At 72.9% G+C, this 45,777-nt stretch carries 35 protein-coding genes and 3 pseudogenes; 24 read left to right on the top strand and 14 right to left on the bottom strand.

The features are described 5' to 3' along the window. Nucleotides 1-234: hypothetical protein (locus AB0E83_RS24345; RefSeq protein ID WP_362115593.1), on the top strand; the 234-nt coding region annotated here is incomplete at its 5' end. Nucleotides 235-473: 239 nt separating this feature from the next. Here AB0E83_RS24345 and AB0E83_RS24340 read toward each other — a convergent pair. Further along, nucleotides 474-1,700: an MFS transporter gene (locus AB0E83_RS24340; RefSeq protein WP_362115590.1), complete on the bottom strand. Its 1,227-nt coding sequence runs from the start codon at nt 1,698-1,700 to the stop codon at nt 474-476. Between the two features lie 54 nt (nt 1,701-1,754). Between AB0E83_RS24340 and AB0E83_RS24335 the strand changes: the two genes are divergently transcribed. Both AB0E83_RS24335 and AB0E83_RS24330 read left to right on the top strand, forming a co-directional pair. Further along, nucleotides 1,755-2,492: a helix-turn-helix transcriptional regulator gene (locus tag AB0E83_RS24335; RefSeq protein ID WP_362115587.1), complete on the top strand. Its 738-nt coding sequence runs from the start codon at nt 1,755-1,757 to the stop codon at nt 2,490-2,492. Between the two features lie 313 nt (nt 2,493-2,805). Continuing rightward, nucleotides 2,806-3,564 (top strand): hypothetical protein, encoded by a 759-nt coding sequence (locus tag AB0E83_RS24330; protein ID WP_362115602.1) that lies wholly within the window; start codon nt 2,806-2,808, stop codon nt 3,562-3,564. Nucleotides 3,565-3,694: 130 nt separating this feature from the next. Here the strand turns inward: AB0E83_RS24330 and AB0E83_RS24325 are convergent, their stop codons facing one another. Next, nucleotides 3,695-5,071 carry a hypothetical protein gene (locus AB0E83_RS24325; RefSeq protein WP_362115584.1) on the bottom strand — a complete coding sequence of 459 codons (1,377 nt, stop codon included), beginning with the start codon at nt 5,069-5,071 and terminating at the stop codon, nt 3,695-3,697. Between the two features lie 49 nt (nt 5,072-5,120). Continuing rightward, on the bottom strand, nt 5,121-5,753 hold the full coding sequence (locus tag AB0E83_RS24320) for a TetR family transcriptional regulator C-terminal domain-containing protein (RefSeq protein ID WP_362115581.1): 633 nt from the start codon (nt 5,751-5,753) through the stop codon (nt 5,121-5,123). 72 nt (nt 5,754-5,825) lie between these two features. On the opposite strand from AB0E83_RS24320, the gene AB0E83_RS24315 reads away from it, so the two are divergent. Beyond that, nucleotides 5,826-6,983 carry an FAD-dependent monooxygenase gene (locus AB0E83_RS24315; protein ID WP_362115578.1) on the top strand — a complete coding sequence of 386 codons (1,158 nt, stop codon included), beginning with the start codon at nt 5,826-5,828 and terminating at the stop codon, nt 6,981-6,983. Nucleotides 6,984-7,097: 114 nt separating this feature from the next. Here AB0E83_RS24315 and AB0E83_RS24310 read toward each other — a convergent pair whose 3' ends face one another. From AB0E83_RS24310 to AB0E83_RS24295, 4 genes are all read right to left on the bottom strand, one after another. Next, the gene (locus tag AB0E83_RS24310; RefSeq protein ID WP_362115599.1) at nt 7,098-8,678 is read right to left on the bottom strand and encodes an MDR family MFS transporter; all 1,581 of its coding nucleotides are present in this window, start codon (nt 8,676-8,678) and stop codon (nt 7,098-7,100) included. Nucleotides 8,679-8,831: 153 nt separating this feature from the next. Beyond that, on the bottom strand, nt 8,832-9,527 hold the full coding sequence (locus AB0E83_RS24305) for a TetR family transcriptional regulator (protein ID WP_362115575.1): 696 nt from the start codon (nt 9,525-9,527) through the stop codon (nt 8,832-8,834). 158 nt (nt 9,528-9,685) lie between these two features. After that, the gene (locus AB0E83_RS24300; RefSeq protein WP_362115572.1) at nt 9,686-10,420 is read right to left on the bottom strand and encodes a hypothetical protein; all 735 of its coding nucleotides are present in this window, start codon (nt 10,418-10,420) and stop codon (nt 9,686-9,688) included. 122 nt (nt 10,421-10,542) lie between these two features. After that, a complete protein-coding gene (locus tag AB0E83_RS24295) occupies nt 10,543-10,983 on the bottom strand; it encodes a nuclear transport factor 2 family protein (RefSeq protein ID WP_362115569.1) in 441 nt (146 codons plus the stop codon). A 258-nt stretch (nt 10,984-11,241) separates the two neighbouring features. On the opposite strand from AB0E83_RS24295, the gene sigJ reads away from it, so the two are divergent. The 3 genes from sigJ to AB0E83_RS24280 all read left to right on the top strand — a co-directional run bounded on the left by sigJ (nt 11,242) and on the right by AB0E83_RS24280 (nt 13,987). Continuing rightward, on the top strand, nt 11,242-12,213 hold the full coding sequence (gene sigJ, locus AB0E83_RS24290; protein ID WP_362115566.1) for an RNA polymerase sigma factor SigJ: 972 nt from the start codon (nt 11,242-11,244) through the stop codon (nt 12,211-12,213). A gap of 155 nt (nt 12,214-12,368) precedes the next feature. Next, nucleotides 12,369-12,776, top strand: coding sequence for a YciI family protein (locus AB0E83_RS24285; RefSeq protein ID WP_362115563.1), 408 nt, complete (start codon nt 12,369-12,371; stop codon nt 12,774-12,776). 8 nt (nt 12,777-12,784) lie between these two features. After that, entirely contained in the window at nt 12,785-13,987 is a 1,203-nt protein-coding gene (locus AB0E83_RS24280; protein WP_362115596.1) for a DUF6596 domain-containing protein, read from the top strand. A gap of 20 nt (nt 13,988-14,007) precedes the next feature. On the opposite strand, the gene AB0E83_RS24275 is transcribed toward AB0E83_RS24280, so the two are convergent. Next, nucleotides 14,008-14,562 (bottom strand): hypothetical protein, encoded by a 555-nt coding sequence (locus tag AB0E83_RS24275; protein WP_362115560.1) that lies wholly within the window; start codon nt 14,560-14,562, stop codon nt 14,008-14,010. Nucleotides 14,563-14,813: 251 nt separating this feature from the next. Next, nucleotides 14,814-15,455 carry a PASTA domain-containing protein gene (locus tag AB0E83_RS24270; protein ID WP_362115557.1) on the bottom strand — a complete coding sequence of 214 codons (642 nt, stop codon included), beginning with the start codon at nt 15,453-15,455 and terminating at the stop codon, nt 14,814-14,816. A 444-nt stretch (nt 15,456-15,899) separates the two neighbouring features. Here AB0E83_RS24270 and AB0E83_RS24265 point away from each other — a divergent pair, with 444 nt between their 5' ends. The 5 genes and pseudogenes from AB0E83_RS24265 to AB0E83_RS24245 all read left to right on the top strand — a co-directional run bounded on the left by AB0E83_RS24265 (nt 15,900) and on the right by AB0E83_RS24245 (nt 25,788). Beyond that, a complete protein-coding gene (locus tag AB0E83_RS24265) occupies nt 15,900-17,285 on the top strand; it encodes an acyltransferase domain-containing protein (RefSeq protein ID WP_362115554.1) in 1,386 nt (461 codons plus the stop codon). After that, nucleotides 17,282-23,269: an SDR family oxidoreductase gene (locus tag AB0E83_RS24260; protein ID WP_362115551.1), complete on the top strand. Its 5,988-nt coding sequence runs from the start codon at nt 17,282-17,284 to the stop codon at nt 23,267-23,269. The genes AB0E83_RS24265 and AB0E83_RS24260 overlap by 4 nt, the downstream gene beginning before the upstream one ends. Then, nucleotides 23,247-23,810 (top strand): annotated as a pseudogene (locus tag AB0E83_RS24255) (4'-phosphopantetheinyl transferase superfamily protein); the annotation flags it as partial. The gene AB0E83_RS24260 and the pseudogene AB0E83_RS24255, both read left to right, overlap by 23 nt. Nucleotides 23,811-23,938: 128 nt before the next feature. Then, nucleotides 23,939-24,712, top strand: coding sequence for an SDR family NAD(P)-dependent oxidoreductase (locus AB0E83_RS24250; protein WP_362115548.1), 774 nt, complete (start codon nt 23,939-23,941; stop codon nt 24,710-24,712). Between the two features lie 236 nt (nt 24,713-24,948). After that, complete coding sequence (locus AB0E83_RS24245) at nt 24,949-25,788, top strand: DUF4157 domain-containing protein (protein WP_362115545.1); 840 nt, start codon at nt 24,949-24,951, stop codon at nt 25,786-25,788. Nucleotides 25,789-25,968: 180 nt separating this feature from the next. Here AB0E83_RS24245 and AB0E83_RS24240 read toward each other — a convergent pair whose 3' ends face one another. Then, a complete protein-coding gene (locus tag AB0E83_RS24240) occupies nt 25,969-27,321 on the bottom strand; it encodes a hypothetical protein (protein ID WP_362115542.1) in 1,353 nt (450 codons plus the stop codon). 225 nt (nt 27,322-27,546) lie between these two features. Between AB0E83_RS24240 and AB0E83_RS24235 the strand changes: the two genes are divergently transcribed. The 6 genes and pseudogenes from AB0E83_RS24235 to AB0E83_RS24210 all read left to right on the top strand — a co-directional run bounded on the left by AB0E83_RS24235 (nt 27,547) and on the right by AB0E83_RS24210 (nt 33,935). After that, nucleotides 27,547-28,176: a response regulator transcription factor gene (locus AB0E83_RS24235; protein ID WP_362115540.1), complete on the top strand. Its 630-nt coding sequence runs from the start codon at nt 27,547-27,549 to the stop codon at nt 28,174-28,176. A 120-nt stretch (nt 28,177-28,296) separates the two neighbouring features. Next, nucleotides 28,297-30,351, top strand: coding sequence for a vWA domain-containing protein (locus AB0E83_RS24230; RefSeq protein ID WP_362115537.1), 2,055 nt, complete (start codon nt 28,297-28,299; stop codon nt 30,349-30,351). Nucleotides 30,352-30,358: 7 nt separating this feature from the next. Continuing rightward, nucleotides 30,359-30,928: pseudogene (locus AB0E83_RS24225) on the top strand (DUF4255 domain-containing protein); the annotation flags it as partial. An 11-nt stretch (nt 30,929-30,939) separates the two neighbouring features. Continuing rightward, entirely contained in the window at nt 30,940-32,946 is a 2,007-nt protein-coding gene (locus tag AB0E83_RS24220) for an ATP-binding protein (protein ID WP_362115534.1), read from the top strand. A gap of 165 nt (nt 32,947-33,111) precedes the next feature. Further along, complete coding sequence (locus AB0E83_RS24215; protein ID WP_362115531.1) at nt 33,112-33,564, top strand: winged helix-turn-helix domain-containing protein; 453 nt, start codon at nt 33,112-33,114, stop codon at nt 33,562-33,564. Beyond that, complete coding sequence (locus AB0E83_RS24210; RefSeq protein ID WP_362115528.1) at nt 33,561-33,935, top strand: transposase; 375 nt, start codon at nt 33,561-33,563, stop codon at nt 33,933-33,935. Before AB0E83_RS24215 ends, AB0E83_RS24210 begins: the two co-directional genes overlap by 4 nt. A gap of 22 nt (nt 33,936-33,957) precedes the next feature. On the opposite strand, the gene AB0E83_RS24205 is transcribed toward AB0E83_RS24210, so the two are convergent. Next, nucleotides 33,958-34,284 carry a hypothetical protein gene (locus AB0E83_RS24205; RefSeq protein WP_362115525.1) on the bottom strand — a complete coding sequence of 109 codons (327 nt, stop codon included), beginning with the start codon at nt 34,282-34,284 and terminating at the stop codon, nt 33,958-33,960. A gap of 4 nt (nt 34,285-34,288) precedes the next feature. After that, nucleotides 34,289-35,111, bottom strand: a pseudogene (locus AB0E83_RS24200) (IS5 family transposase). Nucleotides 35,112-35,587: 476 nt separating this feature from the next. Here AB0E83_RS24200 and AB0E83_RS24195 point away from each other — a divergent pair. Beyond that, nucleotides 35,588-36,337 (top strand): transposase family protein, encoded by a 750-nt coding sequence (locus AB0E83_RS24195; protein WP_362115522.1) that lies wholly within the window; start codon nt 35,588-35,590, stop codon nt 36,335-36,337. Between the two features lie 849 nt (nt 36,338-37,186). On the opposite strand, the gene AB0E83_RS24190 is transcribed toward AB0E83_RS24195, so the two are convergent. After that, entirely contained in the window at nt 37,187-37,723 is a 537-nt protein-coding gene (locus AB0E83_RS24190; RefSeq protein WP_362115519.1) for an SUKH-4 family immunity protein, read from the bottom strand. Between the two features lie 20 nt (nt 37,724-37,743). Then, a complete protein-coding gene (locus AB0E83_RS24185) occupies nt 37,744-41,352 on the bottom strand; it encodes a hypothetical protein (RefSeq protein ID WP_362115516.1) in 3,609 nt (1,202 codons plus the stop codon). A gap of 269 nt (nt 41,353-41,621) precedes the next feature. On the opposite strand from AB0E83_RS24185, the gene AB0E83_RS24180 reads away from it, so the two are divergent. The 5 genes from AB0E83_RS24180 to AB0E83_RS24160 form a co-directional block, all read left to right on the top strand. Then, nucleotides 41,622-43,151 carry a phage tail sheath subtilisin-like domain-containing protein gene (locus AB0E83_RS24180; RefSeq protein WP_362115512.1) on the top strand — a complete coding sequence of 510 codons (1,530 nt, stop codon included), beginning with the start codon at nt 41,622-41,624 and terminating at the stop codon, nt 43,149-43,151. 10 nt (nt 43,152-43,161) lie between these two features. Next, entirely contained in the window at nt 43,162-43,605 is a 444-nt protein-coding gene (locus tag AB0E83_RS24175) for a phage tail protein (protein ID WP_362115509.1), read from the top strand. Next, nucleotides 43,605-44,030, top strand: a complete 426-nt coding sequence (locus AB0E83_RS24170) for a hypothetical protein (protein ID WP_362115506.1) — start codon at nt 43,605-43,607, stop codon at nt 44,028-44,030. Before AB0E83_RS24175 ends, AB0E83_RS24170 begins: the two co-directional genes overlap by 1 nt. After that, complete coding sequence (locus AB0E83_RS24165) at nt 44,027-44,170, top strand: DUF6760 family protein (RefSeq protein ID WP_362115503.1); 144 nt, start codon at nt 44,027-44,029, stop codon at nt 44,168-44,170. The genes AB0E83_RS24170 and AB0E83_RS24165 overlap by 4 nt, the downstream gene beginning before the upstream one ends. Before the next feature lie 49 nt (nt 44,171-44,219). Further along, nucleotides 44,220-45,777 (top strand): hypothetical protein (locus tag AB0E83_RS24160; RefSeq protein WP_362115500.1); only part of this gene is annotated, 1,558 nt, incomplete at its 3' end.

Raw genomic sequence — 45,777 nt, 5'->3', positions numbered from 1 at the left:
GACCGGCTGGACGGGGTATCAACTAATCTGGCGTTGATTTTTGGCACGCTGTTGAGTTCTCAAGGTGCGGACGCTTCCTTCGGTCCCGATTTCCGGGCCCTCCGGGCGCTTCCTTCGTTTCCGACTCTATCAGATCTTTCCGATCCGATTTCCTCGGTGCTTTCCGGTCCCGATTCTTTTTCTCTCGGGGCCTTCCGGCGCTTTCCGACTCTATCAGATCCTTTCGGTGTCTGATCCCCGGTCAGCGGGGTTTGTCTTCACGGCTGTTGGGCCGTTCCGACGTCTCAAACCTTAGCGGATTCCTTCGGCGGCTCATAATCGAGTCGTTCGAATTGAATTTCGGCATGCCGGAATTCATCCCGTGAGGGAGACCGTGCTGGAGTGAGGTGCCGCTCGCGCGGCGGGATGGCCGTCGCAGAACCGTTCCGGCTCCGTGACAGCTCGGAGGACACTACGGATCAAGCAACCCCGTGTCAACTCGGGGCTTTGCGGGTGGACGAGGCCGGCGTCGGCGGTCCCGCGGGGGCGGAGTCGCCGGGCTCTTGGAGCGGGGTCGGGGCCTCGGGGGGCGTGGGGTCGGGCAGGGTGCGGAAGAGCAGCCAGCTCAGGACGGGCATGGCGATCAGGGGGGTCAGGGCCGTCCGCAGGGTGGTGGAGTCGGCCAGGTGTCCCAGGAGGGGAGCGATGAGACCGCCGATGCTGACGGTGAGGCCGAGGGTGACGCCGCTGGCGGTGCCCATGCGGGAGGGCAGGTAGTCCTGGCCGAGGGTGACCTGGAGGGAGAAGGGGACGTACAGGCCGGCGGAGGTGAGGGCCACGAAGAGGAACATGGCCGGACCGGGTGCGTACACCACTCCGGCGACGGCGGCGGCCGAGAGCAGGTAGGACCAGCGGGAGACGCGGACCCGGCCGTGGCGGTCGGCCAGGAAGCCGCCCAGGAGCGAGCCGACGGCGCCGCCCAGGAACAGCAGGAACAGGGCGACGGTTCCCGCCGTGGTGCCGCCCTCCGTGCGCTGCTGGGCGTGGAGGGCGACGAAGGTGCTCAGGCCGGTGAAGACGACGGAGCGGAAGACGACCGCCAGGGACAGCTTCACGAACGAGGCCACGTCGTCGGCTCCCCGGGGCGCCGACGCCCCGGACGTGCCGGCCCGGGACCGGGCGAGCATCCGGAGGACGGGCACGCACAGGGCGGCGCCGGCGAGGGCGGGGAGGACGAGGACCGGTGTCCAGCGCAGTGAGCCCTGCCCGATCGCGAAGGACACCACGAGCGGGGCGAGGGCGAAACCGATGTTGCCGCCGAGGGAGAAGCGGCTCATCGCGCTGTGGCTCCCCCGGGCGGCCAGCCGGGCCACCCGGGCGGCTTCCGGGTGGTAGGCGGCCACCCCGATGCCGGAGACGGCGACGAAGACGAGGGTGAGGCCGTAGGAACCGCTCAGGCCGCTCAGCGCGATGCCCGCGCCGCCCAGCAGCGTGCCGGTCGGCAGCAGCCACGGCATCGCCCACCGGTCGGTGAGCGCGCCGAACAGCGGCTGGGCCACCGACGACAGCAGGGACGCGGCCAGGACGAGGCCGGAGGCGGCGGCGTAGCCGTAGGCGCGTTCGGCCACGAAGAACGGGACGAGTGCCGCGACGGCGCCCTGGTAGAGGTCGACGCAGGCGTGCCCCACGGCCAGCAGGGAGATCGGTGAGTTCCTTCGCACCCGTTCATGGTGGGAGGCGCGGCCGGTGTCCCGCTTTCGATAAATTGCCAGGCGATGCAGAAGATCCGCCACACGCCCGTCGCGCCGACCCGGACCCAGCGTCTCGCGTCCGGCGGCGAGATCGACGCGCACCGCCACGACGACCACCAGATCGCCTACGCCGGCCGGGGCGCCATCGCCGTCACCACGGATGCCGGCTCCTGGGTCGCGCCCGCCACGCGCGCGCTCTGGATCCCGGCGGGTACCGTCCACCACCACCAGGCCCACGGCGAGCTCGACCTCCACCTCATCGGCCTGCCCGTCACGGTGAATCCGCTCGGTCTCGACAGACCGGCCGTCCTCACCGTCAGTCCCCTCCTGCGCGAACTCATCGTCGCCTACACCCGCGCGCCCGAGGACGACAGCCCGCCCCGCCTGCGGCTGCGCGCCGTCCTGCTCGACCAGCTCAGGGTCTCCCCCGAGCAGCCGCTGCACCTGCCGACGCCCACCAGTCCCCTGCTCCGGGAACTGCACGACATCCTGCGCGCCGACCCGGCGGACAACCGTTCCCTCGACGAACTCGGGCGGCAGATCGGCGCCAGCGCCCGTACGCTCTCCCGCCGGCTCCGTGACGACCTCGGCCTCACCTATCCCCAGTGGCGGACCCAGATCAGGCTCCACCACGCGCTGGTCCTCCTCGCCGACCGCACCCCCGTCACCACGGTCGCCCACCGCTGCGGCTGGTCGTCCGCCAGCACCTTCATCGACGTCTTCCGCCGCGTCTTCGGCCACACCCCCGGTTCCTCCCCCTGAGGGCTCCCCGGCCAGGGGCGCGGGGGCGAAGACCATCGGGCCGACAGGACGGTCCGCTCGTTCCCCCGTCACATCGCCTACGGCCGCTGCGATCCGCGAGGCGGCTGGGCGGGGCACCTGGCGGCCCCTCGCCGCGTGACCGGATCGGCACCGGGAACGGCCCTGGCCCGCCTGGGCACCGCCTTCCGCGGCGCGCTTCCGGTGCACCGGTCCGGATGGGACGGGAAACCGGTGGGGGCGGGGGGACGGGGGCGGTAAGGTCGTGGCCTTCGGTCGGCGGAGGCCGCCGGAGTCCCTTGAGGCTGTGCCGACGATGACGCCCGACGACTTCTCCGTACGACTCCGGCTCGACCGTGCTCTGGACGGCCTGGACGTCGCCTTCCGCGGCATGACCGCGCGCGGTGACGAGGTCCAGTGCACCTGTCACTGGGGCAGCGAGGAGGAGCTCGCCCTTCTGAAGGTGCCGGACGTGGTGCTCGATCCGGATCTGCTGCGCCGTACGTGGGACGCTCCCGACTGGAGCGACCACGGCGCGGTGTTGCGTCGCGTCCTTCCCCAGTTCGCCAGGGCGCTGACGGGCGGTCTCGTGGAGCCGCTGTTCGGCATGGAGGAGGCCGGGCGTTCGTTCGCGCGCGGTCGCTGGTGGGAGTGGCCCGCGCGTCAGAGCGCGGCGGTACGGGAGTTCCTGGGCGCCTGGTGGGTCCGTACCCTCGTCGACCCGGATCCCGCTGTCCCCGCGTACGAGGTCCTCGCGCTGTGCGCCGAGGCGTCCGGGGCGCTCGGGCCGTGGCTCCGCACCTGGGAGACGCTCGAACACGGCGTCGCCGACCGGCACTTGGCCGAAGCGGCCGCCCGTTGGGAGTACGACCTGCTGGGGGATCGACTCCCCTGGGACACCTGGGACGACGAGGACGCCCTGCGTACCGAACTCGCGGCCTGGCTGGCGCGTCACGCCCCCGCGCGGCTTCGAACCCACGGGGCCCCCGAGGAGTTGCTCCACCGCGTACGGCTCGTCGGCCTCACCGGGCCCGCCCGTTGGGAGGATCCGCACTGGCCCGGCCACCGCTACTGAACCGGGCCGGGCCGACAGACCTCCTCCGGCTCCGCCGGGCTGGTCGTCGGTGCGTTGCCGTAGGGTCTCGGCGATCTGATCGAAGGGGTCGCCGTGGAAGAACCGACGGCCGTGGCGTGGCGGGGCCGCCCTAGAAGGGCGGCTCCAGGGAGTAGCCGTCCTCGCGGAGCGGAACGGGTTCGTGCTTCGCTTCGGCGGCTCGCTGTTCGGCGACGGTGGGGTGGGTGGCGATGGCCTCGGCCGCTCGGCCTTGCAGGACCAGGATCTCGAACAGTTCCTCGCGTGCCGTGAGCATGTCGAGGTCCCGCAGTTCAGCGGCGGCGGCAGCGAGGTGGCCGGCGGTGCCGAGGAGGCCGGCCCTGACGACGCGGGGGTCGGTCCACGGATCCGGGTGGGCTTCGATCACGGCGATCGCCTCCTCGGCCCGGCCGAGGCCGGCGAGGGCGTAGGCCCGCCACCAGTGCTGGAACTCCTCGTGGCCGTGGTGGGGCACGGTGAGGGGGTGCTCCAGGAGGCGGAGCAGTTCCGCGGGCCGGTCGAGGAGGGGGTACACGAGCGGGGCCAGAAGGTTGGAGCAGTCGTACCAGCTGAAGCCGGGTTCGGCCACGGTGATCGCGTCGTCCAGCCGGCCGTCCTCCAGCAGGGCAGAGGAGAGCCAGGCCCGGTGGCCGACCCAGTCGTCGGCGGCGAGCGCCTCGCGCATCACCGTCTCGGCCTCCTCGGCCCGGCCGTGGTCCCGCAGGGCGTCGGCGTAGACGTGCAGGAGGGTGCGCGCGTCCTGTCCGGCGGCCAGCGCGCGCAACTCGTCGAGACGGCCGTGGCGCGCCAGCAGTCCGGCGTAGGCGGTGAGGGCGTTCCCCGGGAGGAAACGGCGCTCGGCCACGTCCTCGGCGAGGATCCGGATCGCCTCGTCGACCCGGCCCGCGCGCTCCAGCACCCGGGCCCGGAGCTCCTGCGCGTCCGAGCGGGAGTAGTCCCAGCGGCCCTCGTCGCGGGCCCGTCGTGCGGCTTCGGCGTCCGGGGCGAGCAGCTCCAGCACCCGCTCGTCGCGGTCCTCGCCTTCGGTGATCTCCACCAGGGCCGTCCGGATCCACGACGCGCCGAGGTGCGGGACGAGGAGGTCGACGGCCTCGTCCACGCGTCCTGCCCCGGCGAGCAGCTCGGCGAAGTCACGGCACACGGCCGGTGAGGCGCGGCCCTCCTCGTCCGGGCACACCAGGTCCAGGGCCTCGTCGACCCGGCCCGCCCGCAGCAGGATCTCCGCCTTCGCCCACAGGGCCGTCCGCCACCCGGTCGCGGCGAACGGCTCCATCACTTCCAGGGCTCGCCCGAACGCGCCCGACCGGCAGAGCTCTCGCGCCGCGCGCTCCGCGCAGAACCACTCGCCGCGCTCCGCCGCCGCCCGGATCACCAGGTCCAGGTGACCGTGCTCCAGCAGGAGGGCCGTTCTCTTCGGGGAGATGCCGCGGTTCTTGCTCGCCTGCCACGCGAGGTCGTCGATGTTCACGGTCAGGAGCGTAGGAGCGACCACTGACATGCCGCCGTGGGGCGAGCGGTCACTCGGTCGGGGCCGCGGCGGGCGGCCTTCCTCCTTCGGGCCGGGGCCGGCGCGGGGCACGTGACGGCCCCTCCTGGCGGAGGGCCGCGGCGACCAGTCCTTCGAGGGCCTCGCGGGGGACCTCGCCGCCGGTGACCAGGCGGTCGAAGACCAGTCCGTCGACACAGGCCAGGAGGGTGTCGGTGCGCTGCTCGACGTCCGTCACGCCGTGGGCGTCCAGGAACAGCCGGACGGCCTCGCGGCCGGGGTTCTCGCGGGGGACGAGGATCTCGCGCAGTTCGGGGTCGCGGACGCTCTCGACGGCGCAGGCGCAGCGGGCGAGCGAGCGGCGGCGGCCTTCTCCGGTGAGCCGCTCGCGGGTGAGCAGTTCGAGGCCGTCCACCAGTTCCCCGGCGGTGCGGAGGGGCGGGAGCCGTTCGGCCGTCGTCCGGAGTTCCGCCTGGTCGAGGTGGACCAGGCGCGTGACGAGTGCGGTGAGCAGCGCGGCGCGGGTGCGGAAGTAGGCCGAAGTGGTGCCGGGCGGGAGGGCTGCCCGGCGGTCGACCGCGCGGTGGGTCAGACCGCGGATCCCTTCGTCGGCGAGCACGTCGAGGGCCGCGTCCGCGAGGTGGGTGCGACGATCCGAAGCCATGGCCCCTTTCTACACCCGTAGAGGCTCCGCTAGGGTCATCTTCTACAGATGTAGAAGGAAAGGGGTTGCGTCATGGGCGGCACGGCAGTGGTGGTCGGAGGCGGCATCGGGGGGCTGGCCGCCGCGATCGGTCTGCGCCGCATCGGCTGGGACGTCCGGGTCGTCGAGCGCGCGGCCTCGCTCGACGACGCGGGCGCGGGCATCTCCCTGGCCGCCAACGGGCTGCGGGCCCTGGACGAGCTCGGTGTCGGCGAGGCGGTGCGGAGCGCCTCGCGGGGGCAGTACGACGGCGGCACCCGCACGCCCGGGGGCGGCTGGCTGGCCCGGATGGACGGCTCGGCGCTGGAGCGGGCGGTGGGCACGCCGATCATGGGCATCCCCCGCTCCACCCTGCACCGGCTGCTGCGCGAGGCGCTGCCCGCCGAGGCGCTGCTGATCGGCGCGGAGGCGGTCTCCGTGGAGCGGACCGGCCCCGGGACGGCGCGCGTCGACTGCGGCGACGCGGTCCTGGACGCCGATCTGGTGGTGGCGGCCGACGGCATCGGCAGCGCGGTGCGCGGCCGGCTCTTCCCGGACCACCCCGGCCCGGTCTACAGCGGCTCCACGGTGCTGCGCGGCATCACCGAGCGGCCGATCGAGCTGCGCACGGACTTCGAGCTGACCTGGGGGCACGGCGCCGAGTTCGGGCACATCGCCTTCCGGGACGGACGGGCCGAGTGGCACGCCGTCCTCCGCCTGCCCGCCCGCACCCGGTTCGCCGACCCGCTGGCCGAACTGCGCCGGCGCTTCCGCGACTGGCACGACCCGGTCCCCGCCCTGCTCGACGCCACCCGGCCCGGGGCGGTGCTGCACCACGACGTGAACGAGCTCCGCGCGCCGCTGCCCTCGTACGTGGTCGGCCGGGTGGCGCTGCTCGGCGACGCGGCCCACGCGATGACCCCCAACCTCGGGCAGGGCGCCTGCCAGGCACTGGAGGACGCGGTCACCCTGGCCGCCGCGCTCGCCACGGAGGCCACCGTCGAAGCCGGGCTCGCCCGGTACGACGCGGAGCGCCGGCCCCGCAGCCAGGCCGTCGCGCTGGCCGCCCGGCAGGCCGGGCGGATGGGCCACCAGCTCTCCCACCCCCTGGCCGTGGCGCTGCGCAACACGGCGATGCGGCTGACGCCCTCCCCGCTCGCCCTCCGCATGATCCTCCGGCACCACGCCTGGACCTCGCCGAAGCTGCCCTGATCCGGCGGGCCGTGGACGGTGGGGGCGGGCGGCGGGGAGGGGCGAACGGCGGACGACAGGCGGCGGGCCGTGTACGGGTGCCCGCCGCCCGGTTCCCCGGTCGGTCCCGGCGTGCTAGGCCGACGCGTCGGCGGCCGCGCGGGCCGGTCCGCTCTCGCCGTTCCGGTCGGCGGCGGACTCCTCGGCGAGCCGTTCCATGCCGCTGGTGGTCTTCAGCGGCTTCTCCTTGACGAAGAGGACGGCGATGACGGCGAGGAGCGCGAACGGGGTGGCGACGAGGAAGAGTTCGCCGGTGGCGACGCCGTAGGCGTGCTCCACGATCTCCCGGATCGGGGCGGGCAGGGTCGTCATGTCCGGCAGCGCGCCGTGCCCGGCGGGGGCTCCGCCGCCCTCGGCGAGGCCCGCTTCGCTGAAGCCCTCGGTCAGCTCCGTGGCCACGCGGTTGGCGAGGATCGCGCCGAGGACGCTGGTGCCGATGGTGCCGCCCAGGCTCCGGAAGAAGGACAGGACGGAGGTCGCGGCGCCCAGTTCGGTTGCCTGGACGTCGTTCTGCGCGGCCAGCACGAGGTTCTGCATCAGCATGCCGACGCCGACGCCCATGACGGCCATGTAGAGGCTGAGCAGGCCGAAGTGGGTGTCGGCGCCGATCGTGGACAGGAGGCCGAGGCCGGCCGTCATCAGGATGCCGCCGGCGATGAGGTAGACCTTCCACCGGCCGGTCCTGCTGATGATCTGCCCGGCGACGGTGGAGGAGACCAGGAGGCCGAGGATCATCGGCAGGCTCATGAGGCCCGCGACCGTCGGGGACTTGCCGAGCGAGATCTGGAAGTACTGGGAGAGGAAGACGGTGCCGCCGAACATGGCCAGGCCGACGAAGAGGCTGGCGACGGTGGTGAGCGCCACCGTGCGGTTGCGGAAGATGCCGAGCGGGATGATCGGCTCGGGCACGCGGGCCTCGACGAGGACGGCCGCGACGAGCAGCACCAGTCCGCCGCCGGTCAGGGCCGCGGTCTGCCAGGAGGCCCAGTCGAAGCTGTTGCCGGCCAGCGAGACCCAGATGAGGATCGCGCAGACGCCGGCCACGATCAGGAAGGCGCCCAGGTAGTCGATCTTCGCCTCGCGCCGCACGGTGGGCAGCTTCAGGGTGCGCTGGAGCAGTGCGATGGCGAGGAGGGCGAAGGGGACGCCGATGAAGAAGCACCAGCGCCAGCCCAGCCAGGAGGTGTCGACCAGGACGCCGCCGATGAGGGGTCCGGCGACGGTGCCGATGGCGAAGACGGCCCCGAAGATGCCGGCGTACTTGCCGAGCCTGCGGGGCGGGATGATCGCCGCCATCACGACCTGGGCGAGGGCGGTGAGGCCGCCGGCGCCGATGCCCTGGGCGACCCGGCTGAAGATCAGCAGCCCGACGTCCTGGGAGAAGCCGGCCAGCAGCGAGCCGACCACGAACAGGCCGAGGGAGGCCTGCAGGAGCAGCTTCTGGTTGTAGAGGTCGGCCAGCTTGCCCCAGAGCGGCACCGTCGCCGTCATGGCCAGCAGCTCGGCGGTGACGACCCAGGTGTACGAGGACTGGCTCGCCCCCAGGTCGGCGATGATCCTGGGCAGGGCGTTGGCGACCACGGTGCCGGCCAGGATGGAGACGAACATGCCCGCCATCAGTCCGGACATGGCCTGGAGTATCTGACGGTCCGACATGGCGGTCGGTGGCGCCTCGACCGGCGCCGCTGTTGAGTTCACGACATCTCTTTCAGTGGTTCGTGGATCGTGGTTCGTGGGTCGCGGTTCGCTGGGCCGGCCATGCCGGACCGGCCGCGCACGAGCGGCGGCGGCGCCGCGGAGGGGATCCGCTCAGTGGCCGTGCTCGTCCGGGACGGGGGGTTCGGGGAAGCCCGCGGCGAGGTGCGCGAACGTCTCCCGGAAGACCTCGGCGAAGGTGACCTCGGCCTGGCGCACGCACCAGTGCTCGAACGCGACGCGGACGGCGGTGCTGCCGACGGCGGCCAGGAGCCGGGGGTACAGGGTCAGGGCGCGCCTGCGGTCCTGTTCCTCCGGTGACGCGGGGGCGGGACGGTCCCCGTCGAAGAGCGGCGAGCCCGCGCCGATGCGCTCGGCGATCGTCTCGGCGAGGAGCAGTTCGTCGCTCATGCGGGCCCCGAGGGTCCGCGCGAGCAGTTGCGGGTTCCTGCCGAGGACCTCGGCGTGCAGCCGCCACAGTTCCTGCTGCTGCTCGACCTCTTCCAGCTCCGCGGCCAGGGCCTCGCGCAGCACGTCCAGCGGGGACAGGGCGGGCGGGGCCGCGAGGACGGCCTGTCGGACGCGTACGCCCGAGTCCGCGCCGACCATCACGAAGACCTCGTCGCGGGAGTCGAAGTAGTTGAAGAACGTACGCGTGGACACCCCCGCCGCCGCGCTGATGGCGTCGACGGTGACGTGCTCGACCCCGTGCTCGGCCGCCAGTCGTACGGCCGCCTCCACGAGGGCGGCACGTGTCGCCTTCTTCTTGCGTTCCCTGAGCCCGCCCCGGGCGGGCACCCCCTCTGCCATACGTGCATGCTACGAAAAAATGCAGAGTCTGCAAAAACAGCGTGAGGGGGCGGTGTCCGGCCCCCGGGACGACGACCGCCCCGGGGGCCGGGCCGAGGCCGGGCCGAGGCCGGAGCGGGGTCAGGCCGGAACCGGGTCAGGCCGGGGCCGGGCGGGGGTCAGGCGGTGGGCTCGGGCCAGGGGACGTCGGTCTCGACGGCGGCGGCGTGGTCGACGCCGGGGACGGAGAAGCCGTAGAGGGGGCGGACTCCGGTCAACCGGTCCCACAGCTCGACCAGTTGGCAGATCGGGGGGCACCACGGCGTCATCGAGGACGCCGCGGTGGTGACCTCCTTCACCTCCGGGGCGCCGTCCTCGTCGAAGACGAGGGTCTTGGTGGTGTACGGCGAGCCGATCGGCTTGAGGACCGAGGCGTACACGTCGCCGGTGTCGGGGTCGGTGCGGCGGGGCGCGGCCACCGAGTAGACCAGGAAGTCGAGCCGTCCTCCGAAGCGTTCGGCGAGGAGGTCGGCGACCTGTTCCTTCACGGTGTCGCCGAACGCGTCGCCGTCGAGGAAGACCATGTCCCGCCCGTGCCGCCGGGCGAGCCGGGCGGTGGCGGCGGTGCGGTACCAGCCGGCGGTGCCGGTACGCCGGGCGGGCGCCTTCTCGAAGCACACCCCGATGCCGCGGATGCCGGCTCGGGCCAGGCCCGCGATCGTGGCGGCCAGGCCGTACCCGGCGGACGAGCCGATGACCAGGGCCACCGGGCCTTCGCCTCCGGCGGGGACCGGAGCGGGGGCGGGGGCCGGAACGGCCCGCCACATCTCTTCCACCGACCGTCGGCAGCCGGCGGGGTGGGAGTCGAGGAACAGGAAGCCCCGGCTCTTGGGTGCGATGACGCGTTCGCTCACGGTGTGGTGTCCTCAGGGTCGTCACGGACAAGGACGCGGCGACCTCCCCGGCCGCCCCGCCCCCGCGCCCCGGGAGTCGACCGGGATACGGGGGCGGCGGCGGGGTGCCCCGTCGGCGGGGATCAGGCGGGCTGGTCCTTGTCGGAGGGGAGCCAGACCCGCATGGTCGCCGGGTCGACCGGGATCGAGACGTGCTCGTGCGTGATCCTCCACGTTCCGTCCGTCCGCCGGAGGCAGACGCTCTCCCGGACCCAGATCGACGCCTGGAGCCCGCCCTTCCGCTCTCCCGAGTCCAGGTGGAGCATGTGCGCGAAGGCAGTGTCCCCGTCGGCCGCGAGGGTGAGGTCGTGCGTCTCCAGGCCGATGGGTCCGACGTAACCGTCGAACCAGCGCAGGAAGTTGCGGCGGATCTCGTCGGTGCCGGTGAACCGCAGCGGAGGGACGACGTCGTAGTAGACGGCGTCGGCGGCGTAGAAGGACATGAGCCGGTCGATGTCCTTGGCCTGCTGGGCGGCGGCGCGGCTCTCCAGGAACGTCCGGATCCCGGTCTCGTCGGTGGTCATCGCGTACCCCTTCGGTGGTGGTGAGGGTGTGGTGCGTTCGGCTGGACGGGGGGTGCCGGCGGCGTCCGCGGGCCGGTGGGCCGGTGGGCCTCCGCCCGGTTCCGTGCCGTCGCGCTCCGTCGCCGGGTACGACGGGACGGCCGGACGGAATGTGAGGCGGGGCCGGGGCCCCGGGCCCGTACCGCGCCGACGTCACATTCCGGGGCGCTGTCCCGTCGTACGGGTGAGGGACGATCCGAGCGAGGGAGCCGCGCGACCATGACGACCGCTTCGACCGCACCCGGGGACGGCCGGCTCGATCCGAGCCCGGGCGGGGCCTCCGGCGAAGACCGCCGGCCGGTGCCGGACGAGGTCACCGGCGAACGCCGCCGGCTGATCAACCTCGCCTACCGGATGCTGGGCTCCCTGGCCGAGGCCGAGGACGTCGTGCAGGAGACGTACGCCCGCTGGTACGCGTTGCCCCGGTCGCAGCGGGAGGCGGTGGCGTCCCCCGGCGGGTGGCTGACCAAGGTCGCCGGCCGGGTCTGTCTCGACGTGCTCCGCTCGGCACGGGTCCGGCGGGAGCGTTACGTGGGGGAATGGGTCCCCGAGCCGCTGCCCGCGCGCGCCGAGTGGCCCGCCGGCGCGGCGGACGACGGCACGGCCGACCCGGCCGACCGCGTCACGCTCGACGAGTCGGTCGGCATGGCCTTCCTCGTCGTGCTCGAATCGATGACCCCGGCGGAACGGGTGGCGTTCGTCCTCCACGACGTCTTCCGCTACCCCTTCGGCGAAGTGGCCGACATCGTCGGCCGCACCCCGGCGGCCTGCCGTCAGCTGGCGTCCTCGGCCCGCCGCCGCGTCGGCGCCTCCCGGGCCCCCTTGTCGCCGACGGCCCAACGGGCCCGTGTCGTCCGGGAGTTCAAGCAGGCGTGGGAGGCCAAGGACATCCGGGCCCTCATCGGCCTCCTCGACCCCGGTGCCGTCGCCGTCGGTGACGGCGGCGGACTCGTCACCGCCGCGCTCCGTCCGATCGAGGGCGCCGGGGCCGTCGCCCGCTTCTTCGCCGCCCGGACCCTCCCCGGCCGGCTGGCGATCCGGGAGTGCACGGTCAACGGGCAGCCGGGCCTGGCGGCCCACCTGGACGGCGCCGTCCTGTCCGTCTACGCCTTCGACATCGCGGACGGCCGGATCCGGCGGATCTGGGCCGTGCTCAACCCCGAGAAGCTCCGTCCCTGGAAGCCGCGCTGACGCCCCTCGCCGGGCCGGTCGCGGCCGGCCCCTCTCCGGCGCCGCGCGGGAATGCTCGAAGAAAGTCCGGCGGTGATGTCGAGAACCCGTGTCCGGCTCCGTCCCCGGGGTGAGCGCGACCAGAATGGGTCGCACACGGACCGAGGAGAACGACGATGGCCAAGTACCTGCTGCTGAAGCACTACCGCGGCGCCCCGGCCCCGGTGAACGACGTGCCGATGGACCGGTGGAGCCCGGAGGAGATCTCGGCTCACATGCAGTACATGAACGACTTCGCGGCGCGACTGGAGAAGACCGGCGAGTTCGTCGACGGCCAGGCGCTCGCCCCCGAGGGGGCGTGGGTGCGGTACGACGGCGAGGGGCGCCCGCCGGTCACCGACGGACCGTTCGCGGAGACCAAGGACCTCATCGCCGGCTGGATGGTCATCGACGTCGACAGCTACGAGCGCGCCGTCGAACTGGCCGGGGAGCTGTCGGCCGCGCCGGGGGCGGGCGGCAGGCCGATCCACGAGTGGCTGGAGGTGCGTCCCTTCCTGTCCGCGCCGCTCACCATCACGGAGTGACGTCCCGGATGGACGAGGTCCTGCTCAGGAGCCTCATCCCGAGCGTGCTCACCGTCCTCGTCCGCCGCGGAGCCGACTTCGCGGCGGCCGAGGACGCCGTGCAGGACGCCCTGGTGGAGGCGCTCCGGGTCTGGCCGGCCGATCCGCCGCAGGATCCCAAGGGCTGGCTCGTCACCGTGGCCTGGCGCAAGTTCCTCGACGCGACCCGGGCCGACGCCGCCCGCCGCCGGCGCGAGGACCGCGTCGAGGAGGAACCGGCGCCCGGGCCCGTGCCCGCGGTGGACGACACGCTCCAGCTGTACTTCCTGTGCGCCCACCCGTCGCTGACCCCGGCCTCGGCGGTCGCGCTCACGCTGCGTGCCGTCGGCGGGCTCACCACCCGCCAGATCGCCCAGGCCTACCTGGTGCCCGAGGCGACCATGGCACAGCGCATCAGCCGGGCCAAGCGCACCGTCTCCGACGCCATGGGCCACCCCGCCGGCGGGAAGCGGGGGGACCGGGGAAGGCCGGGAGGCCCGGGGGACCCCGGCCGGTCCGGCGACGTCTCCACCGTGCTGCGCGTCCTCTACCTCGTCTTCAACGAGGGGTACTCTGGGGACGTCGACCTCGCCGCCGAGGCCATCCGGCTCACCCGGCAGCTCGCGGCCCGCGTCGACCACCCCGAGGTGGCCGGGCTGCTCGCCCTCATGCTGCTCCACCACGCGCGGCGGGCCGCCCGGACCAGGCCCGACGGCAGTCTGGTGCCGCTCGCCGAGCAGGACCGCGGACGGTGGGACGCCGCCATGATCGCCGAGGGGACCGGGATCCTGCAGGCGGCCCTCGCCCGCGACCGGCTGGGCGAGTTCCAGGCCCAGGCCGCCGTCGCGGCCCTCCACGCCGACGCGCCCACCGCCGAGGAGACCGACTGGGTGCAGATCGTCGAGTGGTACGACGAGCTCGCGCGCCTGACCGACAGCCCGGTCGTCCGGCTCAACCGGGCGGTCGCCGTCGGGGAGGCCGACGGGCCGCGGGCCGGCCTGGCGGCGCTCGCGGCGCTGGACGCCTCGCTCCCCCGCCACACCGCGGTGGCGGCGTACCTCCACGAACGCGACGGCGACCTCGCGACAGCGGCACGCCTGTACGCCGAGGCGGCCCACAAGGCCCCCGACCTCGCCGAACGCGACCACCTGACGCGCCAGGCCGCCCGGCTCAACGCCCGCCGGGGCCGCTGATCAGGCCGGGACCGCCGCGGTCAGCACTGCCAGAGGAACGCGGCCTCGCCGCACGGCTCACAGGTGAAGACGTAGCCTCGGCCCCCGCTGCCGAAGTTCGCCGCGGTGGCGAAGTCGGCCCCTTCCTCCAGCTCCGCGGTGAACGCCATGCGGGCGGTGCAGGAAGGGCAGGCGGGCGTCTCGTCCGCCTGGATCCAGTCCGGCTCGCCGCCCAGGCGGCCGAGCACCGGCCCGGGGGCGGACGCGTCCTCGGGGTGGGGGCGCAGCGCGGTGACCGCGCCGAGAGCCGTCTCGCCCTCGGCCGGCACGGCGGCCGGGGACAGCCCCTCCCCGGCGAAGAGGTAAGCGGCGTTGGCTCCGCCGGTGGCGTCCCAGTCGTCGCACATGCCCGGGTCGTTCTGGCAGAAGAAGACCGCCACCGTGCCGAACGGCAGCGGCAGGTGGGCGAGGAACTGCATGGCCCCGTCGCACTCGCGGCACAGGGGCCAGACGAAGCCGTCGGGGACGAGCGGCACGCCGCCGGTGCGCGGGACGGACGCGTCGGCGGTGGTCTCCCCGTCGTGGATCAACAGCATGGCAGCAGCCTACGGCCCGCCCCGGGCCCCTGCGGACGCGGAGCCGGCCGGGGCCCGGGGCAGGTGGGCCGGTGCCGGTCGCCGCGGTTTCCCGGGGCGCTCCTGCTCGACGGCGACACCGCGACCGGCCCGGCGCCCTCAACAGCCTGCTCGTCCTCCACGCGGAACCGCGCCCGGGGCCCGGCACCGTGCTGCTCCTCCGGGAGGCCGTCGGGTACTGGTCCGGGCCGGCGGCAGGGGGTGTCGGGGGGTCAGCAGGCTTCGCCGAACTTCACCGCGGTCAAGGTGACGGGACGGCCGTCGAGCGGGGTGCCCGCGGCGGGCTTCTGGGTGCAGACCTGCCAGTTGGACTCCACGAGGACCACGCGCCCCCGGGAGGAGGCGTCGGTGACCAGGAGGCCGGTGGAGGGGTCGAGGGCCTGCCGGGCGACCTTGACGGACTTGCCGGTGAAGTCGGGCATGGTGGTGGCGGTCTCCGGGCGGGCCGCCCCCTGGTCCTCGGCCGGGCACTCCTCTTCGAGCTTGACCGCCGCGAAGTCGATCCTGACGTCGGTGGGGTGCACGCCCGCGGCGGGGGTCTGGCCGCAGACCTTCCAGTTCCGGTCGAGAGCCTGCACGCGGCCGCGGCCGAGGGCGTCGTGGGAGCGCAGGTCGTGGAAGCCGGCGGCCTGTGCCTGGTCCTGCGCGGACTGGAGGCCCTTGCCGGTCATGTCCGGCAGGGTGCCCTCCTCCGCCTCGCCCGGAGTGCTTCGGGGCGGGGTGGTCGTGGGCGGTGCGGCGGGCCGGGCGTCACCCGGCTTGTCCGCGCCGGTCCTGCCGTCCTCCTCGCACGCGGTGAGGGTGAGCAGGAGTGCGGCGCCCGCGACGAGGGCGGTGGTGGTCTTGGTACGCATCGGTCCAGTCTGACGGATCGCGCACCGCCCGTGAGGGCCGGCGGACAGATCGTGAGGGCGCGGCGGCCCTCGGGATGCCTGCCCGGGATGGCCGGCGGAGCAGGCTCGAACTGGTGCGCCCCATGTCGTCTGTTTGGGTGGTGACAGGTGATATCGGACGACGAGATGATGTACGGGTACGAGGAGAAGCCCCCCCTCACCCTCCGACAACGCGGCGGTTCCCCCGCCGCCCCGCCGGGTTCGGGCCGCGTCCCGGGCCCGGTGCCGCGCCGGAAGCAACCACGATGCCGGCGCCGTCCGGTCGACGTCGTCCTTTCTCCGTCCCGCGCCCCGCGCTCCGGGGCCCTGCCCCTCGGACCGCCGCGCCGGGTCTCCGTGTGCCCACGGCTGTCCGTGGCCCGCCTCTGAATCCTGTGTGTCCGCGCGCGTCATGGAGGAGTTGCTGTGGCTGACTGCGCTGTCATGTTCCCCGGACAGGGCGCCTACCTCCCCGGTGCCCTCGCCCCGCTGGCCGATGACGAGCCGCTGGTCCGCGAAACGCTTCGCGTGCTGGACGCGGCGGCGGTCAGGGCGGGGCGGACCGCCCCCTCCCGTCTCCTGCTCGACGAGCGGGCTCCCTCGCTGGCCGACCTGGTGGCCGGCTCCCCCGCCGACCTGCACGCGGCGCTGTTCGCCGCGGAGACCACCTTGTTCCGGATCCTGACCGAACGTCACGGATTACGGCCGAGCGTCCTGGTCGGCCACAGCTTCGGCGAGCTGGTGGCACTCGCCGCCTCCGGCGTGTACGGCCTGGAGGAGGGGATGGCGCTGGTCGCCGCCCGGGACGAGGCGTTCGCCGCGTGCCCGCCGGTACCCGGCGGGATGGTGGCGCTGGGGGTGTCGGCGACCCGGGCCACGGGGCTGCTGAACGGTCTGGGCGAGTGGGAGGTGACCCTCGCCGCGGACAACAGCCCCCGTCAGTGCGTGGTGTCCGGTCCGGCGGACCCGCTGGAGAGGGTGCGGGCGGCGGCCGGGATGCTGGGCATCGGCGCCACGAGGCTCAGGGTCCCGTACGCCTTCCACCACCGGAGCCTGGCGGCGGTGGCCGACGACTTCGCCCGGCGGGCGGCCGCGCTGCGCACCGGCCCGGCCCGGCACGTCCTCCACTCGGCGATCCTGGGCCGGCGGCTGGAGGACGAGGACGCGGTGGCGGATCTGGTCGCCGCCCACCTGGTCCGGCCCACGCGGTTCACGGACGCGGTACGCGCCCTGCACGCGGACGGGGTGGACGTCTTCGTGGAGTGCGGGCCCCGCGGCGTGCTCAGTGACCTCGTGACGGCGACCGTGCCCGGCGTACGCGTCGTCGCGCCGCTGCGGCGACGGGCGGGGGGCCGGGCCGTGGCCGACGCCCTGGCCGGGGTCGTACCGGGGGTTCCCGCGGCCCGTACCAGGACCGGGGCCTGGGTCGAGGCCGAGGCTGACGTCGAAGTCGAGGCCATGGCTGACGTCGAGGTTGAGGCCGAGGCCGACGTGGCAGTGGGGGTGCGGGACACGGTGGGTGAGGACGTGCTCTCCGACCGGCGGGGTGTCGTGGAGACGCTGCGCGCCCTGTACGCCGACGCCCTGGGGTATCCCCCCGAGGTGCTGACGCGGGACGCGGACCTGGAGGCCGATCTGGGAGTGGATTCCATCAAGCAGACGGAGCTGTTCGCCCAGGCCGCCGCGCACTACGGACGGGCCCTGCCGGCCGAAGGGTCCCGTCTGACGAGCTACACGACCCTCGACGCGCTGGCCGGCCTCCTGAGCACGCTGCCCTCCGGGGACGCGCGGGTGACGGAGGCGACGGCATGAGCGGGCTCTCCGGTCCCGTCCCCCCGGCGGCGCCCGACCTCCAGGGGAAGGTCGCGGTCGTGACTGGCGGCGGCAAGGGCGTGGGCGCGGCGATCAGCCGTGAACTCGCCCGGCGCGGCGCGCACGTGGTCGTCAACCACTTCCATTCGCCCCGAGCGGCCGAGGACACCGTCGCCGCGATCCGCCGCGCCGGAGGGAGCGCCCGGGCCCTGCGGGCCAGCGTCGCCAAGCGCGACCAGGTCGACGCGATGTTCGCGGCGCTCGCCGACGAACACGGCGGGGTGGACATCCTCGTCAACAACGCGGCACGCGGGGTCTTCGCCCCCTTCGACGACCTCACCGACGTCGAGTGGCAGCGGGCCCTGGACACCAACCTCCACGGGGCCCGCTGGTGCGCCCTGGCGGCGGCGCCGCTCATGGCCGCCCGAGGGGGCGGGGCGATGGTGAACGTCTCGTCCATCGGCGCGGGCCTGGCCATGGACAACTACCTGCTGGTGGGGGTGTGCAAGGCCGCGCTGGAAGCGATGACCCGCTACCTGGCCGCCGATCTCGGCCCGCTGGGCATCCGGGTCAACACCGCCTCCGCCGGGTTGCTGGACAACCCCACCGCGACGCTGTTCCCCGGCGCGGCCGGCCTCCGGGCCACGTGCCGGGCGGCCTCGCCCCTGGGCCGGCTGGGCGACGAGGAGGACCTGGCGCGGGTGGTGGCGTTCCTGGCCTCGCCGCAGGCCCACTGGATCTCCGGGCAGTGCCTGCTGGCGGACGGCGGCCTGTCGGTCGGCCGGGCCATGCTCACCCCCCGCCCCGTGCTCCCGGCCGGCGCCCCCGGCGGGACGACGGACGGCGGAGCCCGTACGACGGAGACCCCGGTCCCGCCCGCGAAAGCCGCCGCCCCGCCCGTGAGGACCCCCGCTCCGGCCTCGGCGCCCGGCCCGGGCCCCGGTCCCGGTCCCGCGCCCTCCCCCGTACGGCCTCGTCCCGCGCGTGCCGCGTCCGGGGCCGAGGACCGGACCGTGGCCGTGGTCGGCACGGGGCTGGTGGCGCCCGGCGTGGACGATCCGGACATGCTGTGGCAGCGGCTGGCGGAGGGGGTTCCCCGGTTCGACGAGCCGCGGGAGCGGTTCGCGCTCGAACACTTCTGGTCCCCCCGGGCGTCGCCGGAGCGCACCTACAGCCGCGTCGCCGGTTACGTCCGGCCGGCCCCGCCCGGCGGCGAGGACTTCCTGACGGCCTGGGCGCACACGGCCCTCGCCCAGTGCGGCGCCCGCGACCTGGCCTCCGCCGGGGCCCGTGCCGTCTGCTTCGTCGGAGCGTGGGGCGAGGGTTCCCAGCACGTCGAGGAGAGCCTGCTCGTCGAGGCCGCCGCCGAGGGGATCGCCGCGCACTGGCCCGGCACGGCCGGGGAGGACCTCCGCGAACGGCTGCGGAGCTTCCTGAGCGAGCGCTATCCCCGCGCCGGACGCCTGGCGCTGCACCTGCCGGGGGCCGCCGTCCGCCGGGCGGTCGCCCGGCTGCTGCCCGCGAGCACGCCGGTGCGGGTCGTCGACACCGCCTGCTCGTCCTCGCTGTACGCCCTCGACCTGGGAGCCCGCGCCCTGCTGGACGGGGAGTGCGACGTGGCCCTGTGCGGCGGGGTGTTCTCCCTGGGGCCCCGCTACAGCGTGCTCTTCTCCCAGCTCGGCGGTCTGAGCCGGACGGGAACGGTGCGGGCGCTCGACAGCGGCGCCGACGGGGTGCTGTTCTCCGACGGCGCGGGGTTCGTCGCCCTCAAGCGCCTGGACCGGGCCCGCGCGGACGGCGACCGGGTCCTGGGGGTGCTCGCCGGGTTCGGGGCGGCATCCGACGGCCGCGGGCGCGCCGTGCACGCTCCCCACCACACCGGCCAGGAACGCGCGTTGGCGCGCGCCCGCGCCTCGTCCGGCGTCACGGCCGAGCAGATCGACTGGGTGGTGGCGCACGCCACCGGGACCCCCGTCGGGGACCGCGTGGAGCGGGAGGTGACGGCCCGGCAGCTTCCGCACGCCTGGTGCACGTCGAACAAGTCGGTGATCGGGCACACCGGTTGGACCGCCGGGGCGGCTTCCGTCGTCCACGCGCTCCAGGCCCTCGCCCACGGCGTGATCCCGCCGCAGATCCCCTACGGAGCCCCCGCCGGGCCCTCTTCCACTCCCCCTCCTGCTCCCGCCCCTTCTTCCACCCCCTCTTCAGCCCTCTCCCCCAAGTCTCCTGACGGGGCGCCACCGCCGGACCTGCGCGTGCCGACCGGGCCGGTGCCCTGGCCCCGTCCCGCCGACCGGCCGCGGACGGTTGGGGTGTCCTCGTTCGGCTTCGGCGGCACCAACGCCCACCTGCTGATCCAGGACGCCCCCCGCCCCGGGGAGCCCTCCCCCGCCTCCCTGCCCGAGGCCCTCGACGACGACCCCGTGGTGGCCGTGGCCTGGTCGGCCCACCTTCCCGGCACGCCCGACGCGCAGGAGGTGGCCCGTCGTCTGGCCGCGGGGCTGCCGCCCGCCGAACGGCGCTCGTTCGGCCCCCGCTACCCGGCGCCGCCCTTCAGCGAGGTGCGCATGCCCGCGCGTACGGTGGAGGCCGTCGACCGCGCCCAGTTGATGGCCCTTCAGGCGGCGGCCGGGCTCACCGGCCCCGACGGCTCCCCGTGGTGGAACGGCCTGGAGGAGAGGTGCGGGGTCTTCGCCGCCCATACGGGCGTCCCGTCCCGCTCCCCCGACGTCACCCTCCGCTGTTACGCCACGTCGCTGACGGAGGCCGTACGAGGTGCCGTACCGCCGGGACTGGACCCGGAGGCGCTCGGGCGGGCCACCGCCGCCCTCCTGGACTCGGTGCGCGCGCGGACCGAGCCGGGGGAGGACACCCTGGCGGGGCTGATGCCCAGCGTGATTCCCGCCCGGGTGGCGGCGCTGCACGACCTGCACGGGCCGACCATGACCCTGGACACCGACCTCACCTCCGGCCGCACCGCGCTGCGGGCCGCGGCCGCCCATCTGCGGCGTGGCGAACTGGATCTGGCCCTGGTGATCGGCGTCAACGGCGTCAGCGACCCCCTGCTCTCCCGTCTGCACGGGACCGGCGAGACCGAGGAGGACGCCGGGAAAGCAACGGGAGGGGAGACCGGGGAAGAAACGGGAGGGGAGACCGGGAAAGACGCCGGGAAAGAGACCGGGGCACCGGCCGAGGGCGCCTTCGCCCTGCTGCTCACCCGGGCGTCCGTCGCGGGCGGGAACGGCTGGACGGTCCTGGGTGAACTCGACGCCCTGCTCGCGGAGTTGCCCGTCGAGCCCGAGCCCCACGCGGGCTGGAGCTACCGGGGCTCCGACGACCTGGTCGGCATCCTGCGCCGCCTCGCCGTCCCCCCGCCCGTGGCGCCGCCCCGGGCCGCGCCGAAGGCGACCCGGGCCCCCGTGACCGCGCCCGCCCCCTTCCTGACCCGCCGCCACACCCTCGGCTGGCGGCGGTCCGGCACCCGCACGGCCCGGCCCCACCCGCTGCCGGCCCGCACCCTCCTCATCACCGGCACCCGGCACGCGGCCGCGCTGCGCCCCGTCGTACGGGCCGGCACCGGCTGCCGCCTTCTGGCGCTGGACGGCACGCGGGACCCGCAGGAGGCCGTCGACGCGGTCCTGGCCGAGAGCCCGGACGGGTTCGCGCACCTTCGGGTCGTCGCCGACCTGCACGGTCACCACAGGTGGCCGGACCCGCCCGCCGCCGGCGTCCTGGCGCTCCAGGAAGCCGCGTTCTGGGCCGTGCGGCAGTCGCGGGACCGGCTCGTGGCGGGCGGCAGCTGCGCCGTGGCCGTGATGGCGCCGTTCATCGACGGGCATCCGGCCCCGCACGCCCACCTGTTCACCGGGTTCGTCAAGTCCCTCGCCTGGGAGCTGACCGGCTGCGCGGTGCGTGCGGTGGTCGACGACACCACCGCGGCCCCCGACGCGTTGGCCGCTCTGGAGGACGAACTGGCCCGCCCCGCCGAAGGTCTGCCCGTCGTCCACCACCACGGCGGCGCGCGACACGTCCAGCGGCTCGCCGAGAACGCGCCGCCGCCGGAGGAGGACGACGTCCTTCCGCTCGCGCCGGGGGACGTGGTCGTGGCCACGGGCGGGGCCCGCGGCATCACCGCCGCGTGCCTGCTGGCGCTCGCCCGCCGGCTTCCCCTCCGGGTCCACCTCGTGGGCTCCGGCCGGCCCGACGACGTCCCCGCCGCCCTGCTCGACACCGCCGAGGAGGCGCTGCCCGCCGCCCGCGCCCGCTACATCGGCGAGGAACGCGGCCGCCGCCCTGACCGGCCGGTACGCGAGATCAACGCGGCCTTCGACCGGCTCCTGCACGCCCGCGAGTCGGCCCTGACCCTCCGCGAGCTGCGTGAGCTGTGCGGTGAGGACCGGGTCCACTTCCACACCTGCGACATCACCGACCCGAAGGCCGTGCACGACCTGGCCGGCGTCGTCCGCGACCGCGAGGGCCGCGTCGACCTGCTCGTCAACGGGGCGGGCCTGCACCATCCCGGCGACATCACCCGCAAGACCCTCCCCGGCATGCGGCGGGTCCGCGACGTCAAGCTGTACGGCCACCACCACCTGCGGTCCGCCTTCACCGGCGCCCTCGCCCCCCGCCTGTGGTGCAACTTCGGGTCCGTCACCGGGATCGCCGGCCTGCCCGGCGAGAGCGACTACTCCCCGGCCAACGACTTCCTGTCCGGCGCGGCCCACGCCGGCCCGCCGGGCGAGTACACCATCGCCTGGACCATCTGGGACGAGACCGGCCTCGGCTCCGGCGCGGTCGTCCAGTCGTACACCGCCCGCACCGCCCGTCTGTCCCGCATGACCACCGCGGAGGGCGTCGCCCACTTCCTGGCCGAGCTGCGCCGACGGCCGCGGTGCGAGGACCGGCTCGTCACCTTCGTCGGCGAGGCCGAACACCGCTCCTTCGACCTCCTCTTCCCCGGGCTGCTCGCCCCGCGCGGCGCCACCACGCCGCCGGCCGCCTCCCCCGGCGCCCCGCCGGCCGCGCCCGGCCTGCCGGGACTGCTGCCGCCGCCGGCCGCGCACGGTCGCGACCGCGCGTCCTGGGAGCTCGTCCTCGCCCTCGACAGCCACCGCTTCCTCCTCGACCACCTGGTCGACGGCAGGCCCACCGTGCCCGGTGTCGTGCTCGCCGACGTCGCCGTCCAGGCCGCCCGCACGCTGGTCCCCGACCTGCCCGTGCGCAGCGTCGACGACCTCGCCTTCAGCGCCTGGGTCCGCGTCCGGGCCGACGGCCGGCCGACCCGGTTCCGGGTCGAGGCCCGCCGGACCGACACCGGGGCCGCCGGTGCCACCGGTGGCACCGGCCCCGTCGGCGTCGCCGTCACGATCCGCTCCGACACCACCGCTCCCGACGGCCGGATCCTGGCCCGCGACCGCGAGCACTTCCGCGCGACCGTGCGGCTCGGCGGTGCGCTCCTCGTCCCCGCGCCCCACCACCCCCTCCCCGGCCCTCACCGGCCGGTCGGGGACCCCTATTACGCCGACGCCTCACCGGTCCTGCTCACCGGCGCCTTCCGCGTCACCGACGCGTGGCACGCCACCGCCCTGGGCACCACCGCCCGCTGGCGTCCCGGCCTCCGGCAGCTCGCCGGGCTGCCCCGGCTCGGCACCCCCTGCACCCTCCTCGACAGCCTCGCCCGCACCCCGGCCCTCCAGCCGGGCCCCGACGGCCGCCACCCCGTGCCCGTGCCCCGCCACATCGAACGCGTCACCCTGTACGAACCCGGCGACGACCACGCCCTCGCCGCCGCCCATCCCGGCGGCCTCCGCCTGCACCACTCGCCCGCCACCGCGACCAGCACCGCCACCACCGAGGACGGGCGTGTCATCGCCCGGATCACCGGCATGCGCGCGACCGCCCTCGCCCACGTGCGCGTCCCCGCACCCGCACCCGCACCCGCACCCGCACCCGCACCCGCCCATGATCCGTCCGGCTCCGCCTGACCCCCGGCACCAGCGCGTCCCCACCGCGGCCGGCCCGGTGGACATCTGGTGGCGGTCCGGTCCGGCCGTACCCGGCCGGGGGCGTGGCCGGGCCCTGCTGCGGCACGCCGTCGCGGCGCACTGCCACCGGGACGCCGACGCCCTCCGCATCACCGCCGACCCCCTGGGCCGCCCCGTCCCGCTCCCCGGCCAGGGCCTGCCCCCGCTGCGGCTCACCGCGGCCCACTGCGGCCCCGTCACCGTCGCCGCCCTGATCGCCCGGGCCGATCCCCGTACCGCCATCGGAATCGACATCGAACACCTCCCCTCGCCGCCCTCCCCCGCCCTCCTGTCCTGCGCCCTCGGCCCCGCCGAGCGCGCCGCCCTGGCCGCCCGGCCCGCGCCCGGCCGGCGCGATGCCTTCCTCGCCCTGTGGACGGCGAAGGAGGCCGTCGCCAAGGCCGTCGGCTGGCCGCTGCTGCGCGCCCTGGTCGACGTGGAGATCGCCCTCGACCCCCGGCCGGCCGTGGTCCGTCTCGGCGCGGACCGCGCCCCGCGCGGCTGGCACGTCGTACCACTGCGCCTGCCCGGCCTCCCGCACACCGTCACCCTCGTCCTCCGCCACCGCCGTCCGACACCGACCCCGCCCCCGTACCTCCACCCGCACCCCACACCGGATCGGGAGACCCCATGGACCTCACCGGCAGGACCGCGCTCGTCACCGGCGGCACCCGCGGCATCGGCCTGGCCATCGCCGGCACCCTCCACCGCCACGGCGCCCAGGTCGTCATCACCGGCCGCGGCGAGGAGCACGGGCGGAAGGCCCTCACCCGGCTCGGCGCCGGGGACGACGTCACCCTGTGCGTCGCGGACGCCACCCGCCGCCCCGACGCCGAACGGGCCGTCGACACCGTCGTGGACCGCTACGGACGCCTCGACATCGTCGTCAACAACGTCGGCGGGGCGACCGACTTCGCCACGGTCGCCGACATCACCGACGACGTCTGGCACCGCACCCTCGCCCTCAACCTCGACACCGCGCTCTACACCACCCGCCGTGCCCTGACCCATCTCCTCCCCCAGCGCTCGGGACGCGTCATCAACATCTCCTCCATGGAGGGACGGGACCCCGACCCCGGTCTGTGCGCCTACGCCGCCGCCAAGCACGCCCTCATCGGCCTCACCCGGGTCCTGGCCAAGGAGGTGGGCCCGTACGGCATCACCGCGAACTGCGTCTGCCCCGGCGCCGTCGAGACCGACTGGGTCGTCCAGCAGGGCCCCAAGGCGGCACGCGTCCTGGGCACCGACTACCCCGGCCTGATCCGGCACTTCACCGGCCGCACCGCCACCGGCCGCCTCACCCGTCCGGAAGAGGTCGCCGCCGCGGTCCTCCTCCTCGCCTCGCACCCGGGCTCCGGAATCACCGGGTCCTGTCTCTCCGTCGACGGGGGCACCACCGTGTGACCGCTCACCGCCGTCCGTCTCCCGCGCCGCCCGACCCGGCCCCGGGCGCACCCCGGTCGCGTCCCCGGACGCCGGTGCCGGCCCGGTCGGGCGGGGCTGCGCGAAGGGGCAGTGCTTCCTGCCCCCGGCGGCCGGGGCCCGGCCTGGACGGGGCACGGCCGGGTGGGGAGGCTGGGGCCGGGGGCCGTCGCGCCCTCCGTGGAGGACGTCTTCGGGGACCGTTCGGGGAGCTGACGATGAGCGCGTACGAGCACGAGCACGAGTCCGGACACGACCATGAACACCACCAGGAGCACGAGTCCGAGCACGCCGGGGACGACCGGCTCCGCGACGGCAGGGCCCAGGACGGCGGGCCCGGTGCGGCGCGGCTCTTCGAGGCCGCGGCGGCCGGGCGTACCGACGTCGTGGGGGCGTCCGGGCTCGGGGCGCTCCAACGGGCGGTGGGCAACGGGGCCGTCGGCGCGATGGTGCAGCGCAGCCGGAGCGCGGAGGCCGAGTCCCCCGCCGAGGAGGGCGCGCGGTCGCCGGTGCACGACGTGCTGGCCTCGGGCGGCGGGCAGCCGCTCGACGCGGCGACGCGCGGCGACATGGAGGCCCGGATGGGCGCCGACTTCTCCGACGTACGGATCCACACCGACGCCGCCGCGGACGCCTCCGCCAAGGGCATCGGCGCGCACGCGTACACGGTCGGCAACGACGTCGTGTTCCAGCGGGACGCCTACGACCCGGCGTCGCCGCAGGGCCGGACGACGCTGGCGCACGAGCTGACCCATGTGATCCAGCAGCGCAGCGGCCCCGTCGAGGGCACGGAGGCGCCCGGCGGGATCCGGGTGAGCGACCCTTCGGACCGCTTCGAGCGGGAGGCCGTCTCCAACGCGGAGCGGGTCATGGCCGAGCCCGCGCCCCTGTCCGACGCCGGGCCGGCGCCCGCTCCCGCGGCCCCGGCGGCCGCCGCGCCCTCCGTGCAGCGGGCGGCGACGGAGGACGAGGACGAGCAACCCGCCGACGTCCAGGGCTCGTTCGTGCAGCGGGCGGAGGAGGCGGGCGCCGAGGAGGAAGAGGCCCCGCCCGCGTAGGCCGGATCGGTCGCGGATCCGGCCGTTCGCGGACGGGGCCTCGGGTCCGGGTCGGGCTCTCGGGTCCGGTCCCGGGGCCTCGGGGCCGAGGCGGGCCCGCGGGTCCGGTCCCGGGCCCACGCGGCCGGGGCGGGTCCTTCGGGTCCGGGGCCAGGTCCTTACGGGGCCGGTCGCCGGGCCTCAGGGCCTGACGCTCTGCATCGTGCCGCCGAGGAAGAGGGACTCGGCGCACCGGCCGGGGGCCGGGGCGTTGACCGGCCGGCCGACCTTGCGGCAGGTGACGGTCATGGTGACCCGGCCGCCGGCGGGCACCACGACGGGGGTGACGAAGTGGTAGTCGGAGTCCCGGAAGTTCTCGAGCGCGAGGCTCAGGGCGCGGGCGCTCTCGCCGATCCTGACGACCACCGTGCCCGCGTCGCCCTGCGGGTTCTGGACCACGATGTCGGTGAGCCGGAAGGCCTTCCCGGCCGGCACGGTCAGCGCCGTACCGCTGCTCGATCCGCCGCCGACGCCGTCCCTGACCTGGACCTGGGCGCTGGTCGGCTCGTCGGGCGGAAGCGGCTTGGCGCTGGGCTTGGGCTTGGGCTTCGGCTTGGGGGTGGTCTTGGCGCTGGGCTCGGCGCTCGGGGTGGGGGTCGGGGTCGGCGCGGGGGCGGGCGAGGCGCCGCCGGCGCCGCCCGGCTGTCCGCCCGACTGGCCTCCGCCGGCGCCGGGGCCCGTGGTCGCGGAGGCGATGACCTCGGGCGTGATCGCCTCGCGGGCCGCCGACTTCACGGCCGGCCGGAGCAGCCCGTACCAGAAGCCGGTCAGGATCAGGGCCAGGACGCAGGCGAGGACGAGGGCGCGGGGCAGCCAGCGCGGCAGGACGGCTTCCTGCTGGTAGGAGCCGTCGAGCACGACCGGCGGCGTGGCCGGTTCGTCGCCCTCGGGGGCGGGGGGCTCGACGACGGCCTGGAAGGTGTGGACGACCGGGGTGCCGCGCCACAGGCGCTTGCCGGGCCTGACGCGCAGTTCGGTGAAGGCGGCGCGGCCCGGTTCGATGCGCAACTCGGGCCTGGTGAAGGAGATCCGGGCCCGTTCGGTGTCGGAGCGGGCGGCGAGCGCGACGGTGAGCGGGGCGTTGCCCCGGTTGTCGACGGCGACCTTGTGGGCCCCGCGCCACACGCCGTGCGAGCCCCGGGGCACCAGCTCGGCGGTGACCTCGGTGAACGGCGCGACCGTCACCCGGCCCTCGGGGACCACGGGTTCGGCGTGGTCGCTGGTGGGGACCACGCGTATCCCGAAGGGCGTCTCGCCCGCGGGCACGGACGGGTCACGGGGTGGCCGGAAGACGACGGAGACGGTCTCCGCGCTGCCGGGGTAGAGGGAGAGGGTCGCCGGTTCCACCGTCGTCCAGGCGGCACAGGCGCCGGCCGCCTCGAAGCGGTACTCCTCCACGGTGGTCCCGGAGTTGCGCACCTGAAGAGGGAGGCTCGTCTCTTCGCCCGGTACGGCGGTGACGGACGATGCGTCGAGGCTTGCCGTAAGACTCATGGGCGCACCGTAGGGTCCGGTCTCCCCCACGGCATCGGCAAAGAAGGAACACTTTCGGGCAGATTCAGTGCCCGAAGCAACGATTCAGTTTTCATGACGGTCAGTCAGGGCATCTCCCGTCCGCCGAACTACCAACGAGACTGGCGTTGTTGACGCCTTCGATGGTTTCGATGTGGCCCATGCGTCACCCGCGTCGGCCACCGCTCACCCGGGGGGAGCCAGAGCATGGAACGTACGGCCGTCGCGCTGCGCGCGCAGGACCCGATCTCGCAGGCCGGGGTGACGAGTCAGTTACGGACCCGTCCCGAGATCACCGTGACGGAATGGAGCGAGACCGCCGACCCGGCGCCCGAGGTCGTCGTGCTGGTGGTGGACACGGTCGACGAGGACGTGCTGCGGCTGCTGCGCCACATCAAGCGCACCAGCACCGCCCGCCCGGTCCTCGTGACGACGGACATCGACGAACAGAAGCTGGTGAGCGCGGCGGAGTGCGGGGTCGCCGGGGTGATCCGGCGGGCGGAGGCGACGCCGGAGCACCTGGTGCACGTCATCGGCACGGTCGCGAAGGGCGCCGGGCACCTCCCCTCCGACCTGGTGGGACGCCTCCTGGAGGAGGTCGGCCGGCTCCAGGGCCAGGTCCTCGGCCCGCGCGGACTGCACTTCACGGGGCTCGCGGCGCGCGAGGTGGACGTGCTGCGCCTGGTGGCGGAGGGCTACGACACGGCGGACATCGCCGCGAAGCTCTCGTACTCCGAGCGCACCATCAAGAACGTGCTGCACGCGGTCATCACCCGGCTGCAACTGCGCAACCGCTCGCACGCGGTGGCGTACGCGATGCGGCAGGGGCTGATCTGATCCGTTGCCCTCGAGGGCAGAATTCCCTTCCCCCGAAGGTGACTCGAAGCCGGAGGACAACGGCGGGCCGGTGCGGCATCCTCGGCCCGTCGAGCGACGTGAGGCCGAGGGGGTTGTGCCGTGCGCTGGTTCCAGTCGTCCGGGCGTACGGAGCCGTCGGCGCCCCGGCGGCCCGGCCGCCGGACGTCCGCCCGGGCCCCGCTCGCCCTGCTGCTGCTCGCGGCCGGGGTCGTACCGGCGTCGGTGTCCGCGTCGGCCGTGCCGGCCCCGGAGGAGCCGGTGACACCGGCGAGCGTGACGCGGGCGCTGGATCCCGGGGCGTCGATCGCCGTCGACAAGCTGGTCCGGACGCCGGTGGTGCCGCCGATGCCGGAGGTGGTGCTGCTGGTGGACGGGACCGGAAGCATGACGGACACCATCGATGACGTCCGCGAGGGTCTGTCCGACATCATCGACAACGTGCGTTCGGCGCAGCCGGACGCGCGCTTCGCGGTCGCCACCTTCGGCGACCAGGTGGGTGACGTCGACGCCGGATTCAGCGTCAAGGCCGAACTCACCCAGGACGAGGACGCGTTGCAGCGCGGCGTCAACGCCCTCGGCACGGGCCTGGGGTACGGCAGCAAGGGCCCGTCCGAGGACTGGATCAACGGCCTGTGGCAGATCGCGAACGGCGCCGACGGGAAGACGGTCTTCCGGGAGAACTCCAGCCCGGTCGTGGTGCTCGTGAGCGACGCCTCCAGCCACAACCCCAGCAACGGCCACACCATCGAGGACACGATCTTCTCCCTCCAGGACAAGAACGCGCGGGTCGTCGGCGTGGAGGTGGACACCAACGTCGGCGACGGCCTCGACGGCAACGGTGACGCGGGCGATCCCACTTACAAGGAGAATCCGCCCACCACCCCGGGTCAGGCCACCCGCATCATCGAGGCCACCGGCGGCCGCAAGCTGAGCAGCATCGACCCCGACCGGGTCGCCGAAGCGATCGTCGAAGGGCTCGGCAATCTGCCCACCCGGGTCGGCCACCGCCTGGAGTCCTGCGCCCCCGGGCTGACCGTGACCCTCGATCCGCCCGTGCGCGACGTCGTCAGCGGCGACACCGCCTCCTTCGCCGAGACGATCGCGGTCGCGCCGGACGCGCCGCAGGGCTCGACGCTCACGTGCACCGTGGAGTTCCTGCTGGGGACCCGGTCCCCGGACACGGCGACGATCGCGGCGGGCGCCGCCGACCCGCGGTACGCGCAGCAGATCTCGATCACGGTCAACGACGTGTCCGCGCCGGTCGTCACCATCGACGACCGCACCGTCCGCGCCGTCGACGACGCCGGCGCCCGGATCGACTACACGGCGACCGCCGTGGACGCCACGGAGGGCCCGCTGACACCGACGTGCGGTCCGGCGCCGGGATCGGTCTTCCCTCTGGGCACCACCACCGTGACCTGCACGGCCACCGACGGGGCCGGCAACACGGGGACGGACACGGCCGTCTTCCACGTCCTGCCGCGCCCCGTACCGCCGCTGCCCGCGCCGCCCCTGGCGGACCTGGCCGTCTCCGTCGACCTCTCCCCCGCGCGCTCCTACACGGGCCGGCCGGTCGTCGCCCGCTACACGCTCACCAACGCCGGCCCGGACCCCGCGCGGAACGTCGTCGTCGGGGCGGGCTGGCCCTCCGGCCCGGGCCGCACCCTCTCCCGTACCGACCGCTGCACGCCGGCCGCGCCCTGCTCCGTCCCGGCCGGCGGCCGGCTGGTGGTCACCCAGACGGCCGGCTACGCGGAGGCGCTGTCCGGCACGGTCCGGGTGGACGTGCGCGGCCGCCCCGACGACATCGACCCGGCCGACAACACGGCCACGGCGGAACTGCGCGTCCTGCGGCCCCGGCTGGAGGTCACGCCGCGGGTGGTGCGGCCGGGCGAGCCCGTGACCGTACGCGGCACGGACTTCCCGCCCGGCGAGCGGGTCCGGCTCGTCTGGTCGGCGGGCCTGACCGCCGACGCGGCCCCGCTGACGACGGGCCGAGACGGCCGCTTCGAGACGCAGGTCCTGGTGCTGCGGAAGGACCGGATCGGCCCGCGCACGCTGCGCGCGGAGGCCGCCCGGCTGGAGCGCCTGGAGGAACCCGTACTCGTCGTCCAACGCGCGCTCCAGCCACCGGACTTCGCGGGCCGGGGGTGACGGGCCGGTGATCCACGAGGTCGACGACGTGCTGCGCGCCCTCATCCGGGCGGAGGTACTGGAGGGCGGGCAGGTGGCGGTGGTCTTCGACGCGCCCACGCGCGAGTGGGCGGCGAAGGTGAACGCGCCGATGGTGAACCTCTACCTGTACGACATCCGCGAGGACATGCGGCGGCGCGAGCGCGGCCTGCACAACGAGTACGACGAGCGCGGCGTGGTCGTCGCCCGCCGCCGCCCGCCGCGCTACTTCAAACTCTCGTACCTGATCACGGCCTGGACGAAGCGCCCGGAGGACGAACACCGCCTCCTCTCCTCGCTCTTGGCGTGCCTGCTGCGGTACGACGCGCTCCCGCCGGCGCGGCTCACCGGCACCCTCGCGGAACTCGGCGCGGCGGTCCCGCTGACGATCGCGCTCCCGCCGCCCGAGGACCGGTCGTTCGCGGACGTGTGGAGCGCGCTGGGCGGCGAGCTGAAGCCGTCGCTGGACCTGGTGGTGAGCGTGCCGGTGACGGCGTCGCCGCGGTACGTGGCGGGCCCGCCGGTCGGCGAGGAGGGCCTGGAGGTCCGCTTCGGCGACAGGCTGGGCTCATGACCGCCGAACTCCTCGCCAGGGCGCGGGAGATGGAGGTCCGGATCCGCCGCGCGGTGGAGGCGCGGCGGGAGGGGGACCCGAACCCGGACGACGCCTTCCGGGGCCTGTACCTGACGGAGGAGGCTGTGGAGCGCCTCCTCGACGCCCCGCGCTCCTTCCCCCCTCCGGAGCCGCTGACGCCGGCGTCCTCCTCGTCCCGGCTGGGGACGCTGGCGAGGGACTTCGGCCTGTCCGCCCTGGACGTGGACATCCTGCTGATCGCCCTGCTCCCCGACCTGGACGACCGCTTCGAGTCGTTCTACGGCTACCTCAACGACGACGTGACCCGCCGCCGCCCCTCGGCCGGCCTGGCCCTGGGCCTGTGCGGCATGCCGCACGCGGACCGCGAGGCGAGGGCGAGACTGGGCGAACGGGCCCCGCTGCGCGCGGGCGGCCTGCTCCTGGTGGAGGACCGGGACCGCCCCTTCCTCGGCCGAGCGCTGCGCGTCCCGGACCGGGTGACGGCGTACCTCCTGGGCGACGACACCCCGGACCCGCGCCTGGCCGACGTACGAGCCCCCTGGGAGCCGGTACGAGGAGTGGGCGACCCGAAGGCGCTGGCCCGCTTCCTGTCGTCGTCCGGGGACACCGCCCTGGTCTACCTCCAGGAGGACCAGGGCGGTGCGGGTACGGCCCTGGCGGCGTCGGCACTGGAAGCGGCGGGCCGCAGGACCCTGGGCGTGGACCTGTCCCGCCTGGCGGAGGACCCGGCCCCGACGGAGGCGATCCGCTGCCTCCTCCGCGAGGCCCGCCTGACCAGCGCCGGCCTGGTGTGCGCACCGGTGGACGCGGTGGCCCGCGAGCGGCCGGGCCTCCTCCGCGCGGTGACGGACCTCCCGGTCCCGGTGCTGCTGGTGGGCCGGCTCCCCTGGGACGCGGCCTGGTCGACGGCGCCCCCGCTCCTGGTCCGCGCACCGCGACTGGGCCCGGAGGCGCGGGCGGAGCTGTGGCGCGCGACCGCGGCCGAGGACGTGGGGCTACCGGTGGAGGACATCCTGGCCCCCTTCCTCCTGACCCCAGAACAGATCGTCCGCTCGGCGAGGGCCGCGGCCCAGAAGGCGAGCCTGGAGACGACGAAGATCACCGCCGACCACATCCGCCAGGGCGCCCGAGCCCAGAACGCGGCGGGCCTCGACCGCCTGGCCCGCCGCATAGAACCCACGGTCACCTGGAACGACCTGGTCCTCCCCCCGGACACGGAAACCCAACTCCGCGAACTGACCGCCCGAGCCCGCCACCGCGACCACGTCCTGGGCACCTGGTCGATGCGCCCGGGCGGCGGCAGAGGCAGAGGCGTGGCAGCCCTCTTCGCCGGCGACTCGGGCACAGGAAAGACGATGTCGGCGGAGGTGATCGCCGCAGACCTCGGCCTGGACCTGTACACGGTCGACCTGGCGACGGTGATCGACAAGTACGTAGGCGAAACCGAAAAGAACCTGGAGCGCATCTTCACCGAAGCGGCAGGCGTCAACGGCGTCCTCCTCTTCGACGAGGCGGACGCCGTCTTCGGCAAACGCTCGGACGTGAAGGACGCCCACGACCGCTACGCGAACGTAGAGTCCGCGTACTTGCTGCAACGCATGGAGTCCTTCGACGGCCTGGCCATCCTGGCCACCAACCTCCGAGCCAACCTGGACGACGCCTTCACCCGCCGCCTGGACCTGATCGTCGACTTCCCGGTCCCCGACGCCCCCCAACGTCTCCAACTCTGGGACCGCACCCTGGGCCCGAACCTCCCCCGCGCCACGGACCTGGACCTGGCCTTCTGCGCAGAGTCCTTCGAACTCTCAGGCGGCAACATCCGCTCGATAGCGGTGACGGCGGCGTACTTGGCAGCTGAGGCAGCCGGCCCTCTGACGATGCCGATGCTGATCCACGCGATCCAGAGGGAATACCAGAAGCTGGGGCGGCTGACCCTGGCCTCAGAGTTCGGCCCGTACTTAAACCATCTCTCAAACACGTAACGCGAATTCTGAAACGGTGGTCTCCGCCATGAAGCGTCAAGGAGGGAAACGGGAGCTTACTGATTTTTTCGTTAGTTTCGTGGGTATGCCAGCCCTCGTTGGTGGGATCCTGATGCGGTGCCTTTCAAGCCTTCGCCTGTTGTTCCTCCTTTGACCCGGCCCCAGTTGGCAGAGGCCCAGCGTGTGCATGCGGCCGAGCTGTTCGATCAGGAACGTTCCAGTGCTGAGATCGCGCGGATGCTGGGGGTCAGCGAGGAGAGCGTGCGGCGGTGGAGGCGGGTGTGGGAGGAAGGCAGCGCCGACGGGTTGCGCTGGCGCCCGGCCACCGGGCGTCCGCCCAAGCTGGACGATGCCCAGGTCGAACGGGTCCAAATCGCGCTGGAGCAGGGCGCCCAGGGCCATGGTTTCGAGGCCGATCTGTGGACCCTGGAACGGGTCGGCCTGGTGGTCGAGCGGGTGACTGAAGTATCGCTGTCGAAGGCGTCAGTGTGGCGGCTGCTGACCGGCCGGCTCGGATGGAGCCTGCAGCGGCCCGAGCGGCGGGCGGCCGAAAGGGACGAATCGGAGATCGCCCGCTGGATCGCCCATGAATGGCCGCGGATCAAAAAGGGGCGGTGAACACACGTGCCTGGATCGTCTTCCTCGACGAGTCGGGAGTCTCGCTGCTGCCGCAGATCCGCCGCACCTACCCGCCCCGGGACCGCGCCCCGCTCCTGCGACACCGATTGAACCGGAAACGCGCCTCGATGGCCGGCGCCCTCGGTTACCACGCCGCCGACCCGGACCGAGGCCCTCGGTTGTGCTTCCACCTCAAGCCCGGCAGCTACGACACCACCGGCCTCATCGAGGTCCTGGAGCAGGTGAAGGTGTTCTACCGCGGTGAACGGGTGGTCCTGGTCTGGGACGGCCTGTCGGCTCACTGGAGCCGGGCGATGCGGGCCTGGGGCACCCAGCAGGACTGGCTCACCCTGGAGCGATTACCCGCTTAGAGGCCCTAACACAATGAGGTAGTCACCAGCAGGCGACGCACTGGGAGAGGTCTTCCGACAGGAAGATCGTGAAACGTCTCTGCGATCCAGTGACGGTTGCCATGTAGACCCGAGCTGTTCCTGCGGCCTGGAGTCTGGCGATGGCTTCGGCCAGTCCGGGCCGAGGTGTGACGCCTGTGCCGAGCATGACTTCGTGCCGCCAGGACCAGATGTCCCAGAGCTGTCGCGCAGAAGCCGTTTGGTTCAGGAAGACCTCGAAGTCCGCGCCTGCCTTCAGCTCGGCCAGAGCTGCGCGTGCAGAGATGCAGCCATCCTGGGAGAGTGCGGATTGCAGGGCGTCTCGGTTCATGCGATCAGTTTGCCGGGCCGGCCAAGGACAGCACCTGGCGGTGGGTGATCAGGCAGCACGCGAGCTTGAGGAAGGCTTCGTGGATGTCGGCTCGGCGTTCCCAGCGGACACGAAGTCGTTTGAAGCCGTGGAGCCAGGCGAAGGTGCGCTCGACCACCCATCGGTAGGTGCCCAGGCCGCTGCCATGGGCTGTGCCACGGCGGGCGATGACGGGGATGATCCACCGGGCCCGGACCTGGTCCGGTAGATGTCGTGGGCGTAGCCGCGGTCGGCGAAGACCGACTCCGGCTTGCGGCGGGGCCGCCCGGGCCTGCCCCGAACGGGTGGGACGGCATCGAGCAGGGGCATGAGCTGGGTGACGTCGTTGCGGTTGCCGCCGGTGAGGATGACGGCGAGCGGAGTGCCGTGTCCGTCGGTGATCAGGTGGTGTTTGGAGCCGGCCCGTCCCCGGTCGACTGGCGAGGGGCCAATCTGGAGCCCCCTTTTAACGCTCTGACGTGGCTGGAGTCGACGACCGCCCGTGACCAGTCAAGCCGGGCGGCGGCGTTCAGCTCGGCCAGCAGCACCTCATGCAGCTGCTGCCAGACCCCGGCCTCGTTCCAGTCCCGCAGTCGACGCCAGCACGTCATGCCGGACCCGAAGCCGAGCTCCTGGGGCAGGTGTTCCCACTGGATGCTGGTGTGCAGCACGAACAGGATCCCGCACAGCACCTGCCGGTCCGGGACCGGCTTGCGGCCCGGGTATCTGAACCGTCTCTCCCGCTTCGGCAGGAGCGGCTCGATCCGCTCCCACAGGTCATCCGACACGATCCACGGTGAAGCCCCCATGGCCGGACAACGCCGATCCCGACGACCGGACACGGCGACCAGGACCGATCCACCTCATTGTGTTAGGGCCTCTTACGCGCCTGAGCTCAACCCGGTGGAACTGCTGTGGTCCTCGCTCAAGAAACGCGAGCTCGCCAACCTCGCCGGCGACCACCTCCCCGATGTCGCCGACGCCACCGAACAGGGTATCCACCTCGTCAACCAAAACCCCCAGTTGCCCCTGGTCCTTCCTCACCCACACCGGCCTCACCCTCCACCCACCAGACCCACCCGACTAACGAAAAGATCAGTAGAGATGGTTTCATGTGGTGATGCTCCGCTTCGAGAGGTGTTGAGATAAGGAGTCACTGAGCTCTTTCAGAGTGGCCACTGATCGAGTGACCCAGGCCGCGTCAGGATGAGGACCGCAACGCACAGGGCTCCCGTGCCGTTGAGGGAGGTGTTCGAAGTCTCAACCCATCGGCACAGGAGCCCTGTTGGTTCCCCATCCTGCCGCACTCGACCTGCCGCATGCTCTGGTCGAGTGGGTATCCATGCTCATCGTCACCCGTGAGGGTGACCGACGCGGCGAGCTCCCGCCCCACCAGCGTGCTCTCGTGGGCCTGGTCTGCCTCCGCCGCCACGACACGCTCGCGCAGATCGCCGCCGGCTTCGGCATATCCGTCGGCACCGCCCACGCCTACGTCACAGCAGTCGTCCGGCACCTGTCCGGCCGGGCGCCCGACTTCCTGCGGGTTCTGCGCGAGGCCGATCCGGACTACGTCCTGCTCGACGGGACGCTCGCCGAGTGCGACCGCGTCGGCGACAGCCGGGCCGACTTCTCGCAGAAGCACCGCCGCCACGGCGTGAACGTGCAGGTCCTCGCCGATCCCGCTGGCAAGCTGCTGTGGATCTCGCCCGCGCTGCCCGGCCGCACCCATGACCTGACCGCGGCCCGCACCCACCGCATCATCCGGATCTGCGAACGCCAGGGCGTCCCCGTCCTCGCCGACCGGGCCTACATCGGGGCCGGCCTCTGGGTGACCACACCCATCGGACGGCTCCCGAACCGGGACCTCACCACGACCCAGCGAACGATCAACGGGGCCCTGTCGGCGGCACGGGCCCCGGTCGAACGAAGCATCGCAAGGCTGAAGTCCTGGCAGATCTTCCGCCGGGCCTGCTGCAGCCCCAACCGCATGACCGTCATCGCCGCAGCCATCCTTACCATGGAGCGTCAACGCTGAAAATGTTCACTCGTCGCCGACATGGCGGACTGCCGCGTCGTGGGGGATCCAGGGGGACCTGGTACCAGAAAGCTCGCCGGCCAGGGGCCGTACCGGTCGAAGAAAGGACCGTGCCGATGAATGGCTGGAGCAGCAGGTGACCATGGTCGGCGACGTAGCGACCATGAGGTAAAGAGCTGCGAAGGCGATTCCGGGAACGCGGACCTCGCCGATTCCAGCACTTGGACGCAGGTGTCCCGGCCAAGGGATGTACCAGGGGTGCGCGTCCGGCAGTAATACGGGGTAGAGGTCGCGCTCGTGCACGCCTAGCATTGCGTTTGCCTGCCGAGCGTCAACGATAGTCAGAACCCTGTCGGTGAGCTTCTCGAGTGCCGGACCGCTCATTCAACGGTGGCCGGTTGCCAGCCAGTCGATATTGAGGCGTGCACAGGTTTTCCGGAAGCTGACGAAACGCATGCCGTCGGCAAGGCCGCTAAACTAGTCGCCTTCGTCCCAGTACGTGTAAGGGCTGAGACCCTGTGGTCCAATGCACTGGTCGGCTCTATCTCGGTGCACTCGAAAGAGGGCAAGCTCGTCGGGCCGAATCCGGCTGGCCAGGGCAAGCCCGGTTTCAAGCTTCACGTCCCGACCGATACAGAAGGGCTGCCGCTGATCACCGCAGTCTCTGCCGCCAGTTCACCCCCTCCGCGATTTACTCACTTTTGAAAAATATCCAGGATCAATCCTTGATCACAAGTGAGATCTCGTAGCTCAATCCATCGCGATCACAGCCATCGTCAACGATTGAGTTTCAGTACGCAGCCCACGCCATCACGTCATCTCGAACGGCCGAACCATAAAACGGGTCCGTCAGGCTTCGACTTCAGTCACCCGATCGATGATCTCCATCCAGACCGGGTGTGGGGCTCCGTCGGATACTGCGCGCCTCATCCGCAGTCGAACATCCTCAATCGATTGATCAGATGGATCAGATTCCATCCACTCGTTCCGAATGGTTTTGACAGCATAGATTTGTTCAACAAAGATCTCCAACGATGCGGCGATTTTCGTGGCCTGCTCAGGGGAAGCACTAGGGACCAGATAAACCGCATCTGTTGAGACATCGAAGCAGATGCTGTCGAGACCACAAGAAGCTACTCTCCTCAGGTGTGCAATACGCGAAGGCGCAACGTCCCCTAGCTCTCTATACACCACCGCAAGCGAAAGAGGGCCTCTCTCCTCAAAGTCAGCATCGATGACAATGAAGTCATCGAAGGACCCCGGAAACCCTACTTCAATGAGCATTCGAGCCGAAGAGCGAGAGAAAACGCCGCCCTGCACCACGCGAGCAGGCGCCGTGATCACATCTCCGTAGAACGCCTCGATCAATTGATCATGACTTACCACGAATCCACCTTTCCACAGAATTACGCCGAGGCCGAATCCAAAGCATCCCGCATCTCCTGTGCAGCTCTACCCATCCTCGCATTTCGATCTATAACAGCCTTCTTTGCCAGCGTCCCGCTTATCGCGGCCATATCGGGATGCACAAACTCTTTGGTTACCTCATCCAGAGTAAACCCACTTACGCTTATGCCATTACTTTCCAGGATCGCCACCCCAGCCTTCCCGGAAAGCTGAATATTCCCTTTCGATCCGAAATCATACCACTGCTGCTCTGGCCGCTTATTCGAATCCTCTTGCGAAAGGCCGGAGTGTCTACCCGCTCCATCAGCCGCGCTTATTTTTCCCTTGAACTGCTCCAGCTCCAAAGCCTCCCTATTTCGGTTATAGACATCCTCGGAGAACCTCACCGGCGTTCCGTGATAAAGTGCGAATGCGTAGACCGAGGCCTTGGCGTCCGGCTGCACCAATCTCACGTTCTTCACAAACTGCGATATGAAATCTGCACAATTTATGCATGGACTCTTAGTGACGTGGAACTCAATTCGACACATCTCAGTCTCTACCTCGCCAAATTTATCCCTCCTATGAGACAGCAGCGCACCCCACTTTCTTTGAAGGATAATGCACGCATGCTCCTCAGCATGAGCTTCGGCTGGCGTATTGGATGCCATCAGGACACCCTTCCGCTCTTTAGTGGTGTTGAGGAACTTTCTCGTGAAGTAAGCTTCAGATGCGGGCTCTTTGAAATTTACTTCCAAATGCCCCCGAGCCCGCACTGTGTAACCTCCGTCGATCTCCTTCTCCTTCCAAGGTTCGGGGGCCACTTCCCCAACCCTGCCAAGAATGAATCCAAAGTCATCCTCCGACTTCACCTCCGGATTCACCTTGGCTCGTATCCTAAACCTCCCTTCCTTTTCGCTACGCTCGACTTCAATCTTCTTCAGCCCTGATCCGCTGTACTTCCTTTTTACGGCTTCGAGTACCCGCTGTGTCTGCGTGACATCGATTCCTGAATTCAATCGCCGGTAAGCCTCGGCCGCAGCGCGCCTGGCAACCTTTTCTTTGCGCTCTGCTTCCCGGGCCCCGCCGACCTCCTGCCCCTTCCCTCTTTTTCCATCGGACCCGCCAGGCCCTGCCTTAAGTTTCCGCCAGAGGGATTTGCCCTTCTTGGCTATGAAGTCGACGATCTTGTCGATGGCTCGGTTGACCGGCCGCGAGACCGCCTGGAAGACGGACTTCACCTTGTTGGCCAGGCCGCCTATCCCGAGGAGGGCCGCCAGGAAGCCGATCAGGAGGGGGATGCTGGCCGCGAGGGCCGTTTCGACCATCTTCGGGACGCCGGCCGCGCCGCCGTTGGCTATCGCTATGACCGCGTCCAGGACGGCGTTGATGAAGTCGGCTATCTGGGCGCCCTGGTTCACCACGAAGGTGACGATGTCGATGATGCCCTTGACCGCGCGGACGAAGGCGGAGGCGGGGTTGAGGAGGGAGACGATCCAGGTGATGCCCGCGATGATGACCGTGGGGACCAGGTATTCCGTCAACTTCGACAGGATCGTGGGCTTCAGGTCGCCCGTCTCCGCCTTGATCTCCTCGAACGCGCCCGCCGGGCCCTCCGTCGCGAGCTTCTTCGCCACCGGGACGCTCGTCTCCACCGTGCCCAGGGCCTCTTCCGGGACGCCCTTGCGGGTGATGCGGGCGCGGATGTTGTCCCAGGTGAGGCCCAGGAGGGAGGCGATGAGCTGGATGATGCCCTTGAGGTCGAACTTCTGCGGGAGTTCCAGGCCGGCCTTGGTCGCCGTTCCCAGGAGCCAGGCGACCAGGCCCTTCTTCAGGTGCTCGCCGATGTTCGTGACGAACAGGTTGAGGCCGGCTCCCACCGCCTTCACCAGGTTGCCCAGGAAGCCGATCGGGTCCTTGATGATCTTCATGATCGCGGAGGCGGCCTTGGCCAGGATGCCGAGGAGCAGGTTCTTCAGCTCGTTGATCGTCTTGATGACGCCGACGATCGCGTCCTTCGCCTTGTCGATGAGGCCCTTGTTGGCCTCCTGGAGCTTCTTGATCTCCTCGTCGACCGCGTTCAGCGCCGCCGTGTACTTGTTCGCCAGGTCCTGGACCAGCTGCTGCGACTTCTCCTCGACGCTCGCTTCCAGGTCCTCGAACTTGCCGGCGAAGTCCTTCGCCGCCTCCTCGCCGAAGGACTTCAGGTCCGCCGGGAGCTTGTCGACCTCCGCCTTCAGGTCCGCCCTGCCCTGGGCGATCCGCGCCTTCGCCCGGCCCAGCTCCGCCCCGATCAGGTCCGCCACCGACGAGATGACCGTCCGCATGCGGGCCACGTACAGCTTGCGGGACTCCTGGTAGAGGTCGTTCGCCTCCTGGGGCATGCCGGCGAACTTGTCCTTCAGCCAGCGGCCCTTGCCGAGGAAGCCGCCGTAGCGCTTGTCCTTGTACTTCTTCATGCGGGCCTTGTGGTCCGCCGTGAAGGCGTCCCGCGCCGCCTTCTCGCCCGTCGTGAAGGCGGCGTCCACCTTCTGGTCGAGGCCCGTCAGCGTCGCCTCGACGTCCTTCTTCGTCGCGTCGAAGACCTTCTGGAGCTTCGCGGTGACCTCGGCCCGCTTCTGCTCGTCCTTCGACTTCGTCTCGCCCTTGCCGCCGTCGACCGCCTTGCCCGCCGCCGCCCGCGTCGCCGTCAGGGTGTTCATCGCCTGCGCGCCCGCCGCCGCGGCGCCCGCCTTCGCGGTCGCCAGCTGCTGGTCCTCGGCCGCGTGGGCCTTGCCGGGGGCCTTCGCCGAGTCCGTCTCCGCCGTCTTCTTCGCCTTCAGGGCCTCGTCGAACTCCGGCTCGTTGCCCTTGGCGAGCTGCTCCTCCGTCACCTCGGCGTCGGCCATCGCCTTGTCGTTCTCCGCCGGGCCCTGGGAGAAGTCCGTCACCGCCGGCGGCTGCTTCTCCGGGATCGCGTCCTTGGGCGACGGCGCGCCGGGATTGCCCGGCGGGCTGTCCGGGGTCAGCGGGGTGACCGGCTTGTCCTTCGCCGCCGACGTGTCCGGCGGGGCCTTCGTCGTCGTCTCGATGTCCTTGGCCGAGGTGTCCTTGCCCTCGCCGACCTTCCCGTCGACCTCCTCCTTCACCTTGTCGGCCTTGCCAGACTTGGCGAACTTGTCGGCCTCGTCGAGGTTCTTCGGCGCCTGCGCCTCGATCGCCTTGTCGACGGCCGCGATGAACGCCGCCTTGTCGAACTCCCCCGGTTTCGCCGCGTTCATCTTCTCCGCGTTCGCGGCCTTGCCCTGCGCCTCCTTGTCGTCCGGGGGCGCCACCGCCGCGTCCTGCGCGGACTTCGACTCCGCCGCGGCCGGCGGGTGGGCGGCCATCGTGCGCTTCTTCGCCGCCACGTCCGCGCCGACCCGGCGGAAACCTGGGGCCGCGTTCGGCGGGGTCTTCACCGGGGCCGTGTAGCGCTGGGCGACGAGACGGGCCACCGCCGCGTTGCCCACCGCGCCCTGGAGGCGCTGCACGCCGTGGGGCGAGAGCCCACCGGCACGGGAGGAAGGTTCCGTACCGCTCCGGGAGACGGGCGGGGCCGGCTCGCTCCGGTGGCCGGCCGTCGGCTTCTTCTCCGGGACCTCCTTCATCCGTCCCCTCCCGGTAGCCGTGGCCGCACGGCCAGGCTGCCCGCCGCCCCGTCCCCGCACGGAGGGCGAAGGGGGACCGGCGCGCCCCCGACTCCCTTGCCCCTTGGGGCAGTTCACGCTGCCCGGGCGGGCGGCCGATCATCCGTTCCGGGTGATCGTCGCGCCGGCGAGAATGGCCCGGTTCAACGGGAGCGTTCCCCCGGTCAGTGGCCCGGTCCCCAGGGGCGTTTCCCCGGTCGAGGAGTGACGTCGAGGAGAGAGAGCACCGCATGCCGTCGTATCTGTCCCCGGGCGTCTACGTCGAAGAGGTCCAGTCCGGCTCCCGTCCGATCGAGGGGGTGGGCACCTCGGTCGCCGCCTTCGTCGGCTTCGCCCGGAAGGGTCCCTTCGACGAGCCGACCCTGATCACGAACTGGAGCCAGTTCGTGAGCCGTTTCGGCGACTTCGTCGAGGGGACGTACCTCGCCGCCTCGGTGTACGGCTTCTTCGCCAACGGGGGCGGGACCTGTTACGTCGTCCGCGTCGACGACGGCACGGCCGCCGCGCCCGAGAGCTCCGGCCCCACGGGCCCCACCGCCCTCGGCGCGTACTCCGTCGTCGCCCGGCCCGGCGTCACCGGCACGGTCACCGTCGAGGTCGCGGACCTCGAGGGCGACGACCCGCCGTCCGACGCGTTCCGGCTGATCGTCCGGCGGGACGGCGAGGAGGTCGAGACGTACCCCTCCGTCACCACCAAGCGGAGCAAGGAGAACGTCGCCACCCGCGTCAACGCCGCCTCCGCGCTCATCGAGATCACCGAGCCCGGCACCGGCGCCGCGCCCGTCCGCCCCGAGCCGCAGACCGTCACGCTCGCCCCGGCGCTGCCCGCCCCGGCGGGGAGCGGGGCGCCGTTCACCCCCGAGGTGTACGTCGGCGACGCCGACCGCCGTTCCGGCATCGGCGGCCTGGAGGCGGTCGAGGACGTCACCACCGTCGCCGTGCCGGACCTGATGAGCGCGTACGAGCGCGGGCTGCTCGGCCTCGACGGGGTGCTCGCCGTCCAGCAGGCGGTCATCGCGCACTGCGAACTGATGGGCGACCGGGTCGCGGTGCTCGACCCGCCGCCCGGGCTCAGCCCGCAGGAGGTCGCCGTCTGGCGTTCCGAGCGGGCGGGGTACGACTCCAAGTACGCGACGCTCTACTACCCCTGGATCGACGTCGCCGACCCGTCGACCGGCCGGGTCTCCCCGGTCCCGCCGAGCGGGCACGTCGCGGGCATCTGGGCGCGCAACGACGACCAGCGCGGGGTCCACAAGGCTCCGGCCAACGAGGTCGTGCGGGGCGCCGTCGCGCTCCGCACGCAGCTGACCAAGGGCGAGCACGACCGGCTCAACCCGATCGGCGTCAACTGCATCCGCGCGTTCCCCGGGCGGGGCATCCGGGTGTGGGGCGCGCGCACCCTCGCCTCCGACCCGGCCTGGCGCTACCTCAACGTGCGGCGGCTCTTCAACTACCTGGAGGAGTCGATCCTCGCCGGCACCCAGTGGGTGGTCTTCGAGCCGAACGACGACGCCCTGTGGGCGCGGATCCGCCGCACCGTCGCCGCCTTCCTCGTCAACGAGTGGCGCAAGGGGGCGCTGTTCGGACTCACCCCCGACGAGGCGTTCTACGTGAAGTGCGACCGCGAGACCAACCCTCCGGAGAGCGTCGACTCGGGCCACGTGATCTGCGAGATCGGTGTCGCGCCGGTCCGGCCGGCCGAGTTCGTGGTCTTCCGCCTGTCCCAGCTGACCAGCGGCACCGGTGCCGTCGACGAGTGAGGAGTCCCTCGTGCCCCTTCCCGATCTCGACAGTTCCGTCGGACATTCCTTCGGCCTGGAGTTCGACAGCGTCATCATCCGGCAGATCACCGAGGTCAGCGGTCTGAAGATGGAGCAGGACGTCATCGAGCTGAAGCAGAACACCGCGGACGGCAAGTACGCGATCAAGAAGCTGCCCGGCCGGCCCAAGGCGGGCGAGGTCACGGTCTCCCGGGGCCTGACCGAGGACAACAGCTTCGAACGGTGGATCAAGGACTCGCGGTTCGGCCGGATGGGCGAGGCGCGCCGCAACGGCGCCATCATCGTCTACGACTACGAGGGCCTCCCCATCAAGCGGTACAAGCTGATCAACGCCTGGCCCAAGTCGCTGGAGATCGGCGCCCTCAAGGCCGGCGACACCTCCGTCCTCACGGAGAAACTCGTGATCACCTACGAGAGCATGGAAGTCGACTGATGCGGCGCACGGCGGCGGTCGCGCCGGCGGGCCCGGACGGCGATCCGGGCGCGGGCCTGCGGACCGAGTTCCCGTTCCGGCTGCCCCGCGGGTACGTCGACGAGCACGGCACCGTCCACCGCGACGGCGTCATGCGGCTGGCGACCGCCCGCGACGAGCTGGTGCCGCTGCGGGACGACCGGGTCCGGGAGAACTCCGCGTACCTGTCGGTGGTCCTGATCTCCCGGGTCGTCACCAGGATCGGCACGGTCGACGACATCCACCCCGGGATCATCGAGGACCTGTTCGCCTCCGACCTGGCGTTCCTCCAGGACTTCTACCGGCGCGTCAACGCCGAGGGGCACACCCGCGCCGCCGTCACCTGTCCGTCCTGCCGGGAGGAGTTCGCGGTGGACCTCGCCGGTGGCCGCCTGGGGGAATCGTGACGTACGCGACCGACCAGCTGTACGAGGAGGTCGCGTACCTCGCCCACCACTTCCACTGGCCGCTGGACCAGCTCCTCGACCTGGAGCACGCGGAACGCCGGAGGTTCGTCGCCCACGCGGCCCGCCTCGGCGGAGGATGACCGGCCGGCGGCCGACCGAGCGACTGACTGACGGGGAGGGACGGGAACCATGGGACTGCTGTCCTGGCTGCGCGGCGGACGGGGGGCGGAACGCCCGGCGGACGCACCCGCTCCCCCGCCGGCGCCCCCGGCCCGCGAGGACCGGTTCGACGTCGCCGAACTGCCGCCGATCCAGCGGACCTTGACCGCTCCCGCGCTCGTCACCGACCCCTCCGCCTTCGCACGCGGGCTGTCCACCCGCCGTCCGACCGCCCTGTCCACCCCGCTGGGCCACCTGGTCAGCGCGGAGGCGCCGGGCGGGCTCGTCGACGGCGTGACGACGCCCGTCCAGCGGTCGGTGGTGGAGTTCCCCGTACGGGACGCGGGCCGGTCCGCGTCCCTGGGGACGGCGGCGGACGGGCCCCCCGGCGACCGGTCCCCGGCGGACGCGCGCCCGCCCGAGGCTCCCGCGCCGATGAGGACCGTGCCCCTGGAGCCCGTGCAGCGGACGGCCGCCGGGCCCGTACCGTCCCGGGTGCCGTCCCCGCCCGTACCGGGAGCGGCGCGGCCGACGGAGAGGGTGGAGGTCCAGAGGACCCCGGACACGCCGAACGCGCCGGACGGCCCGGAGAGCACCGGGACGCCGGAGCTCCCGGTGGCGGCGGAGGACGGGGCCGCGACCGTCACCGAGCCCCCCGTCCGCCCCCTGGTCGGCGAGCGGTCGCTCCTGGACGCCCCGGAGACCGACGCGGGGCCCGCCGACGGGCCCGGGCCCCTCGCGGCCTCCGACGGGGGCCTCCCGCCCGTCCAGCGGTCCCTGCCGCCCGCCGGCGCGTCCCGGCCCCCGGCGCCCCGCCGCGCCCCCGGTCTCGGCGCGCCGCTCCCGGCGCTCCCTCCGACGGCCCAGCGGGAGGCGCCCGGCACCGCTCCGGCGCCCGCCGCCGGGCCCGCCCCCGTACGGCCTGAGTCCGTACCGCCCTCCCTCCCCCCGTCGCCCGCGCCCGAACCGGCACCCGCCCCCGAACCGGTGGCGCCGCTGCTCGCCGACCGGCCGCTGGTGCTGCGTACCGTGGCCCCGGAGGCCGGGCCGGGCGCGACCGCCCCGAGCACCGCTCCCCCGGTCCCGGGCGCGCCCTCCGCACCCGCCGTCCCCGTGCGGTGGGAGGCACCGGCCGTCCAGCGGCAGACCCGCCCCCCAGCCGCCACCTCCGCCCCGGTCCCTCTCCGCGCCCCCGCCACCACCCCCGCGCCCGTCCAGCGGACCGTCCCACCGTCCGTCCCGTCCGTCCCGTCCGTCCCTGTCGTCCCCCCGGCCCCCCGCGACGCCGGTGACGTGGCCGTCGCCGCCGGCATCGCCCAGCGCATGGCCGACGGCAGCGTGGTCTTCGCGCCGCCGCCCCCGTCCGTCCGGCGGTCGGCGCCCCCGCTCCCCGCCGTCCAGCGCGAGGTCGCCACCGAGGAGCCCCCGCCGCCACCGCCGGAGGACCCGCCGGCGGCCGCGTCCGGCCCCCTCCCGGAGCCGGACGCCGGTGCCGGGGGCGACGGGGCCCCGGAGCCGCGTCGCGCCCCCGGGGGCCCGCCCCGGGGCCCGCCCCGGGCCGCCCCCGGCACACCGCCCGGCACCGACG

It is taken from the genome of Streptomyces sp. NPDC035033 (assembly GCF_040636735.1).
GTDB lineage: Bacteria > Actinomycetota > Actinomycetes > Streptomycetales > Streptomycetaceae > Streptomyces.
The sequence above is the reverse complement of the archived record's forward strand: the minus strand, read 5'-3'. Positions and strand labels throughout refer to the sequence as shown.

What these genes read in the sequence shown, in the direction of transcription:
- AB0E83_RS24335 (WP_362115587.1), top strand. Translation starts at nt 1,755, where the DNA reads ATGCAGAAGATCCGCCACACGCCCGTCGCGCCGACCCGGACCCAGCGT.
- AB0E83_RS24330 (WP_362115602.1), top strand. Translation starts at nt 2,806, where the DNA reads ATGACGCCCGACGACTTCTCCGTACGACTCCGGCTCGACCGTGCTCTG.
- AB0E83_RS24320 (WP_362115581.1), bottom strand. Translation starts at nt 5,753, where the DNA reads ATGGCTTCGGATCGTCGCACCCACCTCGCGGACGCGGCCCTCGACGTG.
- AB0E83_RS24315 (WP_362115578.1), top strand. Translation starts at nt 5,826, where the DNA reads ATGGGCGGCACGGCAGTGGTGGTCGGAGGCGGCATCGGGGGGCTGGCC.
- AB0E83_RS24310 (WP_362115599.1), bottom strand. Translation starts at nt 8,678, where the DNA reads ATGTCGGACCGTCAGATACTCCAGGCCATGTCCGGACTGATGGCGGGC.
- AB0E83_RS24305 (WP_362115575.1), bottom strand. Translation starts at nt 9,527, where the DNA reads ATGGCAGAGGGGGTGCCCGCCCGGGGCGGGCTCAGGGAACGCAAGAAG.
- AB0E83_RS24295 (WP_362115569.1), bottom strand. Translation starts at nt 10,983, where the DNA reads ATGACCACCGACGAGACCGGGATCCGGACGTTCCTGGAGAGCCGCGCC.
- sigJ (WP_362115566.1), top strand. Translation starts at nt 11,242, where the DNA reads ATGACGACCGCTTCGACCGCACCCGGGGACGGCCGGCTCGATCCGAGC.
- AB0E83_RS24285 (WP_362115563.1), top strand. Translation starts at nt 12,369, where the DNA reads ATGGCCAAGTACCTGCTGCTGAAGCACTACCGCGGCGCCCCGGCCCCG.
- AB0E83_RS24280 (WP_362115596.1), top strand. Translation starts at nt 12,785, where the DNA reads ATGGACGAGGTCCTGCTCAGGAGCCTCATCCCGAGCGTGCTCACCGTC.
- AB0E83_RS24275 (WP_362115560.1), bottom strand. Translation starts at nt 14,562, where the DNA reads ATGCTGTTGATCCACGACGGGGAGACCACCGCCGACGCGTCCGTCCCG.
- AB0E83_RS24270 (WP_362115557.1), bottom strand. Translation starts at nt 15,455, where the DNA reads ATGCGTACCAAGACCACCACCGCCCTCGTCGCGGGCGCCGCACTCCTG.
- AB0E83_RS24260 (WP_362115551.1), top strand. Translation starts at nt 17,282, where the DNA reads ATGAGCGGGCTCTCCGGTCCCGTCCCCCCGGCGGCGCCCGACCTCCAG.
- AB0E83_RS24250 (WP_362115548.1), top strand. Translation starts at nt 23,939, where the DNA reads ATGGACCTCACCGGCAGGACCGCGCTCGTCACCGGCGGCACCCGCGGC.
- AB0E83_RS24245 (WP_362115545.1), top strand. Translation starts at nt 24,949, where the DNA reads ATGAGCGCGTACGAGCACGAGCACGAGTCCGGACACGACCATGAACAC.
- AB0E83_RS24240 (WP_362115542.1), bottom strand. Translation starts at nt 27,321, where the DNA reads ATGAGTCTTACGGCAAGCCTCGACGCATCGTCCGTCACCGCCGTACCG.
- AB0E83_RS24235 (WP_362115540.1), top strand. Translation starts at nt 27,547, where the DNA reads ATGGAACGTACGGCCGTCGCGCTGCGCGCGCAGGACCCGATCTCGCAG.
- AB0E83_RS24220 (WP_362115534.1), top strand. Translation starts at nt 30,940, where the DNA reads ATGACCGCCGAACTCCTCGCCAGGGCGCGGGAGATGGAGGTCCGGATC.
- AB0E83_RS24205 (WP_362115525.1), bottom strand. Translation starts at nt 34,284, where the DNA reads ATGAACCGAGACGCCCTGCAATCCGCACTCTCCCAGGATGGCTGCATC.
- AB0E83_RS24185 (WP_362115516.1), bottom strand. Translation starts at nt 41,352, where the DNA reads ATGAAGGAGGTCCCGGAGAAGAAGCCGACGGCCGGCCACCGGAGCGAG.
- AB0E83_RS24180 (WP_362115512.1), top strand. Translation starts at nt 41,622, where the DNA reads ATGCCGTCGTATCTGTCCCCGGGCGTCTACGTCGAAGAGGTCCAGTCC.
- AB0E83_RS24170 (WP_362115506.1), top strand. Translation starts at nt 43,605, where the DNA reads ATGCGGCGCACGGCGGCGGTCGCGCCGGCGGGCCCGGACGGCGATCCG.